Genomic DNA, 42,994 nt, shown 5'->3' with positions numbered 1-42,994 from the left:
GTAATACCAGCGGTTGCGGCTGCGTCTATACCATCACGGAATGGAAAAAACGCATCTGATGCCATTACAGAGCCAGGTACTTCTAGATTTTCATCAGCGGCTTTAATACCCGCTATTTTAGCTGAGTAAACACGGCTCATTTGGCCTGCGCCTACGCCAATGGTCATACCGTCGCGGGCATATACAATCGCGTTTGATTTAACAAACTTAGCCACTTTCCAGCAAAATAGTAAATCTTTAAGTTCTTGCTCAGAAGGTTGGCGCTTAGATACGACTTTTAAATCGCCTTGGGTAACCATGCCTAGGTCGCGGTCTTGTACTAAAACACCGCCGTTAACGCGTTTAATATCGTGGCCAGTTGCTTTGCCACTCCATTGACCACACGCTAATAAGCGTACGTTCTTTTTAGCTTCAACAATTTTTGCTGCTTCGCTTGAAACGCTAGGAGCAATAATTACTTCAACAAATTGACGCTCAACAATGGCTTGTGCTGTTGCAGCGTCAAGCTCGCGGTTAAAGGCAATAATGCCACCAAACGCTGAGGTTGGATCTGTTTTAAAGGCGCGGTCGTAAGCACTAAGAATATCTTCGCCAATTGAAACGCCACATGGGTTTGCGTGTTTAACAATAACACATGCAGGTACATCAAATTCTTTAACACACTCAAGTGCTGCGTCGGTATCTGCAATGTTATTAAACGACAGGGCTTTACCTTGTAGCTGAGTAGCTGTTGCAACAGACGCTTCGCTTACGTTGTTTTCAACATAAAAAGCAGCATCTTGATGTGAGTTTTCACCGTAACGCATATCTTGCTTTTTAGTGAACTGCATATTGATAGTGCGTGGGAATTTAGTCTCTTCAGCGGCTTCTTCAGTGTAATCAGGTACCATTTTACCAAAGTAGTTAGCAATCATGCCATCGTACTGAGCTGTGTGCTCATACGCGGCAATGGCTAAATCAAAACGTGTTTTGTACGTTGTTGAGCCATTGTTGCTTTGCATTTCGCTAATAACGCGCTCGTAATCGTTTGCGTTTACCACGATGGTTACGTCTTTGTGGTTTTTAGCGGCTGCACGANACGAACCATGGTAGGTCCGCCAATATCAATATTTTCAATAGCATCTTCAAGGCTGCAGTTTTCTTGAGCGACAGTACTCGCAAAGGGGTATAAGTTAACTACAACAATATCGATAGCAGAGATGTTGTTATCTGCCATTACGCTTTCATCTTGTCCGCGGCGCGCTAAAATACCGCCGTGAATTTTAGGATGAAGGGTTTTTACGCGACCATCCATGATTTCAGGATGACCTGTGTGATCTGATACTTCAGTCACTTTTATGCCGTTATCAGCAAGGAGTTTGCAGGTACCGCCAGTTGATAAAATATCTACACCTTGCGCTTCTAGTGCGCGGGCAAATTCAACAATACCGGTTTTATCAGACACACTTAATAGTGCGCGACGAATAGGACGATGAGTATCCATTGTAGTTTAATTTCCTCAGTTAATGAGCTAGCTTAGAAGCGGGCATTTTAACTGATTACTACTCAAAAAACGACTTATAAAGCGCCAATAAGCGTGAGCATTTTGCAACATCTATACTAAATTGTGCGCATAAAAAAAAGCACCCTAAGGTGCTTTTTTTGCATGATACCAATTGTATTGGATTAGTAAGCAGTTATAACGATAGAAAAACAAGTCTATAACAAGGCAAAAATTTTACAGTGTAGTTATTCTACATAAGAAATTTTTAATGCCGTTATGGGCTTGTTTAGCTCGTTAGCATGCTTACGCTTTCAATATAATTGGTATTAGTTCATGCCGTATTTTTTAAGCTTTTTACGTAAAGTACCACGGTTGATACCTAGTAAAATTGCCGCACGAGTTTGGTTACCACGTGTGTATGTCATTACTTCTTCAAGTAATGGCGCTTCTAGCTCTGAAAGAACAAGGTCGTAAACGTCTTGCACATCTTGACCGTTAAGCTGCTTTAAATAGTGGTGAACAGCTTTTTTTACTGCATCACGCAATGGCTGCGGTTTCTCGTGTGACTGAACATGAGGGTTTGTGATAAATGGAGAAGTCACGTTTTGTTCGAACATTATTTAATCTCTTTCTTTCTTAGTTAGCTGCTAGTGTTTTAAAGTATTGCGTTAATGCGTCAACCTGTGCTTGTGGGTTGTCGAGCGCATTAAATACTCGCCTAAACTGACCGTCACTGTCATGGGTTTGCAAATACCAAGATACATGTTTGCGAGCGATTCGCGCTCCCATTGNTGGCTCGCCGTAAAACGCATGGAGGTTATCTAAATGCTCCATTAAAATACTTCGCACCTCTGAAATAGCAGGTGGTGGTAAGTGTTCTCCAGTTCGCAAATAGTGGTCTATCTCCCTAAATATCCAAGGGCGACCTTGGGCGGCTCGGCCAATCATGATGGCATCTGCACCCGTATAGTCCAAAACCTGCTTTGCTTTTTCTGGAGATGTAATATCACCATTAGCAACCACAGGTATCGACACTGAGCGTTTTATATCCCTAATCGTGGCATATTCTGCTTCACCTTTGTACATACATGCGCGTGTACGCCCATGTACGGCAAGTGACGCAATGCCATAACGCTCAGCTATTCTCGCAATCTCTACACCATTACGGTTGTCCTGATCCCATCCTGTACGGATTTTAAGTGTGACAGGGATATCAACAGCGTTAACCACTGCATCAACTATCTCTTCCACAAGTTCAGGAAACTGTAATAATGCAGAGCCTGCGAGTTTCTTGTTCACTTTTTTTGCTGGGCACCCCATATTGATATCTATGATCTGTGCACCGTTAGCAACATTGAATTGTGCGGCCTGCGCCATAAGCTCAGGATCAGCTCCTGCAATTTGCACCGCGCGTATACCCGACTCACCGCTGTGATCCATACGGTTCATCGATTTTTCAGTTTTCCAAACCTTCGGGTTTGACGATAACATTTCAGACACGGCCAAGCCTGCGCCTAAGCGGCGGCAAAGCTGNCCTGCCATTGGCGCGACTATTACATTATTCTCAAGTTGGTATGAACCGATACGCACTGTATTCAATAGGCCTCTTTTCAAGGGGCGCTAAGTTTACGGTTTTTTTAGGAAAAATCAAAGGCTATAAATTGAACAAAAGTGACTTTTTTTTGCCCTTTTCGTATTGACTTTTGATAACCGCATGACAAGCGGGTCGATTTGTTTGAAATTTAAACAAAAAATAATTTTGTCAAATTATGCGTGCTAATTTTCTAACTGTAAAAAAATAGTAAAGCCTGTTAAATACAGGCTTTACATGCAAGTTTTGAGTTAAAACTCTAAATTTATAAATGTATGCGGTTAGCTATTTTTTGTACCGCTTACACGAGTCCAATCACCCTCTAGTGCAATATCGTCAAGCTCAATAAACGGAGCGTAAATATCGGCAACCGATTGGGCTTGCTCTTCTAATATGCCCGACATAGCAATTTTGCCACCCGGTTTAAGTAATCCCAAAATTATACTGTGAAGCTCACGCAGCGGCTGCGCTAAAATATTAGCCACTACAATATCAGCACTAAACTCAGGTTGGTTTTCTGGTAGGTATACCTCAAGCTTATCGGCTACGCCATTACGTTGTGCGTTATCTAAGCTTGCTTCTAGTGCTTGCGGGTCAATATCAATACCTATCATGCGCTCTGCGCCAAGTTTAATGGCTGCAATACCTAAAATGCCCGATCCACAACCAAAATCAACTACCGTTTTGCCGGTTAGGTCTTGGCTTTCTAGCCATTTAAGGCACAGTGCCGTTGTTGCATGCGTACCCGTACCAAACGCAAGGCCTGGGTCGAGCAATACATTGACTGCATCTGGGTCTGGAATGTCGCGCCAGCTTGGGCAGATCCACAGTTTTTCGCCGAACTGGATTGGGAGAAAGTTATCCATCCACTCACGTTCCCAGTCTTTATCTTCTAGTTGCTCAATTTTGTATACCAGCGTGTCTTTAATTTCATCATGACGCTTAAGTAATGCAATTACAGCGTTCATATCATGATTGGCTTCAAATAGACCAATTACAGTGGTATCGGCCCAAAACTCAACGGTGCCAATTTTAGGCTCATAAATAGGGGTGTCTTTAGCGTCAATAAAAGTAACAGAGGCGCTGCCTGCTTCCATTAATAAGTCACTCACTGCATCTGCGGTAGCAGCATTGGCATTAATACGGATTTGGATCCAAGCCATGGTTGTTTCCTTTAAATAGAAAAAAGGCCGCTACAGCGGCCTTTTTAGTTTATATGAAGCGCTAAATTATTTAGCGTCTAAAAAGCTTTTTAGTAAATCAGAGCGAGAAGGGTGGCGTAATTTACGCAGTGCTTTCGCTTCTATTTGACGAATACGCTCACGTGTTACGTCAAACTGTTTACCTACTTCTTCTAAGGTGTGGTCGGTATTCATATCAATACCAAAGCGCATACGAAGTACTTTAGCTTCACGGGCTGTAAGGCCTGCTAGCACGTCGTTTGTTGCGCCACGAAGAGATTCCATTGTTGCCGAGTCGATTGGCGAATCAATAGTGGTATCTTCGATAAAGTCACCTAAGTGCGAATCTTCATCATCACCGATTGGTGTTTCCATCGAAATTGGCTCTTTGGCAATTTTAAGTACCTTACGGATTTTATCCTCAGGCATCATCATGCGTTCTGCTAATTCTTCAGGATTTGGCTCACGACCCATTTCTTGTAACATTTGACGAGAGATACGGTTAAGTTTATTAATCGTTTCTATCATATGTACTGGAATACGGATTGTTCTTGCTTGGTCAGCAATTGAGCGGGTAATCGCTTGGCGAATCCACCACGTAGCATAAGTCGAGAACTTATAACCACGGCGGTATTCAAACTTATCTACCGCTTTCATCAAGCCAATGTTACCTTCTTGGATTAAATCTAAGAACTGTAAACCACGGTTTGTGTATTTTTTAGCAATTGAGATTACAAGACGTAAGTTAGCTTCAACCATTTCTTTTTTCGCACGGCGCGCTTTTGCTTCACCAATGCTCATACGACGGTTAATGTCTTTGATACGCTCAATGCTTAAGCCTGTGCTTTCTTCAATTACACATAGCTTTTGAATGCAACGAATAATTTCAGGCTTCACTTCTTCAAGTTTAGCTGAATGTTTTTCGTTAGCATTTATTTCTAGGTCTAGCCACGCTGAGTCAGTTTCGTTATTAGCAAAGTGCTTAATAAACGTTTTCTTAGGTAGCTTAGCAATTTGTACCGCTTGTTTCATGATAAGGCGTTCTTGAATACGCACTCTATCCATCATTTCACGCATGTTGTTAACCATGCGATCAAACTGTTTTGGTACTAATTTAAAGGTTCTGAAAAGCTCGCCAATTTCAAAAATAGCGGCTTGAGAATCTGGGTGCGAACGCCCTTTTTCATCAAAGGTTGCGCGAGCTTTAACGTATAAATCACGTAAGTTTTCAAAGTGAATACGGGCTTCTTCTGGATCTGGGCCTGTATCTACTTCTTCTTCGTCTTCATCGTCATCGCTGTCTTTGTCATCTTCATTATCGTCTTCATCAAGTTGTTCTTCACTTAATTCAGAGCCAATGTGAGTTGCTGAGATTTGCGCTTCGTCTTCGTTAGGGTCGAAAAAGCCTGAAATAATGTCGCTTAAGCGCATTTCTTCTGCTTCAAACTTATCCCACTGTTCAAGTAGGTAAGTAATCGCTTCAGGGTATTCGGCAACAGAAATTTGTACCTGGTTGATACCTTCTTCAATGCGCTTAGCGATTACAATTTCGCCTTCACGTGTAAGAAGTTCAACAGTACCCATTTCACGCATATACATGCGCACTGGGTCAGTTGTACGGCCAATTTCTTTTTCTACAGTTGCAAGGGCTGCAGCAGCAGCTTCTGCTGCGTCTTCGTCTGTCGTGGTTTCTTGCATCATTAATTCATCAGCATCAGGCGCGTTTTCGCTAACCTTGATACCCATGTCATTAATCATGCTAATGATATCTTCTACTTGATCTGAGTCGATTATGTCTTGTGGAAGGTGATCATTTACTTCAGCAAAAGTTAAGTAGCCTTGCTCTTTACCTTTTTGAATCAGAAGTTTTAATTGTGACTGAGGAGTTGGATCCATAGAGATTGTTTCTTCCACTCTGATAAGTTGATACAACAGGCGTCATCATAGAGTTAGCCTTTTAACTAACTTTAATAATGTGACGCAGTGAATAGCACAGTATAACAGTTTAAATCAAGTCTGACTAGCTGTTACTCGCTTTTAGCGCTGTCATAAGTAAATGACATTCTAGTTTTTCATCACTTGATAAGCCCTGTGTCTTGTCCTTTATTAATAGGGTCTCTAGTCGATAATTTAAACACTGATCTTCAATAAATTTAAAAGTATTTTGAAAAACAGTCTCTAAACGCTCATCACTAATTTGGTGCTGCCATGTGGCAAGCTTTACTAGCGGTTCGTAATCCTCGGAATCTCTAAATGATTCGAGTAAAACTGCTGTGTTCGCATTGTCTTTTTGCAGTGCGCGCTCTTGTAAGCGCAGTAGCAAACCAATACCCGCTATGTTCATTTGCGCCAATTCTGGCAAATGGGGCACACTTTTAGCTAACTGTGGGTGCTGAATTAAAATACCAATAGCTTGGCGCATTGGGGTAATTTTAAATTTTCGCTCAACAGCGTGTTGTTGCTTTGGTGTTTTTAAGCGGCTATTTAGCTGCTCACGCGTACGGCCAATTAATCGCCCTAACTGCTCTAAAATATTTTCTTGGTAAAATTCACTCGGAATTTTTTCAATTAACGGCAAAGCAGCACTTAATAGCTTAGCTTTGCCTGAGTCGAGTGTTAGGTCTACTTCTTGGCTAAGCTTATTAAATAACACTTTGGTAAAATCATCTGCTTGGCTTAAGCGTTGCTCAAACTGTGTTTTACCTTCTTGCTGAACCAGTGAATCGGGGTCTTCGCCGTCAGGTAAAAATACAAAGTGTAATGCTTTGCCATCGTTTAAGTAGGGCAGGGCATTTTCTAGTGCTCGCCATGCCGCGTCGCGGCCAGCTCTGTCGCCATCGTAACAACAAATAACTTTGTCGGTGGTTCTAAATAGCGTATGCATATGCTCGCTTGTTGTTGCGGTACCAAGCGCAGCTACGGCATATTCAATACCTTGCTCTGCAAGTGCAACTACATCCATGTAACCTTCTACAATAAGTACATGTTCAAGCTTTTTATGTGCTTGTTTTGCCTCATAAAGGCCATATAGCTCAAAGCCTTTATGAAAAATACGGGTCTCTGGTGAGTTGAGGTATTTTGGCCCTTGGTCGGCTTGCATTACACGCCCGCCAAAGGCAATAACACGGCCACGTTTATCGCGAATAGGGAACATTAACCGATCGCGGAAAAAATCAAACTGTCTACCTGGTGTTTTTTCAGAGGCGAGCTTAAGCTCGACCAGCTGTTCTTTTTGCTCTTTTGTTCTGCCAAGCTGTTGGCACAGCGCTTCCCATTCGCTCGGCGCATAACCAATCATAAACTTTTTAACGGTTTCGCCACTTAAACCACGCCCTTTTACATAGTCAATCACCGCAGCAGAGTTACTGTGGTGCTTTAATTGATGCTGGTAAAAGCGTGCTGTGTGTAACATTAAATCGTAATCTGAGCGCTTTTGCGCTGCTGTGCGCTCAGGTGCTGAGCTACTGCCTTTCTCGCGAGGTACGTCTAAATTTAAAAGGCTTGCGAGCTCTTCTATGGCATCAACAAATTCAAGCTTGTCGTATTCCATAACAAACGAAATAGCGTTGCCATTAGCACCACAGCCAAAGCAGTGATAAAACTGTTTATCTTGAGAAACAGTAAACGAGGGAGATTTTTCGTTATGGAAAGGGCAGCAAGCTTGGTAGTCTTTGCCTGCTTTTTTAAGACCAACTTTAGAGTCTATTAGCTCTACAATATCTGTTCTGGCGAGTAAATCGTCAATAAAATTTCGTGGGATCTTTCCAGCCATGTTTTGTAAGTAGTCCTAACAATTGGTGAGGTGTAATTTCAACACAATGCGCGCATTTATAAAAGGGGTATCGGTAAGCTAAAAAGCTACATTATATCCATGGGCAATAATACTTAATCATTTTTAGGTGCTAAACCTGGTGCTAACAGCGTACAAAGCTAGGATATTGAAGGTAGAGCAGTGCAGGCGCAGCAAGTGATAGCCCTAAATAACCCATTTTACCTAGCCTTCGATGTGCTTTTGTAGCTACACAATAAATCACTTAATTATATGCACGAGCATTACTTAAAAGCGTTTTGTTTGTCTACTTAAACGAAGAAACCGAGCACTAGGCTCGGTTTGCTTTAATCATACTTTGTGTATGTGGGAGTATTAGGCTGTTAATCGTTGCTTAATTAAACCAGAAAGCTTGCCCATATCGGCACGTCCTTCGGCTTTGCTTTTGATTATGCCCATTACTTTACCCATGTCTTGCATACCTGCTGCATTAGTATCAGCAATAGCCGCATCAATAAGGGCAACTATTTCTTCTTCACTCAATTGTTGAGGTAAAAAAGTTTCTAGTGCTGCGATCTCATTGGCTTCAACTTCGGCTAAATCTTCACGCCCAGCATCTTTGTACTGAGTGTAAGAATCACGACGTTGTTTAACAAGCTTCACTATAACGGAGGTAATACCTGCGTCGTCTAGTGTTATTTGCTCGTCAATCTCACGTTGCTTGATTGCGGCAAGCACCATGCGAATAGGGTTAAGACGTTGTTTGTCTTTCGCTCTCATCGCATCTTTTTGCGCATCTTTTAGCGTTATTAAAAGGCTCATTTATACAAGACCTAATACTATTAGTATAATTTAACGCGACGTGCGTTATCGCGAGAAAGCTTCTTCATGTGACGCTTAACCGCTGCAGCTTTTTTACGCTTACGCTCAGCTGTTGGCTTTTCATAGTGCTCGCGACGACGAACTTCTGAAAGGATACCTGCTTTTTCACATGAACGCTTGAAGCGACGAAGTGCTACGTCAAACGGTTCGTTCTCTCTTACTTTAATTACTGGCATTAAAAATTCACCTACCTAAATTATGAGCGTTGCTCAAGTTGATCAAACATTGATCAAGTGGTTCAAAAATGGTGCGGTATTGTAATCCGAAGCAACACCACATGTAAAGGATAATATTAACAGAAATGCAGCGGCTTAAATAGTGTTAATTTGGCTGGCGTTGGTATAGCCTACAGAATACTTGCCCTGCTTTTTTTTCTTTAATTAACAGCCAGTTATCTGGTTGTGAAAAGCTGCTTAGCTCGGTTTCAACCTCAACATAAATGAGCGCGTCTTCGCTAAGCCATTGGTTATTTTCTAATAAATCACAGCTACTTTGCGCTAAGTTTTTACGAAATGGTGGGTCAACAAAAACTAAATTAAATGGTGAATTTGTATTCTTTTGCTCTAAATATGAGAGTGAATTAATGTGTTTTACCTGTGCATTTTCAAGCTTTAAGGTACTAATATTTTGCTCAATTTGCTTAGCAGCCGAGGCATCTAGTTCGATAAACGTGGTGCTTTTAGCAAACCGAGACAGCGCTTCAAAGCCAAGCCCACCAGAGCCTGCAAAGCAATCGAGTACTGTTGCATCGCGCGTATCTTGCATTAACCAATTAAACACGGTTTCTTTAATGCGGTCTGTTGTTGGGCGTAGCCCTTCTACATTTTTTACCGGCAGTTTACGGCCACGAAATTGCCCGCTGATTACTCTAATAAAGCCGTCAGTAGATTTGCTAATTGCTTTATTTTTCGTTGTTTTTTTTCTCATTTAGGTCACTAAAAAATGGTATAAGGGATCTAGCTCAGATAATATTGTGCGTAGTTTACGTTTAGCTTCATTTTTCAACCGCATTAAAAGTGTTACTATTTAGCACTTACGTTTTGAACGGTTGTTTGGCCGGCACGCTTTGCTGAGCCACACCAAGCTATTTCAAATTTTAGTTTATCAGATTTTTATAAGTGGTTATTAGCAAGTATGGCAAAAAAAAGTAAATTCATGTCTTGGCTCGGTTTTGGTAAGTCAGATAAAAAACAAGCAGAAGCTGATAAACAACAGGCATTAGCTCAGCAACAAGAGGCTGAGCGCTTAGCGGCAGAAAAGGCCGAAGCAGAGCGTGAAGAACAAGCGCGTATTGCTGCTGAAAAAGCACAAGCAGAGCGTTTAGCAATTGAAAAGGCTAATGCAGAGTTGCTTGCAAAAGAGCAAGCCGAAGCACAGGCGCAACAACAAGCACAAGCTGCACGTTTAGCTGAGCAAGAAGCGCAAATGCGTTTAGAGCAAGAGCGCATGGCTGCACAGCGAGCTGAGCAACAACGTTTAGACACAGAGCGTGAGCAAGCTGAGCAAGATGAAAAATTAGCAATTGAAAAAGCCAACGCTGAGTTGCTTGCGAAAGAGCAAGCTGAAGCACAGGTACAACAACAAGCACAAGCCGCTCGTTTAGCAGAGCAAGAAGCGCAAATGCGTTTAGAGCAAGAGCGTGTTGCAGCAGAAAAAGCTGAAGCTGAGCGTTTAGAACAAGAGCGTATTGCACAAGAACAGGCAGAAGCTGAACGTGCAGAGCAAGAACGTATTGCTGCAGAAAAAGCAGAAGCTGATCGCTTAGAACAAGAGCGTATTGCCGCAGAGCAAGCAGAAGCTGAACGTGTAGAGCAAGAGCGTATTGCCGCAGAGCAAGCAGAAGCTGAACGTGTAGAACAAGAGCGTATTGCACAAGAACAGGCAGAAGCTGAACGTGCAGAGCAACAGCGTATTGCAGCAGAACAAGCAGAAGCTGAGCGTTTAGAGCAACAGCGAATTGCTGCAGAACAGGCAGAGGCTGAACGCTTAGAACAAGAGCGTATTGCACAAGAACAGGGAGAAGCTGAACGCGCAGAGCAAGAACGTATTGTTGCAGAAGCAGAAGCTGAGCGTTTAGAGCAACAGCGTATTGCAGCAGAGCAAGCAGAGGCTGAACGCTTAGAACAAGAGCGTATTGCACAAGAACAGGCAGAAGCTGAACGTGCAGAGCAAGAACGTATTGCAGCAGAGGCCGAAGCTGATCGTTTAGAGCAAGAGCGCATTACGGCAGAGCTTGCAAAAGAAGAAGCTAAACTTGCCGAAAAGCCTAAAAAAGAAGGCTTTTTTTCACGTCTTAAAAAAGGGTTATTAAAAACCCGTGTAAATATAGGCTCTGGCTTTGCATCTATTTTTAGTGGTAAAAAAATAGACGATGATTTATTTGAAGATTTAGAAACACAGCTTCTTACCGCCGATTTAGGTGTTGATACCACCATGAAGCTGATTGATAGCCTTACTGATGCCGCCAATCGCAAGCAGCTTAAAGATGGCGATGCGCTTTATGACTTAATGAAGCAAGAAATGGCCGCAATGCTTAAAACAGCTGAGCAACCGCTTGAGATACGTGCTGATAAAAAACCATTTGTTATATTAATGGTCGGTGTAAACGGCGTAGGTAAAACGACAACCATTGGTAAGTTAGCTAAGCAATTTCAAAATGAAGGTAAGTCGGTTATGTTGGCCGCAGGTGATACCTTTCGTGCAGCAGCCGTAGAGCAGCTGCAAGTGTGGGGAGAGCGTAACAGCATTCCTGTTATTGCCCAGCACACTGGTGCAGATAGTGCCTCGGTGGTGTTTGATGCATTTCAAGCCGCTAAAGCGCGTAATGTAGATGTATTAATTGCCGATACAGCAGGGCGCTTGCAAAATAAAGACAACTTAATGCAAGAGCTGGAAAAAATAGCCCGCGTAATGAAGAAAATTGACCCTGATGCACCGCATGAAGTTATGCTAACCATTGATGCGGGTACAGGTCAAAATGCAATTAGCCAAGTAAACTTATTTAATCAATGTGTTGGTTTAACCGGTATTACCCTCTCAAAACTTGATGGTACTGCTAAAGGTGGGGTTATATTTGCGGTTGCAGATAAGTTTAATATTCCTATTCGTTACATTGGTGTTGGCGAAGGTATTGATGATTTACGCGCATTTAAAAGCGATGACTTTATTGACGCTTTATTTAGCCAAGATGAGGATGACGCTTAATACATAAAAGGGAGCTTGCTCCCTTTTTTGGTCTGTTTATCTTTTGAGATTAAACATGCGCTGCCCTTTGGACTATTTGCTTTTTATTGCTCGGTTTTACTTAGCCTTCTGGGCTACAAACCTTGCGCCGCGATTAAATAGCCTCTAGGCAGAGCAAATTTCAATCCTGAAAGGTCAGCAGGCCCTAGCTAAGGAATTCCATTTTACTAATTTGGGACTGGCATAATAAAAAATGATAAATTTTCAGCAAGTAAGTAAAACCTATCCGGGTGGGCATCGCGCTCTCGAAAAAGTTACATTTCATATTAAACCTGGCGAACTGGCTTTTTTAACAGGCCACAGTGGTGCGGGTAAAAGTACCTTATTAAAGCTCATTAGCTTAATGGAGCGCCCCTCTGCAGGCAACGTGCTAATTAATGGTGTTGATTTAAATAAAGTTAATTCTCGGCAAATTCCTTATGCGCGCCGCGATATTGGTATTATTTTTCAAAATCATCGATTGTTAGAGCGTTACACTGTGTTTGATAACGTTGCACTGCCGTTGATTATTGAAGGCACTCATCATAAACAAATCGCTAAACGAGTTCATGGTGCGCTAGATAAAGTAGGACTGTTAGATAAAGTTAAATGCCATCCTTCTACACTCTCAGGTGGTGAGCAGCAACGCGTAGGTATTGCCAGAGCGATTGTAAATTCTCCGCCTATTTTATTAGCTGATGAACCAACGGGTAACCTTGACCCCGAGCTCTCTATGGAAATATTAAGGCTTTTTGAAGATTTTAATAAACACGGTACGACAGTACTTATAGCAACACACGACCTTGGCCTAGTGTCGCGTTTAAAATACCGTAGCCTGACTTTAAAAGATGGCCGAATGCTTGAAGACCCACTTGCGGAGGGCACGCTGTGAGCTTGTTATTTAAAGGACGCCAAAACTCAAACGATAAACAAAAAAAATCAGCCATAGCTGGCGGTTATTTTTTTATTATTAATATTTTTCGCCAAGGTGTGCACAGTTTAGGTGAAATGTGGCGTACGCCACTTGCATCATTAATGACAATTGCTGTACTTGGGCTAAGTTTAACATTGCCTGCAACGCTTTATTTAGTCGTAAAAAATGTACAGCAAGTCAGTAGCGGGTTTGAAGAAGCCAGTGAAATATCGCTTTTTGTAAAAGAAAGTATGAGCGAACAAGAAACACAAACCTTAGTAAAGCGTTTAGCACTTTACGCCGAGGTAGAAAGTGTTGAATTTATTTCTAAGCAGCAAGCATTAACTGAATTTAAAGATGTGTCGGGGTTTGGGCAAGCTTTAGAGTACCTAGATAGCAACCCGCTACCCGATGTTGTATTAGTGACACCTACTAAGCGGCATCGCCAGCCTAATGCGGCTAAAGCGCTGCTTACAAAGCTTGAGAACGAGCGCGAAGTAGATTTTGGTAAGCTTGATATTGCTTGGCTTGAGCGCCTAAATGCATTATTAGACTTATTAAAAGAAAGTGTTATCACAATTGCTTTATTACTTCTTACCTCTGTCACGCTTATTATTGGTAATACGATTCGTTTATCGATTATGGATAAAAAAGAAGAAATACAAGTAATGAAGTTAGTAGGTGCTACCAATACATTTATACATGCTCCGTTTTTGTGGACCGGCATTTGGTATGGCGTTATAGGGGGCTTGTTTGCATTTATTTGTATTGCCTTAATGATGTGGTGGTTAACTAGCGCAGTAAGCAGCGTTGCAGGCGTGTATCAAACAAGCTTTTCGTTAATTGGTTTAACGCTTAATGAGTTTGGCGCATTAGTATTACTAGCAACCAGCTTAGGCTTTATTGGTTCTTACTTATCGGTAAACCGATATATTAAAGAAATTGAGCCTGATAAAGTATAAGTACGGCTGCTAATGGCTGACTCAAAAATGTCATGTTTGTATATTATTATCCTCAAATGAGGTTAGTTGTAAATGCGCTGTTACGCTTGCGCTAATCTCTTGCAATCCCTTAGTTCATCACTTATTCAGTCGTATGTAGTAGACTTAACATACACTAAAAAACCGCTTGATTTACGCTTAAAAAAAGTTTTAAATTGGGGTTAGCACTCTTAGAGAAAGAGTGCTAAGATGGTTTCAAATGTTTATCACCGAGGTGAAAAATGAGTAAAGATTTATACGCAATGGCACTTACAGTTGGGCAACAAAGCGCAAGTATGGACGGCTACCTTCAAGCGGTTAGCACAATTCCTATGCTTAAAGCTGAGCAAGAGAAAGAGCTAGCAACACGACTTCAAGAAGAAGGCGATCTTAGTGCTGCAAAGCAACTCATTATGTCGCATTTACGCTTTGTAGCACATATTGCTAAAAGCTACTCGGGTTATGGTTTACCGCAAGCCGATTTAATCCAAGAGGGCAATATAGGCCTGATGAAAGCGGTTAAGCGTTTCGACCCGAGTGTGGGTGTACGTTTAGTGTCTTTCGCTGTTCATTGGATTAAAGCAGAAATTCATGAGTTTGTGCTTAAAAACTGGCGCATCGTAAAAGTTGCGACCACTAAAGCGCAACGTAAATTGTTTTTTAATCTTCGTAAAAACAAAAAACGTTTAGGTTGGTTTAACCAAGCTGAAGTAAGCACTGTAGCTAATGAGCTAGGTGTGAGTGAAAAAGAAGTTCGTGAAATGGAATCGCGCATGAGCGGCCAAGACATGGGCTTTGACTTAACGGGCGACGATAACGACGACGCACCAACAAGTACATATTCACCAGTACAATACTTAACAGACGGCTCAGCTGATTTAGCTGACGATATTGAGCAGCAACAATGGCAAGAGCAGTCACATACTCGTTTATTTAGCGCGCTTAAAACGCTAGACGAACGCTCACAAGACATTGTAAGTGCACGCTGGTTGTCTGATGACAAAGCAACACTACAAGAGCTTGCTGAAAAATACAGTGTATCTGCTGAGCGTGTTCGCCAGCTAGAAAAAACAGCGATGAAAAAGCTGCAAAGTGCTATGAGCTAATAGCGCAAAAATAGTAAAACTTAAAAAGCCCTGCATTAATATGCGGGGCTTTTGCTTTGTGGCTATGAGTATTTTAATCAACGTTTTAGCTATTAATATTGCTTTTATTAGCTTAGTTGTATGGTTTAAATATACTTAAAATACCGCTTAAAGCTACCTAGCGTTGATCCCTTTACCTTGCGCCTGCGCTAATTGTATGTATTTTTTATGCACTAGTTGCGATACCGGAACTAACTCAAAGCCTTGCTCGGTGAGCTCAGGTAGCGCTTGGCGTAAAAAGTCGATGGTTTCTGGGTAGGGGTGGGCAATCGCTATGGCAAAGTGATGTTTAGTCGCTTTATATTTTAGCTCATCCAGCCTTTGCTGCAGTTGCTCATGCGTGGTTATATTGTCTAAAAACACATGGCGGCCAATATTTTCAACCCCAATAAAATTTGCCGCATTTTGCGCTTGGCTTAAGTCGGTAGTACGGCTATCTAAAAAGAATAAATTACGTTTTTTAAGTACTTCCATAGTCCACTTCATGGCTTGGCTTTGTTGAGTGAGAGCCGACCCCATATGGTTATTAACCCCTTTTACTTGCGGTAAGCTTGCCAGTGCGGTGCCTAAAGTTTTTTGTAGCTGTTCTTTATCCATATTTACAGTGAGCCCGCCAGGGCCGAGTGCTTTACCGTTTAAGGCTTGCATAGGTACATGCAATAAAAGCTCTTTATTTGCTTGGCTGGCAAGCGTGGCAAAAATTTGAGAGTAGGGTGTGTGGGGCAAAATTGAATACGACAATTGCCCTGGTAAGGTAAGAAATTCTAAATCTCGCTGATGATAGCCAATATCATCAATTACGATGGCTATTTGCTTTGCCCAAGCAGTGCTAGATACAAAGCAGATAGCCAACAACAGCCATTTTATTATTTTCACGTTTATAGTTTTTATTATCTTTTTAATTTATTAAGGGTATTTTTTAATCTCAGCGCCCGGTAATAAAGCTATCTCAGCAGCCATTTTTAGCGCTAACTGCCTTGAATTTACTTAAAATTTATAGCTAAAGAACAGCACAATCTAATAGTGTTAATATTTATTCTGTTATTAAATCGCTTACCTAGAGTTTAGATTATTTACTATTGCATGCTAAGTAATTGCTTAGCTTTTACTAACTGCAAGTCGCCCAGTATTTCATGTTCAAATTGTGGTGCATTTTTGTTCTGCTCATTTTTTATTATAACGGCTTTATTTGATTGTGGAAGGGTTGCTTGCGCAATTGCTACATCGGGGGTAACTCCTACGCCTTCAATCGATACGCCCGCAGGTGTAAAGTACTTAGCAGTTGTTAATTTTAGCGCTGTATTACCATCACCAAGTGGGATCAAAGATTGCACCGAGCCTTTGCCATAAGACTGATTACCAACCACTGTAGCACGCTTATTATCTTTTAAAGCAGCGGCGAGTATTTCAGCCGCAGAGGCCGAATTTTCATTAATAAGCACCACAATAGGCAAGCCTTTTAGTATGTCGCCTCGTTTGGCGTAGTAGGCTTGGTTAGCGTCGTAATAGCGCCCTTTAGTAGTGACTATAGTGCCGCTTTGTAAAAATAGATCCGCTACTGCCACTGCGCTTTGTAAAGTACCACCTGGGTTGTCACGTAAATCAATGACTAACCCTTTAAGGGGCGTGCGATAATCATTTTTAAGTGCAGCTACCTGCAGCGCCACTTCATGTAAGGTGTGATTAGAAAAATTATTTATGGCTAAATACCCAGTGCCTGAGTCGAGTAATTGGCTAGTGGCGCTTTCTAAGTTTATTTCTTTGCGATTTACCGCAAAGCTAATTGGTTGCTGCTGCCCTGCGCGTTGTATTGTTAGTTTAACCGCGTTAAAGCGGGTATCTTTTATCAACGCGGCTACTTGCTCTAAGCTACGTGTTTGCGTGTTTGTATCATTAACACTAACTATAATATCGCCCGCTAAAATACCGGCCTTTTTGGCTGGGGAGTTTTTAACAACACCAACAATAGTAATGTCACTGTCAATGTCTTTCACTTCAATGCCCACGCCAGTGTAATGGCCATTTGTATTGTTAAACAAAGCGTCTAAGTCATTTTCATTGAGGTATTTAGAATAAGGGTCTAGCTGGTCGAGTAAAATTTCTACTTGCTGATTATTAAAGGCACCCTGTGCACCTTTTGTCAGTGATAAGTCATCAACATAATAGGCTTTAATGTTGAAGAGTATTTCAGAAATTTGCTGACTTTTAAGATCTTTAACTGAGCTGGCAAGTAATGAATTACTAAAACAAAAAATAGCAATACAGGTCAATGCGCACAATAAAAACGAATAGCGCGTACGGGAAGAGGGAAATGAGCGTGTTTGTGGTATTTTTTGAGTCATCAGCTGCTCCTAATGCGGTGCAGCTGTTTTATTCACTTAAATACGTCTGCACCATTTAACAGGATTTACTGCGCGTCCTTTGTGGCGTATTTCAAAGTATAGACCAGAACTCGACTGTCCGCCGCTTTGACCTACTAATGCCAGCGTTTCGCCTTCTCGAACCATGTCGCCCACATCTTTTAATAATGTTTGCGCATGGCCGTATAGGCTCATAAAGCCCTCACCATGATCAACCACAATAACCCAGCCAAAGCCTTTAAGCCAATCAGCAAAAACGACTTGGCCATTATTAATACTGTTTACATTAGTGCCTTCTTTTGCACCAATTAACACGCCTTTCCAGTCTATGCCGCCATGTTTACGCTGACCAAATGTGTGTTTTAGCTTTCCTTTGCTGGGCCAATTAAGCTTGCCTTTGCTTTTATTAAGGCCGAGCAATTCAATTTTTTGAGTCTTCTCTTGCTCAAGTTCTTCAATGGTGGTGATTAATGTTTGCTCGTTGTCTTTTAAGTAATTAATCGAGCTTTTAGTGCTATTGAGCTGTGCTTGTAAGTTTTTAAGGTTAGTTTGGCGCTCGCTTTGGGCATTTACTAGCGCGCTTTGGCGTCTTTTTTGTTCTTCAAATAAGGCGGCTAATTTTTGTTTGGTTTTGGCAAGTGCAGCTTGGTTTTCTGCAATTTGTTGTTGTAGTACTTTAAGCTCTTCAATTTGCTCTATGCGCGCTTTATTTAAATAGTTGTAATAGCTTAAGGTACGCTCAAATTTAGCTGTGTCTTGCTGGTTTAAAAGCATCTTGGGGTAGTCGTCGCCCCCAGCCATGTAAGCACTTTTTAGCTGGGCGGCTAAAATGGCTTGAAATTGCACGTGTTGCGCTTTTAATTGCTGTGCTTTTTGTTGCTGTGCTTGTTGTTTTTGCTCGGTTTCTTTTACTGATTGCTCAGCCATATTGAGAGCTTTAGCGTTTTTAGCTATTTCTAGCTCGTGTTTTTTTAAGTTTTTTTGCAGTGCGGCAATTTTTTTTCGCTGTGCGTTGTACTCTGCTTGGCTTTGTTCTAATGCAGATTGCACTTCAGATAGGTCTTTTTTAGTGCGGTTTTCGTTAGCGGTTGCAGGGGCAACCACTAACGAAACCAATACAACTGTATAAACACTAAACCAATTTACTGGTTTGCTCATGTGTTATTTCAACGTCATGATTGGCGTACCGGTCATTTCGCTTGGTTGCTCCATGCCCATGAGGTGTAGCATAGTAGGTGCTACATCACTTAATGCTTTGCCTTCACTTGGCGTTGCATCGCGTCCTACATAAATAAATGGCACTGGCTCGCTAGTGTGAGCGGTATGAGCTTGGCCCGTGGCAGTATTTGCCATTTGCTCTGCATTACCGTGATCGGCTGTGATAAGTGCTTCACCGCCAAACTCATCTAGCGCTTCTACCACGCGGCCTATACATGCATCAACAGCTTCACAGGCTTTAACCGCGGCTTCAAACACACCAGAGTGACCCACCATATCGCCATTCGGGTAATTACAAATAATGGCATCAAACTTACCGCTTTTAATAGCTTCAATAAGTTTGTCGGTTAGCATTTCAGAATTCATTTCTGGCTGAAGGTCGTAAGTGGCAACCTGTGGAGAAGGAATTAATTCGCGTGATTCGCCTTCAAATTCATCTTCGCGTCCGCCACTAAAGAAAAACGTAACATGAGCGTATTTTTCTGTTTCAGAAATACGTAGCTGCGTTTTGCCATTTTTTTCAAGCCATTCACCTAATACGTTTACCAATGGCGTAGGGCCAAATGCGACAGGGGCATCAATATCGGCTGAGTATTCTGTCATCATTACAAATGCGCTTAACTGTGGTGATTTTTTCTTTTCGAACCCATCAAAGCCTGGCTCTACAAAGGCACGGGTGATTTCACGGGCGCGGTCTGCTCTAAAATTAGCAAAGATGATAGTGTCGCCATCATTAATTTGTGCTGCTTCAGTGCCTTGTGGCGTGATGGTGGTTGGAGCTACAAATTCATCGTTTTCGTCGCGCTCATAGGCGGCTTCTAATGCCGACACACCATCAGCATAATTAAACTCGCCTTCACCTAATGCCATTACATTGTAGGCTTTTTCTACACGGTTCCAACGGTTGTCTCTGTCCATGGCGTAATAACGCCCCACAAGAGACGCTAAGCGGCCACAATTTAGCTCGGCAAATAAGGCTTCTATACGCTCTATTGATGCTTTAGCACTGCGTGGTGGTGTATCACGGCCATCTAAAAAGCCATGAAAATATACTTCTTTTGCACCGCGTTTAGCGGCTAATTGAATACTTGCGACAATATGATCTTCGTGGCTGTGAACACCACCTGGGCTTAATAAACCCATAATATGCACGGCTTTGCCTGCAGCGACTGCTTTATCGATGTTTTCAACAAGTGCAGGAGTTGAGTCAAATTCGCCATCGTTGATTGCTTTGGTAATGCGAGTAAAATCTTGATAAACAACACGACCAGCACCTAAATTTACATGGCCTACTTCTGAGTTACCCATTTGCCCTTCAGGTAAGCCTACATCTAAACCTGAGCCTGAAATTAATGTGCGTGGACGGGTTGCCCATAGGTTGTCTAAAACGGGGGTGTTGGCTGCAAGAATCGCATTGCTTTGCTCATCTTCGCGGTATCCCCAACCGTCTAAAATCATTAATACCAGTGGTTTTTTATGCTCTGTCATAATAGCTCCTGAAAATTAGCACCTGTTGATGGGTACTGTGCGCCGAAAGGTTATCTGGTTAGTTTTAGCATACCGTGTTTTAGCGCCAGAATCAGCACTGAGAACAAGATATTAAATTTTTTACTTACTTTCATATATGGGGTGCTTTATGTGTTTTTAAAGCGCAGCAAACTCGCATTTTAACTTGGTTTGGGTATACTTGCGTGGCTAAAGTACAAAATACCTAGAATATTAGGGCGTGTTGCACTTTGGTGGCTGAATTTGCAGCAGTATGTTTGGTTTTTAGGTAAGGCAGAGCCTATGAAGTGTGGTTATTCCCCATAAATAGGCGATAACGTAGCATAAATACCAAACATGCGCTGCCCGTAGGGTTTTTTCTAGGGACTATTACCTTTTTGTTACCTACATGGATGTAGGTAAGGGGCGTGAGCAGGACGCGGAAGCTTTGCTCGGTTTTTACTTAGCCCACTAGGTTACAAATCTCGCGCCGCGATTTAATCGCCCCTAGATTGAATAAATTTCAATCCACAAAGGCCAACACGCCCTAGGTTTAGAACATAATTTCATAATGGAAGTAGAATGGATCAATATATTGAATTTATTACAAATCATCCTATTTTAAGCCTAGCTTGGGTTGGTCTTGTATTCCTTATTGTAAGCGGCTGGATAAAGAGCAAGTTTTCAGCAGTGAGAGAAATAAACCCACAGCAATTAACACTTCTTATTAATCGTGAAGATGGCAAAGTAGTTGATATTCGCGCTCAAAAAGAATTTAACGCAGGTCGTATTGCGGGTGCTGAACACTTAAGCCCTGAAAAAGCAAAACAATCTGACTTTTCAAGCCTTGAAAAGCACAAGAGCAAACCCATTATACTAGTATGTGCCACAGGCATGACTGCTCAAGGTATTGCTAATGCAATGCATAAAGCAGGCTTTGAATCGGTTTATGTATTATCAGGTGGTATGGGGTCGTGGCAATCTGCCAGCCTTCCAACTACAACAGGTCGCTAATCAGTTTAGTAGTACCGATAGAGGATTTATTATGAGTAATGTTGTTTTATACACCAAAGCGTACTGTCCATTTTGCCAACGTGCTCTTGCACTTTTAAACAGTAAAGGCGTTGAGTACACAAATGTTGATATTGGTGTTCAACCAGAGCTTCGCGATGAAATGATTGCTAAAGCAGGTGGTGCAAGCACAGTACCGCAAATTTTTATTAATGATGAACATATCGGTGGCTGCGACGACATGATGGCTATTGAAGCGCAAGGTAAACTTGACGCTAAGCTAAATGCTTAATTTTAATTATAAAAACTAACACGTAGGAAGCACAATGAACGAAGAAAATCAAAACGCAGCAGCACAAGAAGGTGGCGCACAATTTACTATTCAACGTATTTACACTAAAGATGTATCGTTTGAAACGCCTAACTCGCCTGCGATTTTTCAAAAAGAATGGACGCCAGAAGTTAAGCTAGACCTAGACACGCGCTCTAATAAGCTAGACGAAGGTGTGTTTGAAGTGGTTTTAGCACTAACGGTTACTGCTTCTATCGGTGAAGAAACTGCGTTTTTATGTGAAATTCAGCAAGCCGGTATTTTTACAGTTGGTGAGCTTGAAGAAGTACAACTAGCACATATGCTAGGTGCATACTGCCCTAACGTGTTATTCCCATACGCGCGTGAAGCCGTATCTAATCTTGTTAACCGTGGTACTTTCCCACAGCTTAACCTTGCGCCAGTGAACTTTGATGCGTTATTTGCACAATACATGCAACAACGTACTGCGCAAGCTGAGCAGGTTTCAGCAGACGCATAATTTATGAGTACAGCAACTTCAGCTGTTACTGTATTAGGAGCGGGGTCTTACGGCACCGCTCTTGCTATTTGCTTAGCCCGAAATGGTCACCAAGTGACACTTTGGGGTCGCAATAGCGACGACGTTGCCACGCTTGCAGCTGAGCGGAAAAATCAACGTTACCTTCCTGATGTACCATTCCCCGACACTCTTTTATTACAAGCCGATTTACAACAAGCCGTAGCCAGCAGTGCCATTGTACTTGTGGTTGTGCCAAGCCATGCCTTTGCAGATACATTGCAGCAAATTAAACCTGCGCTGGTTGAAGGTGCGCAAGTTGCGTGGGCAACAAAAGGGCTTGAGCCAAATACTGGTCGCTTGTTACAAGAGGTTGCCCTGCAGGAACTAGGTGATGAGATGCCGCTTGCGGTTTTATCAGGGCCAACCTTTGCAAAAGAAATGGCAATAGGGCTACCTACTGCGATATCGGTGTCGTCTACCTCAACGGAGTTTGCGCAACAACTTGCAGATTTACTCCATTGTGGGCGCTCGTTCCGCGTGTATAACAACGATGACTTTATTGGCATTCAGTTAGGTGGCGCGGTTAAAAACGTAATAGCCATTGGTGCAGGTATGTCTGATGGGGTGGGCTTTGGTGCTAATGCACGTACTGCACTGATCACTCGCGGCTTAGCTGAGCTAACGCGCTTAGGGTGTGCCTTAGGTGCAAAGCAAGAAACCTTTATGGGTATGGCTGGACTTGGCGATTTAATCTTAACATGTACCGACAATCAATCGCGCAACCGTCGCTTTGGTTTGGCATTGGGTAAAGGTGAAGGGGTTGATGCTGCTATTGAGTCTATTGGGCAAGTTGTTGAAGGCTTTAGAAACACAAAAGAAGTGTATTTATTAGCACAACGCGCCGGTGTAGAAATGCCTATTACTGAGCAAATTTATAAAGTACTTTATGAAAATAAAGATATGAAAGAAGCCGCCATGGCGTTATTAGGCCGAGAGCAGCGCGCCGAATAAGTGAGCATATAATGCCCACTTTATTAAAAGCATGAACATGCTTTGCTATTAAAAAAACCGACGCTATGTCGGTTTTTTATTGTTTGGTACAAGGTGTTTATTGCGCGTTAGGAAAGCCTAGCTGGCGCCATGATTCATAAACGAATACCGCCACAGCGTTAGATAGGTTCATACTACGGCTATTGGGCTGCATAGGAATGCGCACACGCTGATCGTTAGGCAGCGCTTGAATCATCTCATCGGGGAGGCCGCGAGTTTCTGGCCCAAATACCAAGCAATCACCGGCTTCATAACTGGCTTCGTGATGAAACTGGCTGCCTTTAGTGGTGCATGCATACACTTTTTTAGGTTGGCACTTTTCAAGGTAGGCTTCAAACGAGGCATGGCGCTGTACATTACTAAACTCGTGGTAATCTAGCCCGGCACGTTTTACTCGCTTATCGTCCCACTCAAAACCTAATGGCTCAATTAAATGCAATGAGTAACCTGTGTTTGCACACAAGCGTATGATATTTCCTGTATTTGGTGGAATTTCAGGTTGATATAAAACGATATCCAGCATAATGCGCCTTTCTATTAATCTATAATTTGACGAGTGGCAGTATACACGAAACCGGTAAAAAAAATGATATACTCGCGCCATTGAATACCGCAAGTAGTGAATATTAACGTGCATCACCGTAGTTACGAATTTTGGGTTAAAACATCAAGCATAGTTACCATGGTTATGGTTAGCTTAATGATAGCCGCTAAAACCTGGGCATGGTTGGCATCGGGTTCAGCTTCTATGCTTGGCTCATTAACCGATTCATTAATGGATATTACCGCCACGGCCATGAGCTTTTTAGTACTAGGGTATGCACTGCGCCCAGCAGATGACGATCACCGTTTTGGCCACGGCAAAGCAGAAGCCCTAGCCGGACTTGGCCAGGCTGCGTTTATAGCAGGGTCGGGGTGCTTATTGGCGTTTCATGGTATTGAGCGATTATTTAACCCAATTGTGCTTAGTCATTCACTGTTAGGTGTGTGGGTGAGTATATTTGCTATTGCTTGTACGTTAGTGATTGTGTTTTTTCAGATCAAAGTGGTTAAGCATACCGAATCCATCGCTATTAAAGCAGACTCGGTGCATTACAAAGGGGATTTAATTTTAAATGCGGCGGTATTACTTGCTATTTTGCTCTCGTACTATGGGGTGTTATACGCAGATCCGCTGTTTGCCATAGGCGTTGCCGGTTACTTACTTTATAACAGTTGGGATATTGCGTGTGAGAGTGCCGATCATCTTATGGATAAAGAACTCCCAGATGATGAAAAGCAAAGTATTTTAGATATTGCTAACGCACATAAAGATGTACACGGTGTACATGATATTCGCACTCGCCAAGGCGGTAAAATTAAGTTTATGCAAATGCACTTAGAGCTTGATGATCATTTAAGTTTAATACGTGCCCACAATGTGGCTGACGATGTAGAAAAGGCGCTTGCCGAGCGCTTTGACTCTGAGGTTGATATTTTAATTCATCTAGATCCGCTCTCGGTGGTACCTAAGTATCAAACGAAGAACAAAACTGATACAAGCGCATAAGCACAGGTTTTCTAATTTCGTCGCGTTCAAACAATAGCTCGTGCTTAGCCCCTGCAAAGCTTTTCAGCTCGGCGTTAGGGAGCCTATTTACGAGCTTTTGTTGCGCGTTGTTATCAACCACTTCATCGTTTTGTGCGCTGGCAATAAAAATAGGGAGGTTGATTGTGTGGGTATCCACGGCAGACATAAAAGCAAAGCTTGCATTTAACNTGGCTGTTGCTGATAAGTGAGCCTAAAGAGGTTGTACCGCACTTGGCTGCTGGTTAAAGTATTAAGCGCAAATTCTTCTGGGTTGTAATCGTTTTGCCCTAGCGCATAACTGTAGCCAAAACCGAGCTTTGTGGCGGCGCTGGCTATAAATTTAGCTACCGGTTTAGGAATACCTTTAGTGTAAATATCAAACATGGGCGCAGACAAAAACGCGCCGCTGAAAGTATGCGGGTAATTTGCAAAATAATCGTACGCTATAGCGCCACCCATAGAGTGGGCTAATAATATTTTTTTGCCTTGCCAGTGTTTATTTACAATATGTTGATTAAATAAATCTAAGTCGGCACTGTAGTCACTAAAGCGTTTTACATACCCTTTGTGCTTATTTTTTAACGGTCGATACGAGCGGCCTTGCCCCTGGTGGTCGGCTATAAATACCGCATAGTTATTAGTATAAAGCTCCCACAGCAGCTCTTTATATTTTTCAAGCCCTTCTATGCGCCCAGAGCTAATTACTATGGCAGTGTTAGCTGTTTCTGGCACTGCGTAAGCAAAAAACAGTTTACCTTCAGATGCATTAAAATAGTTTTTATTAAGTACATTTTCGTAAAAGTGATTAATGCGTGCTTGGTTACTTTCAAGCGCTGATTCGGTACTGTAAAACATGCTTACTCTTTAATTAGTGGCAGGGTGATATTGGCACAAAGCCCGCCTTTTTCTTTATTAGATAGCGCTAAACTACCGCCGTGGGCAATAATAGCATTTTTAGCGATAGCTAAGCCAAGCCCTGTGCCGCCACTTACTCTGTCGCGAGCATCAGATTGCCTAAAAAAGGGCTCACAAAGCTTGCTAAGTTGCTCATTTGGAACGCCAGGGCCATCGTCGCAAATCTCTATATAGATTTGGTTGTTGTAGTGTACGTTAAAGCTAATGTTGCTGTGCGCGTATTTTATTGCGTTACGTAATAGGTTTTCGAGTGCGCTGGCAATTAATGATTCATCGCAGCTTAGCATTACATCGGCATTGCCACTAAAAGTAAGTGTTTTAGTATTTTGCTTGGCTTCAAACTGCGCATCGTTTAATACGTGCTCTACTATATCTTTTAACGATTGCTTTTGCAGTGACAGTGTTTGGCTTTGCGCTTCTAAACGCGACACTTGCAGCACGTCGGCAATCATTTTATCAAGCTGGTTTGCTTCTTTTTCTATACGTAATAAATACGATTGGCTTGCCTCGTTGGCTTGCATTTGTGCAAGGCCCGTTGCCATTTTTAAACGCGTAAGCGGGGAGCGTAACTCATGAGATATATCAGCCAGTAAGCGCTTTTGGGCACTAATAAGTTGTTCAAGCTGATTAGCCATACTGTTAAAGTCGCGCCCAAGTACTCCTAACTCGTCTTTTCTGCTTGCAGGTATGGCAACTCGCGCTGATAAATCGCCAGATGAAAGTTTTATAGCTGCTTTTTTAAGGCTGTTAATTGGGGCGATTAAATTGCGACTAAAAATAAAACTCAGGATTAAAGAAGCAAAAATAGCCACGAGTACTTTCATCCAATTTGGCATTAACTTAAAGCGCATGAGCAAAGGAGGTTGGTGGTTAATGTCTATTTCGTAGAGGTAAAACTGCCCCTCTGGCACGTTAATATTAATAGGGCCGAAAGCTTGGTATTTTTCGGTAAAAATGACCTGTGGCGCCAAGTTTTGACTAAAGCTAAGTAAGTTTAAATCTATTTCAGCGGGGATCTCTTTATTGCTTAATGCGTCTTCGGGTTGTGCTGCGCCTAAAAATAAAATTTTTCGTTTTGAAAGCCTAGGGTGCGACAAAACATCAGCAAGGGTGCGCTTGTGTTTAGTGGCGCTTCGCTCAATGCTTTTGGCAGTATAAATTAGGTTTTTTTTCATTGGCCCACGCAAAGGCTCGGTGCTTACTGCATTAATTGCCGTAATGTTGCTTAAAAATATAAGCGCAGCCACCGTGCCCGTTATTGTTAGCCAAAACCAAATAAATATTTTAAAAAATAAATAATGCCGAGGGTGCTTTAGCCATGCAAAGTAATGTTTATTACTCACCTTGGATGAAGACATAACCTGTTCCTCGCATTGTTTTTATTCGCTCGCCTTGAATATGCTCAGCTATTTTTTTTCGAATATTGCTAACGTGCATATCAATTGAGCGGTCGAACGAAGCTAAGCGCCTGCCTAATACTTCTTCACTTATTTGCTCTTTACTAACAACTTCGCCGGCGTTTTTAATTAGTAACACCAGTACTTCGTACTCTGTGCCAGTAAGCGTGAGGGTGTGCTCGTTAATAGCGGCCTCTCGGGCTGCCAGATTAACCGTAATGCCATTTATATTCATTTTGCTAGGCGTTGCAACGTTTAGGCTATTTATGTGCTCTATACGACGGGTAATAGCTTTTACACGGGCAAGTAACTCGCGGTGATTAAATGGTTTGGGTATGTAATCGTCTGCGCCTAGCTCTAAGCCAAAAATGCGATCAAAGTCTTCGCCTTTTGCAGTGAGCATAATAACTGGTGTTAGCTTTGTTTGCCTAAGTTGTTTAAGTACCTCAAAACCATCAAGGGTGGGGAGCATGACATCAAGCAATATCAGCGCGTAGTCATTTGATAGAGCAAGCTTTAAGCCTTGCTCACCATCGTGAACGCTTTGTACGTCAAAACCTTGCGCGGCTAAATATTCAGTAAGTAGTTCGCACAAACCTGTGTCGTCATCAATCATTAATAGCTTCATTTCAAACCCTTAGGCAATTTCTATATGGTTATTTTACTTCTTAAATTGTGCAAAAGTGAATCTTTACACAACCTTTACACTGCTTTGCGTTACTTTGCGTTGCAAGATGTATAGTTAACTCACTGACTTAGCAGTCACAACCAAATTCAATCCATCCAATATTAAGGTGATGATTATGACTAAAGTAAATACACTTTCAAAATTAGTACTTATTTGTGGTCTAGCAACGGCTACACTTGGCGCCGGTAGCGTATTAGCAAAAGGCGGCATGCACGATAAGCAAGGCCATTCTCAAGCGCGTTTTTTATTATCTGAGCGCGGTGCTGACAAGCTTGATTTAACGCAAGAACAGCAAACTAAGCTTGAAGCTATTTTTGAAGCGCAAAAAACACAGATGAAAGCAGTGCGCGGCGATGATAAAGAAGCCCGTAAAGCACAGCGTAAGGCTCAAAAAGAGAAAATGGATGCCCTACTTAGCGCACCAACATTTGACGAAAACGCTGCAAAAGAGCTATTAGCTGCACGCCACGAAAAAGGCACTGAGTTTGGCTTAATTAAGCTAAAAACACAGCATCAAGTAATGCAGGTACTTAACGCAGAGCAGCAAGAAAAGTTTGCAAAAATGCAAAAGCGTATGGGTAAAAAACACCGTAAGCAAAGAGACTAATTTATAGATTAAACACTAAAAAGCCAGCTTAATGCTGGCTTTTGTCGTTTAAGAGGGTGAAAAACGTTTATTTAAAAAAGTCGTCATCGTTTTTAGCCATCATCTCTTCAATATCTTCAATCATATCTTGGCTAATTTGGTTAGCCGAGGAAATAGGCGTTGATATTTTATTGTTCTCAAAAGACCATTCACCTAAATCAATAAGCTGACAGCGCTTAGAACAAAAAGGTCGGTGTGGGCTTTGCTGTGACCATTCAACTTTGTTTTTACAGGTTGGACAGTTAACAATTGTTGGCATACTTTACTCTCTACAATGTGTTTTAGCCCTAATTAGGGCTATCACTTTTACATATTGGTTACGCGATTAATTTCAGCCAGAGACGTTAAACCATCGGCGGCTTTTCGTAAACCCGATAATCGCAAGTTATTAAACCCAGCTTGTAGCGATACCTCTGCGATTTCGAGCGAGTTGCCACCGCGCATAATAATTTGTGCAATTTCAGGGGTAATTTGCATTACTTCGTAAATACCCACACGGCCTTTGTAACCATCGGTGCAATTTTCGCAGCCTTTGGGTGCGTATAGTGTCATATCTTCAATTTGTGTTGTGCTAAATCCTTGACGAGCCAATTCTTCTGCTGGCAGTGTTTCTGGAGTTTTACACTTAGGGCATAAACGCCTAGCTAAGCGCTGGGCAATAATCAAACTTATAGAGCTTGCCACGTTATACGCAGGCACGCCCATATTTAATAAACGTGTTATGGTTTCGGGCGCTGAGTTGGTATGTAGTGTTGATAACACTAAGTGACCCGTTTGCGCCGCTTTAATTGAAATTTCTGCGGTTTCTAGGTCACGTATTTCACCTACCATCACTACATCTGGATCTTGACGTAAAAATGCACGCAGGGCGTTAGCAAAGGTCATTTCGGCTTTAGGGTTAATTTGTACTTGGTTAACCCCTTCAAGGTTTATCTCTACCGGATCCTCGGCGGTACTAATGTTACGCTCTGGCTGGTTAAGTATATTTAAACCTGTATAAAGCGATACGGTTTTACCAGAGCCCGTTGGGCCGGTAACTAGTATCATGCCTTGTGGTTGCCCAAGCGCATCCATGTAGAGCTTTTTTTGATCCTCTTCGTAACCTAATACGTCAATACCTAGCATAGCGCTTGATGAATCAAGAATACGCATTACTATTTTTTCGCCCCATAATGTAGGCATAGTACTTACACGAAAATCGATGCTTTTACGCTCTGTAATTTTTAATTTAATACGGCCATCTTGTGGTTTACGTTTTTCAGCAATATCGAGCCTCGACATTACTTTGATACGCGCCGATAGCTTACTTGCTAATGTATTTGGTGGGTTGGCAACTTCATGCAAAATACCGTCAATACGAAAGCGAATACGGTATTTGTGTTCGTAAGGTTCAAAGTGTAAATCAGAAGCGCCTTTTTTAATGGCATCCATTAAAATTTTATTGATATAAACAATGATTGGCGCATCGTCTTTATCATCATCTTTAGGTGTGGTTTCTTTAGGGCCTTCACTATCTAGGTCGGCAAACTCTTTAAATTCATCGGCGCTTAAATCTAAGCTGCCTGCAGCATCAAGTAGTTGCTCAATTTTGTTATCTAGCTGAATATAGTCAACCACGACTATTTCGCACGATAAGCCGGTGCTAAATTCAAAGTTTTCAAAGGCACCGTAGTCAGTTGGATCTGAGGCGGCAATGTATACTTTTCTGCCTTTTTGAACCAGCGGTAAAATGTGGTGTTTACGTATTAGCTTTTCTTTAACTAAGTCTTCGGGGATTTGTGCAGGGTCGAAGTCTTTTAAATCAAAATACGGTACGCGAAATAAGTCTATACATTGTTCAGCTAAGTCGTTGCTGTCAATTTTTCCACATTTAGATATAAGCTCGGCGGTTGAGGCAAACTCTTGCTGTTTTGCTTTTACGGTATCGGCATCAATGCGGCCAAGCGTTATAAATTTTCTCAATAACGGTGAGTTAATATTCATTGCGCACCTATTTTAGTCCTTCAATAGTTAACAATTTATCAGAAAAAAGCAGGTGATTAAATTCGCTGTGCTTATCAACACCTTTTTTGCTAACCAAATTACGAGTTTATGTTGTTATGACCGCATTAAGGGGCATTAGTTGTATTTTATACTGCATATTGTAGGTAATTTTTATGAAGAACAACAAGTTCTGCATGAACAAGCGATAAATCGCGGTCATTATTTAGAATATCATCAGCTTTTTGTTGTTTTTCTTCACGCGGCATTTGCGACGCTATAATGCTATTTACTTGCTCAAGGCTAATATTGTCGCGTTTTATAGTACGTTCAATCTGCACAGGCTGTGGTACATCAATCAATAAAGTGCGGTTGCAGTATTTGTTAAGTTTATTTTCAAACAATAATGGTGCAACTAATACAACATAAGCACTGCTTGCATTATTTAAATCGGTGAGTATTTTCTCCCGAATGAGCGGGTGTAATAGTGCGTTAAGCCAATTTTTATCATCATCGTTGGTAAATATTTTAGTGCGCAGCGCTGCTCTGTTTAATGTGCCATCGGGTAGTAAAATACCCTCGCCAAAGTGTTCAATGATTGCATTTAGCCCTGTGCTGTTAGGGGCTACTACTTGGCGAGCAATAATGTCGGCATCAACAACGCAAATACCTAGCTCTTCAAACATATTACTAACAGCCGTTTTACCGCAGCCAATACCGCCTGTTAAACCCAATACCCAATTGTTTATTTTAGTTGCTGGCTTATTCATACTAATAACCAATTAAATTAAAATACGCAGCTTGAATTTGAGCGCCCCACAGCAGTGTTATCCAACCCGCTATGGCTAAGTAGGGGCCAAATGGAATGGGGGTTGCTTTGTCTTTACCTTGAATACTTAAAAGGGCAATACCAATAATGGCGCCCACCACGCTTGAAAGCAAAATAATGGTTAATAGTGACTGCCACCCAAGCAGTGCGCCAAATACGGCCAGTAACTTAAAATCGCCATAGCCCATGCCTTCCTTGCCGGTTAATAGCTTAAATAACCAAAATACACTCCACAGGCTTAAATAGCCGCAGGCTGCCCCCNAAGCCATACTAAAGGTAAAGTGAGCTGGTCGGGCAAGAGCATATGGTCAATATCAATAAAGGTGAGCGCCACTAAAATCCAGGTTACAAAAATATATAAAAGGGCGTGCTCAGTAGCCCCAAAACTGTAGGCAATAACTAAACTTAATAGCGCGGTAATGGCTTCAACTATTGGGTAACGTGCTGATATTGGGTTACTACAATTAGCGCATTTACCTTTAAGCACAATCCAGCTAATAATAGGTATATTCTGCCAAGGCTTAATCGCGGTTTTGCATTTAGGGCAGGTAGAATTTGGTTTTACTAAATTAAATGGCTCATTGGTGTTGGTTTGTGTAGGTTTGTTTGTTAATTCATCTTCTAATAATAATCTACATTCACTTTGCCATTCTCGCTGCATCATTAACGGAAGTCGATAAATAACTACATTTAAAAAACTACCTACACATAAACTAATTAAGCCAACCGTGGTTAAATAAAACCACTGCTGACTTTGCATCGCAGAGGTTATATCAAGAAAAAGATTTTCCATTAAAATACCTAACTTCAGGCCATTTATAGGCCAATTTTATTTCGCTGTGTTGAATAGTTCTTACTATTCATTTTATCTTGCAAGCTATTAATTAGCGTTTGAAATTTTGCTTACAGCTTACAGTTATGTTTTTAAATTACAGAGCCTAACTGGAAAATAGGCAAGTACATAGCCACAATTAAGCCACCTACAAGCACGCCAAGCACAGCCATAATAAGTGGCTCTAATAAGCTAGATAAGCCATCAACTGCATCATCAACTTCTTGCTCGTAAATAGTTGCTACTTTGGCTAGCATACCATCTAACGATCCAGACTCTTCACCAATGGCCACCATTTGAATAACCATGTCGGGGAATATTTTAGAGTTACGCATCGCCCAGTTCATTTGATTACCCGAGCTCACCTCTGCTTTAATATCTAAAATAGCATAACGATACACAGCATTACCGGATGCACCAGCAGCTGAGTCGAGTGCATCAACAAGTGGTACACCTGCAGCAAAGGTGGTCGAAAGCGTACGAGCATATCGTGCAACAGCGGCTTTGTTTAAAATCATGCCAATTATAGGCAGCTTTAATATAGCTCTGTCGGTTGCATCTCTGAGTTTTAAGCTTCTGAGTTTAGCTTCTTTAAAAGCATAGCCAAAGCCAACAAGTGCTATTAACATCATCCACCAATATTCCTGCATAAATTCAGAAATGGCGATTACAAATAAAGTAAAGGCAGGCAACTCTGCGCCAAAGCCATTAAATATATCTTGAAACTGCGGTACTACAAATATAAGCAGTATTGAAGTAACGATAAGAGCCACAACTAAAACCGCGATAGGATAAAACATGGCTTTTTTAATTTTTGATTTAAGCGCTTCGGATTTTTCTTTGTATAAAGCTACGCGGTCAAATATTTTATCAAGCGCGCCTGATTGCTCGCCTGAAGCGACTAAATCACAATATAAATCATCAAAATAGCGAGGGTGTTTTCGTAGCGCTTGGCTAAGCGGCTGACCTGCTTTTACTTCATCGCCGATAGTCTCCATCAGCTTGGCTACGCTTTTGTTGGTAGAGCCTGTACCTATCATTTCAATAGCTTGAATGAGTGGTACGCCGGCCATTAACATAGTAGCGATTTGTCGTGTGACTAAAGCGATATCTCTCGGGGTGATTTTTTGTAGACGAGTCCCGAATAGAGGTTTAGCTTTTCGCTTTACTTTTGATGGTGTAATACCTTGTTTTCTAAGTTGGGCTTTAACTAATGCAATACTGGCTCCAGTCATCTCACCCTCTAACTTTTTACCACGTGCACTTACGCCCACCCACTCGAAGGTATCTTGATTATGCTTTTCTATTTTTTTTGTCACATTTTGACCTTAACCACTTAGGCTGCAAGATTGAAAAGAAATTACACCATGATTCCAGTAGCTAGGACCATACTGCGGGGAGTGAATACATAACTTACTACTCAAAACAAGAAGTAAGTATATACATATAATGATAACTAAAATGATGATTTTCCTCTTGCTTAAAACCAAAGTCTCCATTTTTATGTTAAGTGCGTAAGCAAGTAGCAGTCCCCAAAAGAAAAATAAAAAGGTTTGTGGAAGGGGCATTACAATTATTCCACTGAAAAGAGAATATACTATTAAGCTCATAAATGTTGCAAAAGCTGTTAACTTTTCAAGAGGAAAAAAGTTTTTTTTGATTAATAGGTGCTTTATCAAGTGAACTAGCATAGCAGATACAGTAATCAAAATAACACAGCCCCAATTATAAAGTATTTGAAGTACACTATTGTGTGGGTGACCAAGTTCGTATAAATAGGATACATAAGAGCCTGGGCCACTACCTAATGCTATGTTTTTAATTGTTAGTCTATTTATAAGCTCTTCCCAAAGCTCAATTCTGCCGGAGCTTGAATATCTAAATGTATAATCCAGTTGTTCATTACCAATACCAATGTTTAAATTTACAATAAAGAAAAAAACAAATGAACTTAATAAAACTTTTGATGTAGTTGTTAATGCCTCTTTTGATACTTTATCGGTTTTTAAAAGAAAGGAGGAAAAGAAAATCAACAAGCAAGATAGAATTGCACCTCTCGCACCTGTTTGTAGCATGATAAAAAAATTTATAAATATAAATATAAGAGCTAAGCGCCTGATACTTGGTGTGGATAAGGCAAATATTAAAGAAAAAAGTGTTATTACTTGAAATTGGTTAAAAAAACGAACGTTTGAAAATACAAAGTGAACTTTTTTAAAGTTTAGCTTTTCTCCTGATATTACGAAAAATGACATATCTAGTAAAATTAATGAGACTAAAAGTATATTGGAGAGGAATAAAAGATAAAAAATAATTCTGATATGTTTTCTTGATTTATACCCTAGCGCTACTACCCCCCCTAACAAAATAAAATGAGTATAGTTTAATAGCGCTGTGAAAAGGAAATCGCTTAAAAGTGTAGAAAGTAAGCCAAAAGATAAAATTATTAAGAGAGCACTCTTATATTTAATGTTTATTAAATCGACTAAAAAAATATACCTAGCTGTAGCAATCAATAAAGCAACTTGAGCAAAACGTTGTCTATTGTAATCATTGATTTGAATAAGCTCAGAAAGTGGGGAAATGGATATAAACAAAAAAAGGCACAAAAATAAAATGCTTATATTAAAAGGGTAAGAGTCTCTCATTCTTGTTTAAGGGGGGAATTATCCCCCTTTTTTCTAATTAGCTTTTACCACAGCCTTTTGGTGCTATAGCTTCATTAGTTAAATTGTGAGAGCATGACCATTTAAATGACCCCCCAGTAACCGAAGGTGTAAATGTGAAAACAGCGCTTTGCAAATCACTAGAAACACCAGTGGAATTCATTGTTGCTTCAATTACACCATTAGCTTTTAATGCTACTGCTGAGTATGTTCCACTTGCTTGAAAAGTGCTAAGGGCTGGAGTAGTTGTCGCGCTTGGGTAGCCACCTTCACTTTGATAAAACTCAGCAACTCCGGTTTTGATACCTGATGTTAAAGATACTGCCTCTGAAGCTTGCGCTCTAGCCGTATAATCTTGATACGCTGGCAAAGCTACTGCAGCAAGAATACCGATGATTGCTACAACAATCATTAGTTCGATTAGGGTGAAACCCTGTTGTTTTTGAGTCATTGTTTTCATGTTTCCTCTCCTAAAGGATAATGTTTTGTAAGATAGTCAGGGGTTAGTGGCGAAAGTGCCAAACTTAATTTACCTGATTAACTTTACAGATTTACTTAAAAATAAATTTTCATGTACTTTTAGCCTTAGGTATGAAACACAAAAGCTAAATGTGAGTTCATTATGTTGCAACTTGCACAGACTACCTAAACACAAAGTAGACTAAATATAGGAAACATACTGACCATTTGCTTTAATCTTTTCGGTATTTTTTGAAGATTAAAACAAAAAGCAGTTACTTATTACTATATTTTTCAAGAAAGTAATACAACAAGTTTAGTCTAACACTTTTTTTATGCTTAAAGCACTTATAGTTTATTCAAAAGTCGACTTTATTTAACAAGTTGTTACAAATTAAGCCTTTTGGATTATTAAATGCCTTTTTACTTATTTTGTCAATCAATTAGCGCTATTGTAATTTAAGTGTAGCGTTAAAACTATACAAAACGCATCGATAAATCGATTGATTGTAAATTTTTTGTAAGTGCGCCGCTGGATATAAAGTCGACACCTGCCTGCGAGTAAGTTTTAAGCGTTTCTAGCGTCATATTACCAGAAACCTCTAATTTAGCGCGCTTATTAGTAGTGACCACAGCTTGCTGAATTTGTTCAACGCTAAAATTGTCGAGCATGATTATATCGGCGCCTGCATTAATGGCTTGCTCAAGTTCATTTAACGACTCAACCTCTACTTCTACGGGTTTTGTAGGGTGGTTTTGCTTGGCTTGTGCGACTGCTTTATCAATACCGCCACACGCTGCTATGTGGTTTTCTTTAATTAAAAACGCATCAAATAGGCCTATACGGTGATTTGCACCGCCGCCGCATTTTACAGCGTATTTTTGAAGTAGCCTGAGTCCTGGTATTGTTTTACGGGTATCGAGCAGCTGGGTTGTGGTGCCGCTAAGCTCTTTTACATAATTTGCAGTTGTGGTTGCGGTACCCGAAAGCGTTTGTACAAAGTTAAGCGCGGTACGCTCTGCAGTTAAAATAGCGCGGGCAGAACCTTTAGCTGTAAATAAGGTGCTATTTGCTGGCACAAAGTCGCCATCATTTACTAATACGTTTACTTCAACGCTTGGATCTACTTGCTTAAACACTTCTATAATGATGTCTTTACCGCAAAAAACGCAGTCTTCGCGGGTAATTACTTTAGCATTTGCGTGCTCGTTTTGTGGAATAAGCTGCGCGGTAATGTCGCCGTCTTGTGCTGATTGATAATTTAGATCTTCATCTAAGGCGAGGGTGACAAGTTGAGTAATAAGCGTGTGCGAAATTGACATATGAAGGCTCATAAGTGTTAATAAATTAAGCAAATTTTACTATGTTTAAATAACTAATAGAAGCGCTTTTAAATGAGCGGGGGTTATTACACCTACATATATAGTATGGCTACTAAAAGTAATGCTACCAGCTGAATGTTAGCTAACCGCAATGGCTATCATTCTTTATATAAATCCTTTAGCATCAAGTTTATGTATACCGTGGTATTAAAATAATGCAGATAGATTCAAGCGGAGTTGTCGCTAATATAACGCAGCGGCCCTGTACGCATTTTGATGATCGCCCTGAAAATACCGATATTTCGCTGTTGGTAATTCATAATATTTCCTTGCCGGCTGGGCAATTTGGCACCGAATACGTTGATGCACTGTTTATGGGTGAGATTGACTGTAATGCGCACCCCAGTTTTTGTGATTTAAATGGTCTTAGAGTGTCAGCCCACTGTTTTATAAAACGTACTGGCGAGATTATTCAATATGTGCCATTTAATAAACGCGCGTGGCATGCCGGACAATCTGAATATGAAGGGCAAAGCGCATGTAATAACTTTAGTATAGGTATTGAGCTTGAAGGTACAGATACCACACCTTACACTCAGGCGCAGTACACCAGCTTACATAATCTAACAAAGGCAATTATGACCCGTTACCCGCTTATAACCACTAAGAGAGTAGTAGGGCATTGCGATATAGCACCTGGGCGAAAAACCGACCCTGGGGAAAGTTTTAATTGGCCTGCTTATATAAGCAGGCTAGAACAAGCAAATTAAGTGAGTCGCTATCATGATTTTAGTTTCTATAATTATTGCACTAATACTTGAGCGTTTAGGTGCGCGCTCACAGTATTGGCAAATAAGCCATTACGTTAATGGTTATTTAAATCGCTCGGGTAAATTACTTAGTGAAAACGGATTGTTTAGCTCGGCAATTGGCTTTTTAATTTGGTTACTTTTGCCGGTAGTGGCTGTTGCGCTTATATATGTACTCTCTGACTTTGTACTATGGCAATTGGCTATAAATGTTGCGGTTTTATTGGTTTGTTTTGGTTGTGCTAAGCACCGCGCTTTATATAAGTCGTATTTAAATGCACTAACGCGGGATGATAAAACCGCGGCCTCATTATACGCACTACAAATGGGGCAAAAACACCTAGAGGATGAAGAGGGCGGAGAAACATTTGGGCAAACCTTAGCGTGGATTAATTTTAGATTTTATTGCGCCGTTATTTTTTGGTTTGTAATGCTTGGCGCCCCAGGAGCCGTGTTGTATGCAATAGTGCGTACGTTGGCCGATTTAGTTAAAGAAAACCATAAAGTGGTGTTTGCAAATCGTTTTACGCTGCTGCACAAATTATTATTTTGGCTAGATTGGCTACCAGCGCGTGTTGCAAGCTTTGGTTACTTAGTTATTGGTAACTTTAATAAAGGTACAAGCTGCTGGTTGCATTATGTATTGGATTTTAAAACGCCAAACCGCAAAGTAGTTACGTTTACAGCGCTTGCGGCTGAGCAAGTAGAGCAGCGTTATTACGGATGTGCTATTGAAGCCACTTGTATGATTAAATTAGTTAAACGCAACGTGCTTTTTTATTTAGTACTGATTGCACTGCTTACTTTATTTGGCGGTTTATCGTAGTCGCGATTTTACATCGCGCAATGTACGCCGCGCTTAGGATGAATATCGGGGTGAGGGTGTTGGTCGCGGGGTAAACCCGCTGCTACGATTTTGCGTAGTCGCGATTTTACATCGCGCGACGTACTACGGTTCTGTGTAGTCGCGATTTTACATCGCGCAATGTGTATCTCTCTTAGGGTGAGTATCGCGGCAGGATAATTGGTCGCGGGGTAAACCCGCTACGACCCTCTTTGATTCAAAAATTAATTTCTTCAATAATTTCAACTAGAGTGAATATTCTAATTAGCTCTGGTCAGACCATTTATTTTCATCTTGTTAACGTTTGAATAAAACAACCTCAATTGTGCATTGTTTGAACTTGGTTCAAAATGCGTTACGCTACTCTAATTGCTCAAATAACCCGTAAATTGACAGTTATTTGCCTTTTTGATACCTTATTGAAAATTTTTGGTATGACCAATTTACCTTTTGGGTAAATCGTCAAGCTCTAGGCCTTAAAAATTAGGCTTTTTAGTATTTATGCAACGTGGACGTTGATTAATGTCTTTAAAGATTAAAGCAGCAAAATTATCTGATGTTATTTTACAGCAACTTGAGAATATGATTCTTGAGGGCTCATTAGCGCCAGGTGAAAAACTGCCGCCAGAGCGCGAACTAGCAAAACAGTTTGAGGTGTCTCGCCCCTCACTGCGTGAAGCTATCCAAAAGCTAGAAGCAAAAGGATTGGTCACTCGCAGGCAAGGCGGTGGCACGTTTGTAAAAAATCAGCTTGAAGAGGGACTCACTGATCCGCTGTTTGATTTGATCAGTAAGCATCCTGAATCACAGTTCGATTTACTTGAATTTCGTCATGCACTTGAAGGGATTGCAGCATATTATGCGGCGCTTCGTGGTACCAGCACCGATTTTACCAAGGTTAAACAAAGCTTTGATAAAATTGCTCAAGTTAATAACGATTTACAATTAAAAGCCAAAGCAATTAATGCGTTTCACTTTAGTGTAGCCGAAGCCTCACACAACGTGGTTTTACTTCACTTAGTGCGAGGCATGCAAGCGCTACTGGAGCAAAATGTATTGCAAAACTTAACGGTTTTATTAAAAAAACCAGATATTAGCAATCAATTAGCCCAGCACCGGCGCTTATTAATGGATGCCGTAATTGAGGGCAATCCAGAACAAGCCCGTTTAGCAAGTAATGCCCATTTAGCCTTTATTGAAGAAGCATTACTTGAAGCGGGTAAAGAGCATTCGCGAATTGAACGTAGTTTAAGACGCACAAAACAAAATTAAGCTAATACGCTGTACTTAGAACACACTAAATTAGGTATACGTGGTATTAAATTAACAACATTCGTATTTTAAACATAAGGAAACCTCCATATGTCTGAAGTCAATAAAATTGACGTAGACGCGCTAGAAACACAAGAGTGGTTACAAGCTCTTGAATCAGTTGTGCGCGAAGAAGGTGTTGAACGAGCTCAGTATTTACTTGAGCAAGTGTTAGAGCAAGCCCGTTTAGACGGCGTTGATATGCCAACTGGCACAACAACTAACTACGTTAATACTATTCCAGTAGATCAAGAACCGGCGTACCCAGGGGATGTAAACCTTGAGCGTCGTATTCGTTCGATTATTCGTTGGAATGCAATCATGATTGTATTACGTGCATCGAAAAAAGATCTCGACTTAGGCGGCCATATGGCGTCTTACCAATCATCAGCTGCGTTTTATGAAGTGTGTTTTAACCACTTTTTCAAAGCGCCAAATGAGGTAGACGGCGGTGACTTAGTTTACTACCAAGGTCATATTTCTCCGGGTATTTATGCGCGTGCATTTGTTGAAGGTCGCCTTACGGCTGAACAGCTTGATAACTTCCGTCAAGAAGTAGATGGCAAAGGTTTACCGTCATACCCGCATCCTAAATTAATGCCTGAATTTTGGCAGTTCCCAACGGTATCTATGGGCTTAGGTCCAATTGCGTCTATTTACCAAGCACGCTTTTTAAAATACCTAGACGGCCGTGGCTTAAAAGACACTAAAAACCAACGTGTATACGCGTTTTTAGGTGACGGTGAAATGGATGAGCCAGAATCACGCGGCGCAATCTCTTTTGCTGCACGTGAAAAGCTAGACAACCTATGTTACTTAATTAACTGTAACTTACAGCGTTTAGATGGCCCAGTAATGGGTAACGGTAAAATTATTCAAGAACTAGAAGGCCTATTTAAAGGCGCTGGTTGGAACGTAATTAAAGTTGTATGGGGCAGCGGATGGGATATTCTGCTAGCTAAAGATACATCAGGTAAATTACTACAGTTGATGAACGAAACAATTGATGGTGATTACCAAACATATAAAGCGAAAGATGGCGCTTACGTACGTGAGCATTTCTTTGGCCGTTACCCAGAAACAGCTGCACTTGTTGCAGATATGACTGATGACGAAATTTTTGCGCTTAAGCGTGGTGGTCATGAGCCATCAAAACTTTATGCTGCATTTAAAAAAGCTGAGCAAACCAACGACCGTCCTACCGTAATTCTTGCTAAAACTGTAAAAGGTTACGGCATGGGTGAAGCGGCAGAAGGTAAAAACATTGCGCACCAAGTGAAAAAAATGGACATGAGCCATGTTGAACACTTACGTGATCGTTTAGGCCTACAAGATTTAGTATCAGAAGAGCAAATTAAAGATCTTCCATACTTAACGCTTGAAGAAGGTTCGGAAGAATACAAGTACTTACACGCACGCCGTGATGCACTTAAAGGTTACACACCTACACGTATTCCTAAGTTTACTGAAGAGCTAAAACTGCCAGAAGTAGACGCATTTAAGCCGCTACTTGAAGAGCAAAAACGTGATATTTCTACCACAATGGGCTTTGTACGTGCACTTAACGTGTTACTAAAAGACAAAGGCATTGGTAAAAACATTGTGCCAATTATTGCTGATGAAGCACGTACATTCGGTATGGAAGGTTTATTCCGTCAAATCGGTATTTACAATCCACATGGCCAAAACTACACCCCTCAAGACCGCGATATTGTTTCTTACTACAAAGAAGCTACATCAGGCCAAGTACTTCAAGAGGGTATTAACGAGCTAGGTGCAATGTCGTCATGGGTAGCTGCTGCAACATCTTACAGCACTAACGATTTACCTATGATCCCATTCTACATTTACTACTCTATGTTTGGTTTCCAGCGTGTTGGCGACATGGCATGGATGGCGGGTGACCAACAAGCACGTGGTTTCTTATTAGGTGCAACAGCAGGTCGTACTACGCTAAATGGTGAAGGTCTACAGCACGAAGATGGTCACAGCCATATTCTTGCAAATACGGTTCCTAACTGTATTTCTTATGACCCAACGTACGCATTTGAAGTAGCGGTAATTATTCAAGATGGTATTCGTCGTATGTACGGTGAAAACCAAGAAAACATTTACTACTACCTAACGCTTATGAACGAAAACTACCATCAACCAGCAATGCCAGAAGGCGCTGAAGAAGGTATTCGTAAAGGTATTTACAAGCTTGAAAGCTACGAAGGTAAAAAAGCCAACGTACAGTTATTAAGCTCAGGTACTATTATGACTGAAGTGCGTAAAGCTGCAGCCATTTTAAGCGAAGAGTACGGTATTGCTTCTGATGTTTACTCAGTAACATCATTCAATGAGCTTACCCGTGACGGTCAAGACGTTGAGCGTTTCAACATGCTTAACCCAGAAAGCGAGCAAAAAACGCCATACATCACTAGCGTATTAAACGACTCAGTGACTGTTGCTGCGACCGACTACATGAAAAACTACGCAGAGCAAGCGCGTTCATTTATTCCAAGCAGCAACTATAAAGTGCTTGGTACAGATGGTTACGGACGCTCTGATAGCCGTGAAAACTTACGTCGTCACTTTGAAGTTAATGCAAGCTACGTGGTTGTTGCTACGTTATCTGAACTTGCTAAACGTGGTGATGTTGAAAAGTCAGTGGTTGTTGAAGCAATTAAAAAGTTCGACATTGACACAAACAAACTAAATCCACTGTACGCATAAGAGGTTTGCAATGAGTATTGAAATTAATGTACCAGATATCGGTGGCGATGACGTTGAAGTAACCGAAATCTTAGTAAGCGTTGGCGACAAAGTAGATGTTGATCAATCGCTACTAACCGTTGAAGGCGATAAAGCATCAATGGAAGTACCTGCTGCGCAAGCAGGTACAGTCAAAGAAATTAAAGTAAGCGAAGGCGACACGGTAACAACAGGGTCGTTAATCATGATTTTTGAAGGCGAAGAGTCAGGTTCACAAAGTGAGCCAGAAGCGCCAGCTAAAACTGAGGCATCTGCACCTGCAGAAGCTTCAGGTTCTTCAACTAAAGAAGTAACCGTACCAGATATTGGTGACGACGAAGTTGAAGTAACAGAAATCATGGTCGCTGTTGGTGACAGCGTAGATGAAGAGCAGTCAATTTTAAGTGTTGAAGGCGATAAAGCATCTATGGAAGTACCAGCTCCTTTTGCCGGTACTGTAAAAGAAATTAAAGTAGCCGAAGGCGACAAAGTAAAAACAGGCTCTTTAGTGTTTGTTTTTGAAGTAGCTGGCTCAAGTGCACCTGCATCAGATGCGCCAAAGCAAGAATCTGCGCCAGCAGAGACTACTCAAAGCGCCGAGCCAAGCACAAAAGAAGTAAACGTGCCTGATATTGGCGATGATGAAGTTGAAGTAACTGAAATCATGGTTGCTGTTGGTGATACGGTTGAAGAAGAGCAATCTATCTTAAACGTTGAAGGCGACAAAGCGGCTATGGAAGTACCAGCCCCGTTTGCTGGTACCGTTAAAGAAATTAAAGTGGCCGCTGGCGATAAAGTCAAAACTGGCTCACTTGTGTTTGTTTTTGAAGTTGCAGGCAGTGCGCCAGCAAAAGCAGCAGCTCCGGCTGAGCAAAAGCCAGCGGCTG

The 42,994-nt window shown here is 41.3% G+C and carries 37 protein-coding genes and 3 pseudogenes; 15 read left to right on the top strand and 25 right to left on the bottom strand.

Translation table 11 applies throughout. The annotated features are described in order from the left end of the window. The 9 genes and pseudogenes from purH to rsmD all read right to left on the bottom strand — a co-directional run. Window positions 1–1,483: pseudogene (gene purH, locus L650_RS0112930) on the bottom strand (bifunctional phosphoribosylaminoimidazolecarboxamide formyltransferase/IMP cyclohydrolase); the annotation flags it as partial. Window positions 1,484–1,809: 326 nt separating this feature from the next. Then, window positions 1,810–2,100 (bottom strand): DNA-binding transcriptional regulator Fis, encoded by a 291-nt coding sequence (gene fis, locus L650_RS0112925; protein WP_002957804.1) that lies wholly within the window; start codon window positions 2,098–2,100, stop codon window positions 1,810–1,812. Between the two features lie 19 nt (window positions 2,101–2,119). Then, window positions 2,120–3,073, bottom strand: a complete 954-nt coding sequence (gene dusB / locus L650_RS0112920; RefSeq protein ID WP_029773376.1) for a tRNA dihydrouridine synthase DusB — start codon at window positions 3,071–3,073, stop codon at window positions 2,120–2,122. Between the two features lie 282 nt (window positions 3,074–3,355). Beyond that, on the bottom strand, window positions 3,356–4,237 hold the full coding sequence (gene prmA / locus L650_RS0112915; RefSeq protein ID WP_029773375.1) for a 50S ribosomal protein L11 methyltransferase: 882 nt from the start codon (window positions 4,235–4,237) through the stop codon (window positions 3,356–3,358). A 66-nt stretch (window positions 4,238–4,303) separates the two neighbouring features. Beyond that, window positions 4,304–6,151, bottom strand: a complete 1,848-nt coding sequence (rpoD, locus tag L650_RS0112910) for an RNA polymerase sigma factor RpoD (protein ID WP_004588628.1) — start codon at window positions 6,149–6,151, stop codon at window positions 4,304–4,306. Between the two features lie 124 nt (window positions 6,152–6,275). Then, window positions 6,276–8,027: a DNA primase gene (gene dnaG / locus L650_RS0112905; protein ID WP_024031414.1), complete on the bottom strand. Its 1,752-nt coding sequence runs from the start codon at window positions 8,025–8,027 to the stop codon at window positions 6,276–6,278. A 372-nt stretch (window positions 8,028–8,399) separates the two neighbouring features. Further along, entirely contained in the window at window positions 8,400–8,846 is a 447-nt protein-coding gene (locus tag L650_RS0112900; protein ID WP_029773374.1) for a GatB/YqeY domain-containing protein, read from the bottom strand. 20 nt (window positions 8,847–8,866) lie between these two features. Beyond that, window positions 8,867–9,082, bottom strand: a complete 216-nt coding sequence (gene rpsU / locus L650_RS0112895) for a 30S ribosomal protein S21 (RefSeq protein WP_002957797.1) — start codon at window positions 9,080–9,082, stop codon at window positions 8,867–8,869. A 145-nt stretch (window positions 9,083–9,227) separates the two neighbouring features. Continuing rightward, entirely contained in the window at window positions 9,228–9,833 is a 606-nt protein-coding gene (rsmD, locus tag L650_RS0112890; RefSeq protein WP_029773373.1) for a 16S rRNA (guanine(966)-N(2))-methyltransferase RsmD, read from the bottom strand. Window positions 9,834–10,040: 207 nt separating this feature from the next. Between rsmD and ftsY the strand changes: the two genes are divergently transcribed. The 4 genes from ftsY to rpoH all read left to right on the top strand — a co-directional run bounded on the left by ftsY (window position 10,041) and on the right by rpoH (window position 15,127). Then, entirely contained in the window at window positions 10,041–12,110 is a 2,070-nt protein-coding gene (gene ftsY / locus L650_RS0112885) for a signal recognition particle-docking protein FtsY (RefSeq protein ID WP_085065490.1), read from the top strand. Window positions 12,111–12,342: 232 nt separating this feature from the next. After that, entirely contained in the window at window positions 12,343–13,020 is a 678-nt protein-coding gene (ftsE, locus tag L650_RS0112880; RefSeq protein WP_004588623.1) for a cell division ATP-binding protein FtsE, read from the top strand. Further along, the gene (gene ftsX / locus L650_RS0112875) at window positions 13,017–14,003 is read left to right on the top strand and encodes a permease-like cell division protein FtsX (RefSeq protein WP_004588622.1); all 987 of its coding nucleotides are present in this window, start codon (window positions 13,017–13,019) and stop codon (window positions 14,001–14,003) included. Before ftsE ends, ftsX begins: the two co-directional genes overlap by 4 nt. Before the next feature lie 260 nt (window positions 14,004–14,263). Then, entirely contained in the window at window positions 14,264–15,127 is an 864-nt protein-coding gene (rpoH, locus tag L650_RS0112870) for an RNA polymerase sigma factor RpoH (protein ID WP_004588621.1), read from the top strand. Between the two features lie 153 nt (window positions 15,128–15,280). Here the strand turns inward: rpoH and L650_RS0112860 are convergent, their stop codons facing one another. The 4 genes from L650_RS0112860 to gpmM all read right to left on the bottom strand — a co-directional run bounded on the left by L650_RS0112860 (window position 15,281) and on the right by gpmM (window position 20,232). Then, window positions 15,281–16,042 carry a divergent polysaccharide deacetylase family protein gene (locus L650_RS0112860; RefSeq protein ID WP_004588620.1) on the bottom strand — a complete coding sequence of 254 codons (762 nt, stop codon included), beginning with the start codon at window positions 16,040–16,042 and terminating at the stop codon, window positions 15,281–15,283. Window positions 16,043–16,242: 200 nt separating this feature from the next. Then, complete coding sequence (locus tag L650_RS0112855) at window positions 16,243–17,508, bottom strand: S41 family peptidase (protein ID WP_029773370.1); 1,266 nt, start codon at window positions 17,506–17,508, stop codon at window positions 16,243–16,245. A gap of 36 nt (window positions 17,509–17,544) precedes the next feature. Then, window positions 17,545–18,684, bottom strand: a complete 1,140-nt coding sequence (locus L650_RS0112850) for a murein hydrolase activator EnvC family protein (protein WP_029773369.1) — start codon at window positions 18,682–18,684, stop codon at window positions 17,545–17,547. Window positions 18,685–18,687: 3 nt separating this feature from the next. After that, window positions 18,688–20,232 carry a 2,3-bisphosphoglycerate-independent phosphoglycerate mutase gene (gene gpmM / locus L650_RS0112845; RefSeq protein ID WP_004588617.1) on the bottom strand — a complete coding sequence of 515 codons (1,545 nt, stop codon included), beginning with the start codon at window positions 20,230–20,232 and terminating at the stop codon, window positions 18,688–18,690. 579 nt (window positions 20,233–20,811) lie between these two features. Between gpmM and L650_RS0112840 the strand changes: the two genes are divergently transcribed. From L650_RS0112840 to gpsA, 4 genes are read left to right on the top strand one after another with little or no spacing between them, the layout of a single operon-like run. Beyond that, complete coding sequence (locus L650_RS0112840; RefSeq protein WP_004588616.1) at window positions 20,812–21,243, top strand: rhodanese-like domain-containing protein; 432 nt, start codon at window positions 20,812–20,814, stop codon at window positions 21,241–21,243. A 31-nt stretch (window positions 21,244–21,274) separates the two neighbouring features. Then, a complete protein-coding gene (grxC, locus tag L650_RS0112835) occupies window positions 21,275–21,532 on the top strand; it encodes a glutaredoxin 3 (RefSeq protein ID WP_029773368.1) in 258 nt (85 codons plus the stop codon). Between the two features lie 34 nt (window positions 21,533–21,566). Beyond that, entirely contained in the window at window positions 21,567–22,052 is a 486-nt protein-coding gene (secB, locus tag L650_RS0112830) for a protein-export chaperone SecB (protein WP_004588614.1), read from the top strand. Between the two features lie 3 nt (window positions 22,053–22,055). Continuing rightward, the gene (gpsA, locus tag L650_RS0112825; protein WP_029773367.1) at window positions 22,056–23,063 is read left to right on the top strand and encodes an NAD(P)H-dependent glycerol-3-phosphate dehydrogenase; all 1,008 of its coding nucleotides are present in this window, start codon (window positions 22,056–22,058) and stop codon (window positions 23,061–23,063) included. A gap of 97 nt (window positions 23,064–23,160) precedes the next feature. On the opposite strand, the gene trmL is transcribed toward gpsA, so the two are convergent. After that, window positions 23,161–23,625: a tRNA (uridine(34)/cytosine(34)/5-carboxymethylaminomethyluridine(34)-2'-O)-methyltransferase TrmL gene (gene trmL / locus L650_RS0112820; RefSeq protein WP_029773366.1), complete on the bottom strand. Its 465-nt coding sequence runs from the start codon at window positions 23,623–23,625 to the stop codon at window positions 23,161–23,163. A gap of 108 nt (window positions 23,626–23,733) precedes the next feature. On the opposite strand from trmL, the gene L650_RS0112815 reads away from it, so the two are divergent. Then, window positions 23,734–24,651: a cation diffusion facilitator family transporter gene (locus L650_RS0112815; RefSeq protein WP_029773365.1), complete on the top strand. Its 918-nt coding sequence runs from the start codon at window positions 23,734–23,736 to the stop codon at window positions 24,649–24,651. On the opposite strand, the pseudogene L650_RS0112810 reads toward L650_RS0112815, so the two are convergent. The 3 genes and pseudogenes from L650_RS0112810 to L650_RS0112800 all read right to left on the bottom strand — a co-directional run bounded on the left by L650_RS0112810 (window position 24,611) and on the right by L650_RS0112800 (window position 27,612). Beyond that, a pseudogene (locus tag L650_RS0112810) lies at window positions 24,611–25,527 on the bottom strand (alpha/beta fold hydrolase). The gene L650_RS0112815 and the pseudogene L650_RS0112810 sit on opposite strands and share 41 nt — an antisense overlap. A gap of 2 nt (window positions 25,528–25,529) precedes the next feature. Continuing rightward, on the bottom strand, window positions 25,530–26,945 hold the full coding sequence (locus tag L650_RS0112805) for an ATP-binding protein (protein ID WP_029773364.1): 1,416 nt from the start codon (window positions 26,943–26,945) through the stop codon (window positions 25,530–25,532). Next, complete coding sequence (locus L650_RS0112800) at window positions 26,923–27,612, bottom strand: response regulator (protein WP_004588608.1); 690 nt, start codon at window positions 27,610–27,612, stop codon at window positions 26,923–26,925. Before L650_RS0112800 ends, L650_RS0112805 begins: the two co-directional genes overlap by 23 nt. Window positions 27,613–27,787: 175 nt before the next feature. Here L650_RS0112800 and L650_RS0112795 point away from each other — a divergent pair, with 175 nt between their 5' ends. Then, window positions 27,788–28,279, top strand: a complete 492-nt coding sequence (locus tag L650_RS0112795; RefSeq protein ID WP_029773363.1) for a Spy/CpxP family protein refolding chaperone — start codon at window positions 27,788–27,790, stop codon at window positions 28,277–28,279. Window positions 28,280–28,346: 67 nt separating this feature from the next. On the opposite strand, the gene yacG is transcribed toward L650_RS0112795, so the two are convergent. The 8 genes and pseudogenes from yacG to nadC form a co-directional block, all read right to left on the bottom strand. Next, complete coding sequence (yacG, locus tag L650_RS0112790) at window positions 28,347–28,577, bottom strand: DNA gyrase inhibitor YacG (protein WP_004588606.1); 231 nt, start codon at window positions 28,575–28,577, stop codon at window positions 28,347–28,349. A 47-nt stretch (window positions 28,578–28,624) separates the two neighbouring features. Next, the gene (gene pilB / locus L650_RS0112785; RefSeq protein ID WP_029773362.1) at window positions 28,625–30,301 is read right to left on the bottom strand and encodes a type IV-A pilus assembly ATPase PilB; all 1,677 of its coding nucleotides are present in this window, start codon (window positions 30,299–30,301) and stop codon (window positions 28,625–28,627) included. Between the two features lie 146 nt (window positions 30,302–30,447). Next, on the bottom strand, window positions 30,448–31,068 hold the full coding sequence (coaE, locus tag L650_RS0112780) for a dephospho-CoA kinase (protein WP_029773361.1): 621 nt from the start codon (window positions 31,066–31,068) through the stop codon (window positions 30,448–30,450). Between the two features lies 1 nt (window position 31,069). Further along, window positions 31,070–31,920, bottom strand: a pseudogene (locus tag L650_RS0112775) (prepilin peptidase). Window positions 31,921–32,051: 131 nt separating this feature from the next. After that, on the bottom strand, window positions 32,052–33,278 hold the full coding sequence (locus L650_RS0112770) for a type II secretion system F family protein (protein ID WP_029773360.1): 1,227 nt from the start codon (window positions 33,276–33,278) through the stop codon (window positions 32,052–32,054). A gap of 9 nt (window positions 33,279–33,287) precedes the next feature. Further along, window positions 33,288–34,607, bottom strand: coding sequence for an O-antigen ligase family protein (locus tag L650_RS0112765; RefSeq protein ID WP_029773359.1), 1,320 nt, complete (start codon window positions 34,605–34,607; stop codon window positions 33,288–33,290). 37 nt (window positions 34,608–34,644) lie between these two features. Then, the gene (locus tag L650_RS24575; protein WP_171044758.1) at window positions 34,645–35,085 is read right to left on the bottom strand and encodes a pilin; all 441 of its coding nucleotides are present in this window, start codon (window positions 35,083–35,085) and stop codon (window positions 34,645–34,647) included. Between the two features lie 476 nt (window positions 35,086–35,561). After that, window positions 35,562–36,407 carry a carboxylating nicotinate-nucleotide diphosphorylase gene (gene nadC / locus L650_RS0112755; protein ID WP_029773357.1) on the bottom strand — a complete coding sequence of 282 codons (846 nt, stop codon included), beginning with the start codon at window positions 36,405–36,407 and terminating at the stop codon, window positions 35,562–35,564. 215 nt (window positions 36,408–36,622) lie between these two features. Between nadC and ampD the strand changes: the two genes are divergently transcribed. The 5 genes from ampD to L650_RS0112730 all read left to right on the top strand — a co-directional run. Next, a complete protein-coding gene (gene ampD / locus L650_RS0112750; protein WP_029773356.1) occupies window positions 36,623–37,177 on the top strand; it encodes a 1,6-anhydro-N-acetylmuramyl-L-alanine amidase AmpD in 555 nt (184 codons plus the stop codon). Between the two features lie 13 nt (window positions 37,178–37,190). Beyond that, a complete protein-coding gene (ampE, locus tag L650_RS0112745) occupies window positions 37,191–38,042 on the top strand; it encodes a beta-lactamase regulator AmpE (RefSeq protein WP_029773355.1) in 852 nt (283 codons plus the stop codon). Between the two features lie 540 nt (window positions 38,043–38,582). Then, window positions 38,583–39,332 (top strand): pyruvate dehydrogenase complex transcriptional repressor PdhR, encoded by a 750-nt coding sequence (pdhR, locus tag L650_RS0112740; protein WP_004588597.1) that lies wholly within the window; start codon window positions 38,583–38,585, stop codon window positions 39,330–39,332. Between the two features lie 90 nt (window positions 39,333–39,422). After that, a complete protein-coding gene (aceE, locus tag L650_RS0112735) occupies window positions 39,423–42,089 on the top strand; it encodes a pyruvate dehydrogenase (acetyl-transferring), homodimeric type (RefSeq protein ID WP_024031395.1) in 2,667 nt (888 codons plus the stop codon). 10 nt (window positions 42,090–42,099) lie between these two features. After that, the coding region (locus L650_RS0112730) for a biotin/lipoyl-containing protein (protein WP_029773354.1) at window positions 42,100–42,994 on the top strand (895 nt) is incomplete at its 3' end.

It is taken from the genome of Pseudoalteromonas sp. TB51, assembly GCF_000498055.1.
Taxonomy (GTDB): Bacteria; Pseudomonadota; Gammaproteobacteria; order Enterobacterales; family Alteromonadaceae; genus Pseudoalteromonas; species Pseudoalteromonas atlantica.
The sequence above is the reverse complement of the archived record's forward strand: the minus strand, read 5'-3'. Positions and strand labels throughout refer to the sequence as shown.

Bases quoted from the DNA above. Each gene is read 5' to 3' on its own strand.
- fis (WP_002957804.1), bottom strand. From the start codon at position 2,100: ATGTTCGAACAAAACGTGACTTCTCCATTTATCACAAACCCTCATGTT.
- prmA (WP_029773375.1), bottom strand. From the start codon at position 4,237: ATGGCTTGGATCCAAATCCGTATTAATGCCAATGCTGCTACCGCAGAT.
- rpoD (WP_004588628.1), bottom strand. From the start codon at position 6,151: ATGGATCCAACTCCTCAGTCACAATTAAAACTTCTGATTCAAAAAGGT.
- dnaG (WP_024031414.1), bottom strand. From the start codon at position 8,027: ATGGCTGGAAAGATCCCACGAAATTTTATTGACGATTTACTCGCCAGA.
- L650_RS0112900 (WP_029773374.1), bottom strand. From the start codon at position 8,846: ATGAGCCTTTTAATAACGCTAAAAGATGCGCAAAAAGATGCGATGAGA.
- rpsU (WP_002957797.1), bottom strand. From the start codon at position 9,082: ATGCCAGTAATTAAAGTAAGAGAGAACGAACCGTTTGACGTAGCACTT.
- rsmD (WP_029773373.1), bottom strand. From the start codon at position 9,833: ATGAGAAAAAAAACAACGAAAAATAAAGCAATTAGCAAATCTACTGAC.
- ftsY (WP_085065490.1), top strand. From the start codon at position 10,041: ATGGCAAAAAAAAGTAAATTCATGTCTTGGCTCGGTTTTGGTAAGTCA.
- ftsE (WP_004588623.1), top strand. From the start codon at position 12,343: ATGATAAATTTTCAGCAAGTAAGTAAAACCTATCCGGGTGGGCATCGC.
- rpoH (WP_004588621.1), top strand. From the start codon at position 14,264: ATGAGTAAAGATTTATACGCAATGGCACTTACAGTTGGGCAACAAAGC.
- L650_RS0112855 (WP_029773370.1), bottom strand. From the start codon at position 17,508: ATGACTCAAAAAATACCACAAACACGCTCATTTCCCTCTTCCCGTACG.
- L650_RS0112850 (WP_029773369.1), bottom strand. From the start codon at position 18,684: ATGAGCAAACCAGTAAATTGGTTTAGTGTTTATACAGTTGTATTGGTT.
- gpmM (WP_004588617.1), bottom strand. From the start codon at position 20,232: ATGACAGAGCATAAAAAACCACTGGTATTAATGATTTTAGACGGTTGG.
- L650_RS0112840 (WP_004588616.1), top strand. From the start codon at position 20,812: ATGGATCAATATATTGAATTTATTACAAATCATCCTATTTTAAGCCTA.
- grxC (WP_029773368.1), top strand. From the start codon at position 21,275: ATGAGTAATGTTGTTTTATACACCAAAGCGTACTGTCCATTTTGCCAA.
- secB (WP_004588614.1), top strand. From the start codon at position 21,567: ATGAACGAAGAAAATCAAAACGCAGCAGCACAAGAAGGTGGCGCACAA.
- gpsA (WP_029773367.1), top strand. From the start codon at position 22,056: ATGAGTACAGCAACTTCAGCTGTTACTGTATTAGGAGCGGGGTCTTAC.
- trmL (WP_029773366.1), bottom strand. From the start codon at position 23,625: ATGCTGGATATCGTTTTATATCAACCTGAAATTCCACCAAATACAGGA.
- L650_RS0112805 (WP_029773364.1), bottom strand. From the start codon at position 26,945: ATGTCTTCATCCAAGGTGAGTAATAAACATTACTTTGCATGGCTAAAG.
- L650_RS0112800 (WP_004588608.1), bottom strand. From the start codon at position 27,612: ATGAAGCTATTAATGATTGATGACGACACAGGTTTGTGCGAACTACTT.
- L650_RS0112795 (WP_029773363.1), top strand. From the start codon at position 27,788: ATGACTAAAGTAAATACACTTTCAAAATTAGTACTTATTTGTGGTCTA.
- yacG (WP_004588606.1), bottom strand. From the start codon at position 28,577: ATGCCAACAATTGTTAACTGTCCAACCTGTAAAAACAAAGTTGAATGG.
- pilB (WP_029773362.1), bottom strand. From the start codon at position 30,301: ATGAATATTAACTCACCGTTATTGAGAAAATTTATAACGCTTGGCCGC.
- coaE (WP_029773361.1), bottom strand. From the start codon at position 31,068: ATGAATAAGCCAGCAACTAAAATAAACAATTGGGTATTGGGTTTAACA.
- L650_RS0112765 (WP_029773359.1), bottom strand. From the start codon at position 34,607: ATGAGAGACTCTTACCCTTTTAATATAAGCATTTTATTTTTGTGCCTT.
- L650_RS24575 (WP_171044758.1), bottom strand. From the start codon at position 35,085: ATGAAAACAATGACTCAAAAACAACAGGGTTTCACCCTAATCGAACTA.
- nadC (WP_029773357.1), bottom strand. From the start codon at position 36,407: ATGTCAATTTCGCACACGCTTATTACTCAACTTGTCACCCTCGCCTTA.
- ampD (WP_029773356.1), top strand. From the start codon at position 36,623: ATGCAGATAGATTCAAGCGGAGTTGTCGCTAATATAACGCAGCGGCCC.
- ampE (WP_029773355.1), top strand. From the start codon at position 37,191: ATGATTTTAGTTTCTATAATTATTGCACTAATACTTGAGCGTTTAGGT.
- pdhR (WP_004588597.1), top strand. From the start codon at position 38,583: ATGTCTTTAAAGATTAAAGCAGCAAAATTATCTGATGTTATTTTACAG.
- aceE (WP_024031395.1), top strand. From the start codon at position 39,423: ATGTCTGAAGTCAATAAAATTGACGTAGACGCGCTAGAAACACAAGAG.